Genomic DNA, 54775 nt, shown 5'->3' with positions numbered 1-54775 from the left:
TTCGGCGGCCTGGGCTTCTACCTGGGGGCGCTTTTCGTAGCGGTCCTCACGGCCATGTACGCCATGCGCTGGTTCGTCCTGGTCTTCCTGGGCGAGGAGCGGGGCCACCACCATCACCCCCACGAGGCCCCTCCCGTGATGCTGTGGCCCAACCACCTCCTGGCCCTGGGCTCGGTGCTGGCGGGGTACCTGGCCCTGCCCTATCCCTTGCCCAACCTCCTCGAGCCCTTTTTGAAGCCCACCTTAGCGGAGGTGGAAGCCCACCACCTGTCCCTGGGAGCGGAGTGGGGCCTCATCGCCCTCTCGGGTGCGGTGGCCCTCCTTGGGCTTTGGCTGGGCTACACCTTCTTCCAGAGGAAGGCCTTCCCCAGCTGGTACCTCACCTTTGAGGCCTGGAGCCGGGAAAGCTTCTTCGCCGACCGGGTGTACAACGCCCTCATCGTCAACCCCTTGAAGGCCCTGGCGGAAGCCCTCTTCTACGGGGATGGCAGCCTCCTTCGCGGCTACTTCGGCGTGGGCGGGACGGTGCGGAACCTGGGACAGGGTATCGCCCGCCTGCAGACCGGCTATCTAAGGGTCTACGCCCTGCTTTTCGTGCTGGGCGTTCTGGTGTTGCTGGGGGTGATGCGGTGGTAGTCCTGGCGATCCTCCTACCCATCCTCTTCGGCCTTCTCCTCCTCCTGGGCCTTCCCCGCGCCCTGGGGGTCCTGGGAGCGGGCCTGAGTTTTCTCTTGAACCTCTACCTCTTTCTCACCCACCCGGGCGGGGTGGCCCATGGGGTCCAGGCCCCCCTCCTTCCCGGGGCCGGGGTCTACTGGGCCTTCGGTTTGGATGGCCTTTCCGCCCTCTTCTTCCTCACCATCGGCCTCACCGTCTTCCTGGGGGCCCTGGTGGCCAAGGTGGAGGGGCGGTTTTTGGGGCTTGCCCTTCTCATGTCCGGCCTCCTCCTGGGGCTTTTCGCCGCCCGGGACCTTCTGGTCTTCTACCTCTTCTTCGAAGCGGCCTTAATCCCAGCCCTCCTCATGCTCTTCTTCTACGGGGGCGAGGGAAGGATCCGGGCCATCTACACCTTCCTCCTCTTCACCCTGGCGGGCTCCTTGCCCATGCTGGCCGCCATCCTGGCGGTGAAGGCGTTAGGGGGTAGCCCCACCTTCCTCCTCGAGGACCTCCTGGCCCATCCGGTTAAGGGAGGCGCCGCCCTTTGGATCTTTTTGGGCTTCGCCCTGGCCTTCGCCGTCAAGACCCCCTTGTTCCCCGTGCACGCCTGGCTCCCCCTCTTCCACCAGGAAAACCATCCCTCGGGGCTCGCCGACGCCCTGGGCACCCTTTACAAGGTGGGGGTCTTCGCCTTCTTCCGCTTCGCCATCCCCCTCGCCCCCGAGGGGTTTGCGGAGCTTCAGGGGCTTCTCCTCTTCCTGGGAGCCCTCTCCGCCCTCTACGGGGCCTGGGTGGCCTTCTCCGCCAAGGACTTCAAAACCCTCCTGGCCTACGCCGGGGTTTCCCACATGGGGGTGGCCGCCTTGGGCGTCTTCTCCGGTACCCCGGAAGGCGCCCTAGGAGGGCTCTACCTCCTGGCGGCCAGCGGGGTGTACACGGGAGGGCTCTTCCTCCTGGCGGGGCGGCTTTACGAGCGGCTTCACACCCTGGAGATCGGCCGCTTCCGGGGCCTGGCCGAAAGCGCCCCCGGCTTAAGCGCCCTGGCCCTCTTCCTCTTCCTGGCCATGGTGGGGCTTCCCGGGCTTTCCGGCTTCCCCGGGGAGCTTATGACCCTCCTGGGTGCCTACAAGGCCAGCCCCTGGCTCACCGCCATCGCCTTCCTCTCGGTGATCGCCGGAGCCGCCTACGCCCTCACCGCCTTCCAGAAGGTCTTCTGGGAGGAAGGCCAAAGGGGAGCGGAGGACCTCAAGGGGGCGGAATGGCCTTTCGCCTTCCTGGCGGTGGCCGCTTTGGTCCTCATGGGGGTCTTCCCCGGGTTCTTCGTAAAGGGCCTTGAGCCCCTGGCGGAGGCCTTCGCCAAGATCCTTGGAGGTGGCGCATGATCCTTCTGGTGCTGAGCTCCTTTGCCGTAGCCCTCACCCTTGTGGGCTTCTTCGTTTCCGTGCCCCTTTTCAAGCGCCTCACCATCCTGGGGCTCTCCCTGGCCCTGCTCTCCCTCCTCTTCACCTGGGGGAAGCCCTTCGCCTTTGGGCCGTACCAGGTGGACGGCATCTCCCAGGTCTTCACCCTGCTCGCCCTTCTGGGAGCCCTCTGGACCGTGGGGCTGGTGCGCACCCGGCGGTTTGAGTTCTACCTCCTGGTCCTCTACGCCACCCTGGGCATGCACCTTCTCGCCTCCACCAAGAACCTCATCCTGATGCTGGTGGCCCTCGAGGCCCTCTCCCTGCCCCTTTACGCCCTGGCCACCTGGCGGCGGGGAGAAGGCCTGGAAGCCGCCTTGAAGTACTTCCTTCTGGGAGCCCTGGCGGCCGCTTTCTTCCTCTACGGCACCGCCCTCCACTACGGAGCCACGGGAAGCCTCCTGGCGGGAACCCCTGGCGAAGGTCCGCTTTACGCCCTGGCCCTGGGCCTCCTCCTGGTGGGGCTTGGCTTCAAGGTGGCCCTGGCTCCCTTCCACTTCTGGACCCCGGATGTCTACCAGGGTAGCCCCACCCCGGTGGTGCTCTTCATGGCCACGGGGGTGAAGGCAGCGGCCTTCGCCGCCCTCCTCCGGGTGGTGGGACCGGGTGCCCTGGATGCCCTGGCCCTCCTCATCGCCCTCTCCGTCCTCCTAGGGAACCTGGCCGCCCTGGGCCAGAAGGAGGCCAAGCGGCTTCTCGCCTATAGCTCCATCGCCCATGCGGGGTACATGGCCTTGGCCCTTTACACGGGGAACCTGCAGGCCCTGGGCTTCTACCTCCTCACCTATGTGCTGGCCACGGGGCTGGCCTTTGCCGTGCTCTCGGAGATCTCCCCCGACCGCGTGCCCCTGGAGAGGGTAAAGGGCCTCTTCCACCAGGACCCCCTCCTGGGCCTTGGCCTCTTCGTCTCCTCCCTCTCCCTCCTGGGCCTGCCCCCGCTGGCGGGCTTTTGGGGCAAGTACCTGGTCTTCAGCGAGGCCGCCAAGGCGGGGGCCTGGGGGCTTCTGGTCCTGGCCCTGGTGACCAGCGCCGTGAGCGCCTACTACTACCTGGCCCTGGGCTTGGCCGTGTTCCAGAAGGGGGCAGCCGAGGCCCATCCCCGTCCCTTGGCCCGGAGCGTGGCCCTGGGGGTGGCCCTTCTCCTCATCCTGCTGGGCCTTATCCCCGGGGCGGTTCTCCCCGCCCTGGCCGCGGGCTAAGCCCGGGGCCTTCTTTCGGGCCCTGGGGTACAGAAGGTATCCCGGGGCCCGGGTTTTTTCCCCACTTCAGGTTTACACTCTAAGCATGGAGGACCCCCTGGCCCACCTGCCGCGGGAGCTTCTGCACAAGGATCCCCTGGGCTACGTGGCCCGGGGGGCCCAGGCTTTGCCCAAGGACCTCCGGGGGGCCTGGCTCCTAGGGGTGGTGAGCGGCTTCCTCTGGCCGGAAGCCCCTGTGCCCAAGGATCTTTCCGCCTTCTTCCGCCGGAGCGAGGGAGCCTGGCGGGAGGCGGAGGAGTACTTCCTGGAAACGGGGCTGGACTTTCCCGTGCTGGTGAGCCAGTGGGCCAGGGAGGCCCTGGACCCCCTTCTTCACCGCAAAAAGGAACCTCCCTGGGAAAGCCTCGCCCTGGCCTTCCACGGAGGGCAGAAGCTGGGACGGTACCTGCGGAGCCAGGCTAGGGGTTAACCACCATCCGCTCGCAGGGCAAAGTAAGGCGAGAGAACCAGGTAGCCTGCCAAAACCAGGAATAGGAGAAGGATCCCCACCCACCAGCGAGCCTTCATGGGGATACTCTAGCCAGCACATACCTTGGCGTCAATCTTTAAAGAATACGCTTTCCCAGGAGACTCGAGGCCAACCCCACCATCATCTCCGCGGTGCGGTTACGCTCGTCCAGAATGGGGTTCACCTCCACCAGGTCCAGGCTCCGCACCCGGCCCGACTGGGCCAGGATCTCCATAAGAAGGTGCGCCTCCCGGTAGGAAAGGCCCCCGGGCACCGGAGTCCCCACCCCGGGAGCCAGGGTGGGATCCAGGACGTCGGCGTCCAGGGAAACGTGGAGGGGCAGGCCGGCGAGCCTTTCCAAAACCTCCTCGGCGATGCGGGCTACCCCCAGGCGGTCCACCTCGTGCATGGTGTAAACGGTAACCCCCATTTCCCGAAGAAGCCGCCTCTCCCCGGGGTCCAGGCTCCTCACCCCCACCAGGACCACCCTCTTGGGATCCACCGCCTGGAAGGCCTCCGTGAGGCGGGGGTGCCCAAGGCCGCAGAGCACCGCCAGGGGCATGCCGTGAATGTTTCCCGAAGGGCTGGTTTCCGGGGTGTTGAAGTCCGCATGGGCATCCACCCAGACCACCCCCAAGGGCTCCTTGGCCACCCCGCTCACCGAACCCATGCTCAGGGAATGGTCCCCGCCCAGCACGATGGGAAATACCCCCTCCGGCAGGGAGCGGAGCCGCTCCTTGAGCTCGAGGGCCGCCTGGCGGATCTCCTCCAGGTAGTTCTCCCCGCTCGGGCGCAAGCCCTTGCGCCTGAGGGTTTCCGCCACGGGTACCCGCACGTCCCCCAGGTCCTCCACCGCCAGACCCAGGGCCTCGAGCTCCTCCGCCAGCCGGGCATAGCGCAAAGCGGAAGGCCCCATGTCCACCCCACGCCGGCCTGCGCCTAAGTCCATGGGCACACCCAGGATGGCCACCCGCTCCATGGGGGGCATGCTAGCAGAAAACCCCATGCACCGCTTGGGAACTTTATGCCAACCCCCTAGGAGGAAGGGGCTTTTGGCGCTATACTTAAAAGGATGGAACACTGCGAGGTGGCAAGCATCAACCTGGCCCGCCTCCTGCGGGAAGGGGGCACGGCCCGCGCCGCAGGCGTGGTGCGGGAGGCCTTTCGGGTAGGCGAGGAGCGCTTCCCCCTGGAAGGAGAAGCCACCTGGAAGGTGGCGGTTTCCGCCGTAGGAGGGGATGAGTACTGGCTTTCGGGTGAGGTGGAGGGCGTGGTCCTCATGGAGTGCCGCCGCTGCCTCAAGCCCACCCCCACCCCCATCCACGCCCACTTCCAGCACCTCCTCCGCTACCAGCAAGGCCTGGAAGAGGTGGTCTTCCACGAGGAGAAAGAGGAGGAGTACTACGCCTTTGGCGAGCCCGACTTGGACCTTCTCCCCTTCCTCACCGAGGCGTTCGTGACGGAGATGCCCTACACCGTCCTCTGCCAGGAAGGGTGCAAGGGCCTCTGCCCGGTCTGCGGGGCGGACCGCAACCTGGTGGACTGCGGCCACGAGCCGGAAACCCACCACCCCTTCCTGGGCCTTAAGGACCTCCTTCCCGAACTCTAGCGGGTCTGCTATACTACCAGGGGTTTAGCGGGGGCCAAGCCCCCCCTGGAGGATTGGAGATGGCCAAGCATCCTGTACCCAAGAAGAAGACCTCAAAGGCGCGGCGCGATGCCCGCAGGAGCCACCATGCCCTGACCCCCCCGACCCTGGTCCCCTGCCCCGAGTGCAAGGCGATGAAGCCCCCGCACACCGTCTGCCCAGAGTGCGGCTACTACGACGGGCGCAAGGTTCTAGAAGTCTAGACCGGGTCAAGATAAGGGGCCCCTGAACCTGGGGCCTCAACTTTTTCACTGCCAATGGGTATAGTGGTGCCCATGACGGGAGGTCAGGCATGAGCGGCATCCTGGCCCTGGGGGCTTACACTCCCGAGAGGGTTATGAAGAACGAGGACTTTGAGGCCTATCTAGACACCTCGGATGAGTGGATCGTGACCCGCACGGGCATCCGGGAACGGCGCATCGCCGCCGAGGACGAATACACCTCGGACCTGGCCTTCAAGGCGGTGGAGGACCTTCTTGGACGCCACCCAGGAGCTCTGGAAGGAGTGGACGGGGTCATCGTGGCCACCAACACCCCCGACGCCCTCTTCCCCAACACCGCCGCCTTGGTCCAGGCCCGCTTCGGCATCCAGGGCTTCGCCTACGACCTGTTGGCGGGTTGCCCGGGCTGGCTTTACGCCCTGGCCCAGGCCCACGCCATGGTGGAAGCGAGCCTGGCCCGTAAGGTCCTGGTAGTGGGGGCCGAGGCCCTTTCCAAGATCGTGGACTGGAACGACCGGGCCACCGCGGTGCTCTTTGGCGATGCGGGAGGGGCCGCGGTGGTGGGCCGGGTGCGGGAAGGCTTCGGCTTCCGCTCCTTCGTGCTGGGGGCGGACGGTAGCGGGGCCAAGGAGCTCTACCACGCCTGTGTGGCCCCGCGTCTGCCGGATGGCACCTCCATGCGCAACCGCCTCTACATGAACGGGCGGGAAGTCTTCAAGTTCGCCGTGCGGGTGATGAACACCGCCACCCTCGAGGCCATAGAAAAGGCCGGCCTCACCCCGGAGGATATCAAGGTTTTCGTGCCCCACCAGGCAAACCTCAGGATCATCGACGCCGCCCGGGAGCGCCTGGGCCTTCCCTGGGAACGGGTGGTGGTGAACGTGGACCGCTACGGCAACACCTCCACCGCCTCCATCCCTCTGGCCCTTAAGGAAGCAGTGGACGAGGGCCGCATCCAGGAAGGGGACCACGTGCTTCTGGTGTCCTTCGGGGCTGGGCTCACCTGGGCGGCTGCCGTAATCACCTGGGGGGGAGCTTGATGTACGCCGCCCTTTTCCCGGGACAGGGCTCCCAGCGGGTGGGGATGGGCCAAGCCCTCTACGAGGTCTCACCCGCCGCCAAGGAGGTGCTGGACAGGGCCGAGGCTACCCTGCCCGGCCTCCTTAAGCTCATGTGGGAAGGACCCGAGGAAACCCTCACCCTCACGGAAAACCAGCAACCCGCCCTCCTGGCGGTGGGCTATGCCGCCTACCGGGCCTTCCTGGCGGAAGGGGGAACCGAACCCTCCTTAGCCGCCGGGCACTCCCTGGGGGAATGGACCGCCCATGTGGCCGCGGGCACCCTGGAGCTGGAGGATGCCCTGAAGCTGGTGCGCCTCCGGGGCCGGTACATGCAGGAGGCCGTGCCCCCAGGGGAGGGAGCCATGGCCGCCATCCTGAAGCTTCCCCTCGAGGCCATCCAGGAAGCCCTGGCGGGGTTAGAGGGGGTGGAGATCGCCAACCTAAATGCCCCCGAGCAGACGGTGATTTCCGGCAGGAAGGAGGCGGTGGAAGAGGCGGCGGAAAGGCTAAAGGAAAAACGGGCCCGGGTGGTTTTCCTCCCGGTTTCCGCCCCCTTCCACTCCTCCCTGATGACTCCTGCCAAGGAGCGCCTGGCCCGGGACCTGGCCCAGGTAACCCTGAGGAAACCCCGCTTCCCCGTCTACTCCAACGTGACCGCAACGCCCGAGGAGGACCCCAGCCGCATCCGTGAACTGCTCCTGGAGCAGATCACCGCCCCCGTGCGCTGGGTGGAGATCTTAAAGGACATGGAAAAGAGGGGGGTCCGGCGCTTTTTGGAGTTCGGAAGCGGGGAGGTGCTGAAAGGCCTGGTGGCCCGTACCCTGAAGGAAGCGCACGCCCTTTCCGTGGGGGACCCGGAAGGGGTAAGGAAGGCGTTGGAGGTGGAGGATGCGTAAGGCACTGGTGACGGGGGCCAGCCGGGGCATCGGCCGGGCCATCGCCCTCAGGCTGGCCCGGGAGGGCTACGCCCTGGTGATCCACTACGGGCAGAACCGGGAGAAGGCGGAGGAGGTGGTGGAGGAGGCCAGGAGGCTCGGAAGCCCCCTGGTGGGGGTTTTGGGGGCCAACCTCCTGGAGGCGGAGGCCGCCACGAGCCTGGTCCACGGGGCAGCGGAGATCCTGGGGGGCCTGGACACCCTGGTGAACAACGCCGGCATCACCCGGGACACCCTCCTCATCCGCATGAAGGACGAGGACTGGGAAGCCGTGCTGGAAGCCAACCTCTCCGCGGTCTTCCGCACCACCCGCGAGGCCATCAAGCTCATGATGAAGGCCCGCTTCGGGCGCATCGTAAACATCACCAGCGTGGTGGGCATCCTGGGCAACCCCGGCCAGGCCAACTACGTGGCCTCCAAGGCGGGGCTTATCGGCTTCACCCGGGCGGTGGCCAAGGAGTACGCCGCCCGAGGGATCACGGTGAACGCCGTGGCCCCTGGGTTTATCGAAACGGAGATGACGGAAAAGCTTCCGCCCGAGGTGCGGGAGGCCTACCTGAAAAGCATCCCCGCAGGCCGCTTCGGCCGGCCGGAGGACGTGGCCGAGGCGGTGGCCTTTTTGGTCTCCGAGGCCGCGGGCTACATCACCGGCCAGACCCTGTGCGTGGACGGGGGGCTCACCCCCCATTGAAGGGGCCGGGCCCTAGGCTATACCCCGTGGTAAAATCCCCAAGGGAGGTTTTCATGACGGAGCAGGAGATCTTTGAAAAGGTGAAGGCGGTTATTGCGGACAAGCTCTCGGTGGAACCCGAGAAGATCACCCTCGAGGCCCGCTTCATCGAGGACCTGGGGGCGGACAGCCTGGATACCGTGGAGCTCATCATGGGCCTCGAGGACGAGTTCGGCCTGGAGATCTCCGACGAGGAGGCCGAGAAGATCCGCACCGTGAAGGATGCGGTGGCCTACATCCAGGCCAAGCTGGGCTAGGGCTTAGGGCTTTTAAGGGGCGCTTCCTGCGCCCCTTTTCTTTTTCCCAGGGCTTTTCCCGGTATACTACCCCCATGCGACGCGTGGTGGTTACCGGCCTAGGAGCCCTCACCCCCATCGGTGTGGGGGCGGAAGCTTACCATAAGGCCCAGCTTGCCGGGAAAAGCGGGGTGCGTCCCATCACTCGCTTTGACGCCTCGGCCCTGCCGGTGCGCATCGCCGCCGAGGTGGACGTCAATCCCGAGGAGTTCATTGACAAAAAGGAACTGAGGCGCCTGGACCGCTTTGTCCAGTACGCCCTGATCGCCGCCGAGCTGGCCCTGAAGGATGCGGGACTGGAGCCCAGCGCCCTGGATCCCGAGCGGGTAGGCACCCTGGTGGGCACCGGCATCGGGGGCATGGAAACCTGGGAGGCCCAGAGCAAGGTCTTCCTGGAGCGGGGCCCGAACCGGATAAGCCCCTTCTTCATCCCCATGATGATCGCCAACATGGCCTCGGCCCATATCGCCATGCGCTACGGCTTCATGGGACCCAGCTCCACCGCCGTCACCGCCTGCGCCACGGGGTCGGATGCCATCGGAAACGCCCTCCGCATGATCCAGCTGGGGGAAGCCGACGTCGTCCTCGCCGGGGGCACGGAGGCCGCCATCACCCCCATGGCCATCGGGGCCTTCGCCGTGATGCGGGCCCTTTCCACCCGGAACGAGGAGCCCACCAAGGCCAGCCGCCCCTTCACCCTAAGCCGGGATGGTTTCGTGATGGGGGAAGGAGCCGGGGTCTTGGTGCTGGAGGAGTACGAGCACGCCAAGAGGCGGGGAGCCAGGATCTACGCCGAGCTGGTGGGCTTCGGCCGGAGCGCCGACGCCCACCACATCACCGAGCCCCACCCCGAGGGGAAAGGCGCCGCCTTAGCCATGCGCCGCGCCCTTTTGGACGCTAAAGTTCACCCCGAGGAGGTGGGCTATATCAACGCCCACGGCACCTCCACCCCCGTGGGGGACCGGGCCGAGGTCTTGGCCATCAAGGAGGTCTTCAAGGAGCACGCCAAGAGGCTCATGGTTTCCAGCACCAAGAGCATGACCGGTCACCTCCTGGGGGCTGCCGGGGGCATCGAGGCCATCGCCACGGTGCAGGCCCTCTACCACGGGGTCATCCCCCCCACCATCAACCTGGAGGACCCCGACCCTGAGCTGGACCTGGACTTCGTGCCCGAGCCCCGGGAGGCCAAGGTGGCCTACGCCCTCTCCAACTCCTTCGCCTTCGGCGGTCAGAACGCCGTGCTTCTCTTCAAACGGATCTAGGGGATGCTCTACTCCAGGGAAAGGCTTCTGGATCTGGAGGCGGAAAGGCTGGCACCCTACGCCCAGAAGGCCCGGGACACCCGGGGGCGGAAATACCCGGAACCCGAGTCCCCCTACCGCACGCCCTTCCAGAAGGACCGGGACCGCATCCTTCACACCACCGCCTTCCGGCGCCTGGAGTACAAGACCCAGGTCTTTCCCAACTGGGCCGGGGACTACTACCGCACCCGCCTCACCCACACCCTCGAGGTGGTCCAGGTGGCCCGCTCCATCGCCCGCGCCCTAGGCCTCAACGAGGACCTCACGGAGGCCATCGCCCTTTCCCACGACTTAGGCCACCCCCCCTTTGGCCACACGGGGGAGAAGGTTCTGAACGAGCTCATGCGGGACCACGGGGGGTTTGAGCACAACGCCCAGGCCCTGAGGATCCTCACCCAGCTGGAGGTGCGCTACCCCGGTTTCAAGGGTTTGAACCTCACCCACGAGGTCCTGGAGGGAATCGCCACCCACGAGGCCGCCTATGCCCCGGGCTTCAAGCCGGCATACGAGGGCAGGGGCACCCTCGAGGCCCAGGTGGTGGACCTTTCCGACGCCATCGCCTATGCGGCCCACGACCTGGACGACGGGCTCCGTAGCGGCCTCCTTCGCCCCCAAGAGCTCACCGAGGTGCCCTTCCTGGCGGAGCTGGCCCGGGAAGAAGGCCTGGACCTTTCGGAGCTAACCGAGCTTTCCCGCCGGATCCTGGTGCGCCAGCTTCTGGGCTTTTTCATCACCGCCTCCATAGAGGCCACCCACCAAAGGGTGGAAGGGACCGGGGTGAGGAGCCCGGAGGAAGTGCGCCGGCATCCTGAACGCCTGGCTGCTCTCACCCCTGAGGCCGAGCAGGCCCACCGGGAACTCAAGGCCTTTCTCATGGAGCGCTTTTACCGCCACCCCGAGGTCCTGAGGGAGAGGCGCAAGGCGGAAATCGTTTTGGAGAATCTTTTCCACACCTACACCCAGTACCCCGAGATCCTGCCCAAGGAGGTCCAGGCCCGGATCCCCGAGGAGGGGGTGGAGCGGGCGGTGTGCGACTACATCGCCGGGATGACGGACCGGTACGCCCTCGAGGCCTACCGGAAGCTCTTCCCCTGAAACCCCGGGGAGCGAGGGATAAAATGGATAGGTGAAAACCCTGGACTGGAATACCCTTTTTGGCGAGCGGGCCGGGCGCATCCAGGCCTCCACCATCCGGGAGCTTTTAAAGCTCACCCAGCGCCCCGGCGTCCTCAGCTTCGCCGGGGGCCTTCCCGCCCCCGAGCTCTTCCCCAAGGAGGAGGCGGCGGCCAAGGCAGCCGAGATCCTAAGGCAAAAGGGCGAGGTGGCCCTGCAGTACGGGCCCACGGAAGGCTACTTCCCCTTAAGGGCCTGGGTAGCGGAGTGGCTTGGGGTGAGCCCGGAGGAGGTCCTCATCACCACGGGAAGCCAGCAGGCCCTGGACCTTCTGGGGAAGGTCTTTTTGGACGAGGGAAGCCCGGTTCTCTTGGAAGCCCCCAGCTACATGGGGGCCATCCAGGCCTTCCGGGCCTATGGCCCCCGTTTCCTCACGGTGCCGGCCGGGGAAGAGGGGCCGGACCTCAGTGCCCTGGAGGAAGCCCTAGACCAGGAGCGCCCCCACTTCCTCTACCTCATCCCCTCCTTCCAGAACCCCTCCGGGGGGCTCATGCCCCTGGAAGCCCGCAGGCGCCTCCTGGAAATGGCAATGGAACGGGGGTTGGTGGTGGTGGAGGATGATGCCTACCGGGAGCTCTACTTTGGGGAAAGCCGCCTGCCAAGCCTTTTTGAGCTGGCCCGGGAGGCGGGCTACCCCGGTGTGATCTACCTGAGTAGCTTCTCCAAGGTGCTGGCCCCGGGCCTGAGGGTGGCCTTCGTGGTGGCCCAGCCCGAGGCCATCCTCAAGCTCACCCAGGCCAAGCAAGGGGTGGACCTACACACCCCGGTCCTCAACCAGATCCTGGTGCACGAGCTGGTGAAGGAAGGCTTCCCGGAACGCCTGGAGAGGATCCGCACCACCTACAAGGCCAAGGCCCAGGCCATGCTGGAAGCCCTGGACCGGGAGATGCCCCAGGGGGTGCGCTACACCAGGCCCAAGGGAGGAATGTTCGTCTGGATGGAGCTTCCCCCAGAGCTTTCCGCCGAAGCCCTCTTCCAAAGGGCCATCGCCGAGAACGTAGCCTTCGTACCTGGGAAGCCCTTCTTCGCGAATGGAGGCGGGGAGAACACCCTGAGGCTTTCCTACGCCACCCTGGACCGGGAGAGAATCCAAGAAGGCGTGCGGCGCTTGGGTCAGGCGCTAAAGGGGCTTTTGGCCGTGGTCTAGGCTCCCTAATCCGCTCCTAGGCCTTTGTCCACCCCCAGAGCGGGGTATTGCGGTATAGTTTTCTGTATGGGCGAGGACGAAACCCTGGCCGTGGTTGTGAGGGATATCGCCGGGAAGCTGGAACGCTGGCGCGGTCTAAAGGAAGCACAAACCACACAGGCCATAATCTTGCGAGTTCTCCAAGCCCTCGGCTGGAATATATGGAATCCTTATGAAGTCGTTCCCCAAGATACGGGGACTAAAAACTACCGGCCAGACTTTCTGCTCTGCGTAAAAAAAGACGAGCCTGTCTTGGTCTTAGAAGTCAAGGCTCTGGATAAAACGCTTACGGACGAGGACCGTATGCAAGTGGTCAACTACGCCAACAGCCAAAACATCCGCTGGTCCGTCCTCACCAACGGGAAGTTGTGGGAGTTCTTTGATAACAGAGTGGAGGCCAAAGCACCGGAAAAACGCGTGCTCTACTTCCAGCTAGACAACCCATCCGCCGCCAAGTACCTAGATCGCCTCCTTTCCAAAGCCTTTTGGGAAGGCCAGGAACCCCCTGCTACCCTCTCGCGCACGGTTGAGGAGATCCGTAGGGAAATTGAAACCCAACAGAGCTTGACCCAGATCAAGGAAAAACTCTCCAAAGCCCTTGCAGAGGGGTACCAGCCCAATGAGAGGGGGCTCCAAAAAGCTATAGAGAAAGAGCTATCCGCCAACGAGCAGGAGCTCGCCCTCGCTCATTTTGAGCGGCTGCTCCAAGAGATCCTGGACGTGTCCGCCAATTGCTCCCCCATCCTTAAACTTAAAGAGCTTTTGGCACAAAAAGAGCAAAGCTTTTCAAGAAACAGCCCTGGACTGATTGTTTGGTTTGGCGAAGAAAGGTTCCGGGTCCCCAATTGGCGGGAGCTTTACGCGGCAGTAGTGGAAACTGGCCTGCAGGTAGATCGGTTGGAAAAGACCGAGGCGATGCGCAAACTTCTGAAAGAAGACCTTGCTTCCTCCCGGACGAAGAAAAGCGGTACGCCTTATAAAAAGAGCGCATTCAAAAAACTCCCTTCGGGCGAATATCTGTTTGTCCATCTCTCGGCTAAGCGCCTCAGCAAGAAGATAAAAGAGGTTCTGAACCTTCTGGAAGTGCCTTCCTCCGCCTTGCGCATAGAATATCAAGGGCGTCAGTTCACCCTTCCCTAGACTCCAGAACAATCCCCTCAGGCCACTCCCCCCCGAGGGCGCCCCAGGCCTCCACCATGTCCCGGGGCACGGGGGCCCGGAACTCCAAGAAGCGCCCGGTCCTAGGGTGGGGGATCCTAAGCTCGTAAGCGTGGAGGGCCTGGCGGGGGATATGGGGGGAGGGCCGGCCGTAAAGCTCGTCCCCCAGGATGGGGGCCCGGAGGTACTTGAGGTGGACCCGGATCTGGTGGGTCCGGCCCGTGTGGGGCCGGGCCTCCACCAGGGCGTAGGGTCCGGCGGTGGCGAGAATGCGGAACTCGGTTTCCGCATACCGGGGCGCAATCCCCCCCACGTGCATCTTGTGCCGCTCCACAGGATGCCGGCCTATGGGGGCGATGAGGGTGCCCTCCTTGGGGTGCCCCTCGGTGATGGCCAGGTAGCGCTTCATCACCAGCCTGTCGCGGAAGGCCCGGGCCAGGGCCTCGAGGGCCCCTCCATGCTTGGCCACCACCAGGACCCCGCTGGTGTCCTTGTCCAGGCGGTGCACGATGCCGGGACGCACCTCCTCGGGCCGCTCGGCCTCCTGGAGAGGGAAGTACCGCCCCAACAGGGCGTTGACCACGGTGCCCGTGTATACCCCGGGAGCCGGATGGGTAAGAAGCCCCGCAGGCTTGTTGAGGACCAGGAGGTCCTCGTCCTCGTAGAGCACCGGGATGGCCAGGTCCTGAGGGGCCACGAAGGGCTTTTCCTCCGGGGGAACCACCAGCACCTCTTCCCCCTTAAGGCGGTAGGAGGGCTTTTCCACCACCTTTTCCCCCACTTGGACCCGGCCCTGGGCGATCCACTCCTGGGCCCGGCTGCGGCTTACCCCGCAGGCCTCGGCCACCGCCTGGTCCAGGCGCACCCCTTCCATGCGAAAGCGCACCACGCTCTCCATGATACGAGCCCCGGCGCGGCCCTCGCCACGCCGGGGTCCTGCGGCAGGCTACATGAACCGCTTCCGCCTCTTGTAGGCCTTTACCTCCTTGAAGCTCTTGCGTCCGCCCCCTTTGGCCACCCCCAGGTAGAACTCCTGCACGTCGGGGTTTTCCAGAAGGTAGTCCCGATCCCCCTCCAGGACGATCCGCCCCGTTTCCATGATGTACCCGTAATGGGCGATGGAAAGGGCCACCCGGGCGTTCTGCTCCACCACCAGGACCGTGACCCCCTCCTCAGCGTTCACCCGGGCCACGATGTCAAAGATCTCCCGCACCAAAAGGGGAGCCAGGCCCAAGGAGGGCTCGTCCAGGAGGAGAAGCCGGGGTTTGGCCAGGAGGGCGCGGCCGATGGCGATCATCTGCTGCTCTCCCCCCGAGCAGTACCCGGCCAGGCGGGTCCTGAGCTCGGCCAGGCGGGGGAAGTAATGGTAGATGCGCTCCAGATCCTCCTTAAGACGGCTGTCCTTACGGGTCAAGGTGCCCACCCGCAGGTTCTCCTCCACCGTGAGGTGTTTGAAAACCCGCCGGCCTTCCAGCACCTGGACGATGCCCATCCTCACGATCTCCTCGGGGGGGCGATTATGGATGGGCTTTCCCTGGTAGAGGATCTCTCCCCTCACCACCTCCCCGTCCTCGGGGATCAAAAGGCCGGAGATGGCCCGGAGCGTGGTGGTCTTCCCGGCCCCGTTCGGGCCCAAGAGGGCGGTGATGCGCCCCTCGGGGACCTTCAGGGAAACCCCGCGCAGGACCTGGATGATGTCGTGGTAGACCACCTCGATGTTGTTGACCAAAAGGAGGATGGGACCTAAGTCTTCGGGGCGCGTGGGGTTCAGGCTCATGGCGTAAGAAATGCCCGGGGGAACTCCCCCGGGCCAAAGGTCTTACTTGCCGTAGTGCACCTTGCGGAAGAGGGCCGAGGTGAAGGGCTCGGTCACGGGGACGAAGCGACCCCCCTTGGCCTCGAGGATCCTCAAGCCCTCCGCCCCCGTGTGCTCGCTCTTGGTGAAGTCGATCTCGATACCCTGCTTGGTGGAAACGGCAAACCCCGGCTTGAAGGCGTTAGGCCCGTTCATCCCCACGAGGGCCTGGTAGACGGTTTCTCCCGTGATGCGCTTGAACCGCTCCTGGGCCCGGCGCATGGCCTCCACCGCAATGGCGGTGGCCAGCATGCCGTTGGTGTAGTTCACGCTCTCCACGATGGCCTGCGGCCGCCCGTACTTCTGCCCGAGCTCCTTCTGCAAGCGGATACCCGGGGCGTCCTCGTGGAACATGTAGAAGCTGGTGGCCCAGAGGAACCCCTCCGCCGCATCCCCCGCCAGCTTGATCAGGTCGGGGCCACCGGTGTAGTGGGCTCCAAGCTGCCTCATCTTCTTATCCAGGCCCAGGCGCTTGGCATCCTTCAGGATGTTGGCCACGGGACCGGCCACGTTCTGGTGGACGATGTACTCCACCCCTGCCGCTTCAAAGCGCTTCAGGAGGGCGGTGTTGTCCAGGTTGCCCGCCCCCACCTCCTGGACATCCACAATCTGGAGCCCCAGCTGGGCTGCCGCCTTCCGGGCATCGGCCACCGGGGCCCGGCCGAAGGGAGAGGGATGCACCACCAAGGCCACCTTAGCCCCCTTCTTCTCCTTGGCGATGTACTCCAGAAGGGCCACCACCTGCTCGGAGTAAGTGGAGGTGGGGATGAAGAAGTAGTCGTTGTTGGGAGGGTCGATGAGTTCCACGTGCATCGAAGCGGGGATGGTGGGTACCTTCACCTCCTGAATCAGGGACTTGAGTTGCAGGTTGGCCCCGGTGGCGTAGGAAAGGAACACGGGAATCTTGAAGCGGTCCAGGGCCTCCTCAAAGAAGCGCTGGGTGTTGGCGTTGTTGTACTGGTCGTCCCGCACCAGACAGTTCAGGACCACCCCGGGGATCAGCTTCTTCTCGTTGGCGTACTTGCAGTAGTCCTCCACCGCTGCCCCGTAAGGAGCCCCCGCATCCGAGGTGGGACCGGTGATGGCCCCCGACCACAGGATGGTCACCTGCTGCTGGCCCAAGGCCAGCCCCGCCGTCGCCAGTAGACCGAACCAGAGTTTTCGCATCTGCCTCACCTCCCATTGCCAACCCCATAAGGGGGGTTGCCTAGTACTTGAAGGGCCAGGTGCGGAAGTAGCTTCGCACGATCCGCCACCAGTTGTAAAGCCCCCTGGGCTCAAACATCAGGAAGAGCACGATGATGAGACCGAAGGCCAAGGGCCTTAAGGCGCTGGCCACATCCACCCCGGCCACGCTGAAGCCCAGGGCCTTGATGAGGTTGGAAAGCGCCTCCATGTTCACATCCAAGAGTTCCAGGAAAACCGGACCCAGGAAACTCCCCACCAGGGTACCCAACCCTCCCACGATGGCCATGGCCAAAAGCTTGATGGAAACCGCAAAGGTGTAGTCCTCTATGACCACGGCCCGGGAAAGGTAGGCGTAAAGCACCCCCGCCACCCCGGCGTAAAAGGCCCCCAGGGCAAAGGCGAAGAGCTTGGTGCGGCCAGGGTCCATGCCCATGGCGTCTGCCGCCCGGTCGTTGTCCCTCACCGCCACCAAAGCCCTCCCGTAGCGGGTGCGCAGGAGGTTGCGGAAGAAGACCGCAAGAAGGACCAAAACCACCAGAGAAACGTAGTACCAGAAGTGGAAGTGGTTGCGAAAGCCCGCCTCGTATCCCAAAAAGCTGGCCCGGGGCATGTCCATGGCCCCACCCTGCTTTAGAAGGGGCATATGCCCCACGGTCCACTCAAACACCACCTGGAAGGCCAAGGTGGCTAGGGCCAAATACAGGTGCTTCACCCGCAAGGAAGGGATGCCCACCAGGAAGCCGAAAAAGGCCGCCACCAACCCGCCCAAGGGAACCGCCAGCCAGAAGGGAAGTCCCTGGGGGGCGAGAAGGGCTGCCGTGTAGGCCCCCACCCCCATGAAGGCCGCCTGGCCGATGTTGATGAGGCCAGCGTAACCGGTGGTGATGTTCAACCCCAAAACGGCGATGCTGTAGACCAGGATCAGGTCCAGGATGAAGACCTGGGTGCGGGAGAGGAAGAGGGGTAGAACCAGGAGGAAGCTCAGGAAGAGAAGAAGGGAAACCAGCTCCCGATGGGTGGCAAAGATGCTGGTGTCCTGTTGGTACGAGGTGCGGTAGTTTCCGGTCTGGGCCCAGGGGTTTCTCATACGCGCTCGATCTCCTCCGTGCCAAAAAGGCCATGGGGCTTGAACCAAAGGACCAAAAGCAAAACCAGGAAGGGGAAGACATCCCGGGTGCCCCCACCGGGGATAAAGGGGTCCAGGAAGCCCGCGGCCAGGTTTTCCAAGACCCCGATGAGGATCCCCGCCACCACCGCCCCCGGGATGGAATCCAGCCCTCCCAGGATCACCACGGGAAAAACCCGCAGGCCGATGTGCACCAGGCCGTCCAGGTTGAGGCCGGAAATGGTCCCCACCACCATCCCCGCTGCCGCCGCCGTCAGCCCCGCCGCCGCCCAGGCCAAGGCGAAGACCCGTTCCACGGACACCCCCAGGCTCATGGCCGCCATCTGGTCATCGGCCACGCTGCGCATGGCCACGCCCAGGGTGGAACGCTGGAAAAACCAGGTGAAGGCCAGGAGGAAAAGAAGTGTGAAGGCCACCGCAAGAAGCTGGGCGTAAGAGATCTGGACGCCCAAAAGGGTGAGGCCCCCAGCAGGAAGGAAGCTGGGGTAGCTAAAGTTCCCCGCCCCGTAGGGGGTGAGGTGGATGAGGCCGTCCAGCAGGGAGGCCAAGCCGATGGTGGCCATGATGACCGAGATGATGGGCTGGCCCACCAGGCGCTTGAGGAAAACCCGCTCCACCCCAAAGCCCAAAAGGGCGGTCAGGGCCAAGGCCAAGGCCGCCGCCAGGAGGAAGGGTGCCCCCAGGGACACCATGGCCCAGTAGGCCAGAAAGGCCCCTATGGCGATGAACTGCCCCTGGGCAAAGTTCACCACCCGGCTGGCCTTGTAGATGAGCACAAAGCCCAAAGCTGCCAGGGCGTAGACCAAGCCCAGGACGATGCCGGAAAAAAGGAGCTGTAAGAAGAAGCTCACACCGCCACCTCCTCCCGCAGGTCCAAAACCGGTACCCGGGCCCGCACCCGCTGGACGGTCCCGTCCTGGTAGCGGTATTCCGCCTCCACCTCCACCGCCTCGGCCTGGGAATACAGGGCCTCCACCAAGGGCGCGTACTTCTTGGCGATGAGACCCCGGCGCACCTTGCCGGTGCGGGTGAGCTCCTCGTCGTCGGCATCCAGAAGTTTGTAGAGCAGGACAAAGCGCCGGATCTTGAGGTCCTCGGGAAGCTCCTGGTTCACCTTCTCCACCTCTTTGCGGATGAGTTCGGCCACCTCGGGCTTCAAGGAGAGGTCCAGGTAAGTGGTGTAGGCCAACCCCCGGTCCTCCGCCCACTTGCCCACCGTCTGGGGATCTATGTTGATGAAGGCCGCCAAATAGGGCTTGCGGTCCCCGAAGACCACCGCCTCCTTGATGTAGGGGGAGAACTTCAGCTTGTTCTCCACGAACTGGGGGCTGAAGACCGTGCCCTTCTCCGTGCGCATCACGTCGGAGAGTCGGTCGATGACCACCAAGTGCCCGTCCTCCGTGAGGTAGCCGGCATCCCCCGTGTGGAGCCAGCCATCCCGGAAGGTTTCCGCCGTGGCCTCGGGGCGCTCCCAGTACCCGGCGCAGACCGCATCGGAGCGGCAGAGGATCTCCCCCTCCTCGCTGATCCGGACCTCGGTGCCGGGGATGGGCAGGCCCACGGTATCGTGACGCACGTCCCCATCCCGGTGGACGAAGGCGATGCCGATGATCTCGGTCTGGCCGTAAATCTGCTTCAGGTTCACCCCAATGGCGTGGAAGAAGCGGAAGACATCGGGGCCCAGGGCAGCACCCCCTGTATAGGCCCGCCTCAGGCGCAAAAAGCCCAGCTGGTCCCGCAAGGGTCTGAAGAGCACCTGGTCCGCCAGCCAGTAGGCCAGGCGTAGCCCGAGAGGCATGGGCTTCCCCCGCATGCGGTAGTCCGCCGCCCGGTAACCTATCTGGAGAAGTTTCTCGTACACGAAGCGGTTGAAGGCGTAGGACTCCGACATGCGCACCCAGATGCCGCTTTGGATACTCTCCCAGACCCTGGGAGGGCTGAACATCACATGGGGGCCGATCTCCTTCAGGTCCTGCAGGGCGGTTTCCACCGCCTCGGGAAAGTTGACGGCGAAGCCCCCCGTGAGGGCCATGGCCACCGACATCATCTGCTCCCCGATCCAGGCGAGGGGCAAAAAGGAAAGGTAGTCGTCGGTGGGGAGAAGGGGGTCCACCTCCTGGAGGGCCACCCCCATGTGGATGAGGTTGCGGTGGCGGAGCATGGCCGCCTTGGGCCTTCCCGTGGTGCCGGAGGTGGAGGAAAGGTGGCAGACCTCCTCGGGGCTCGCCTCGAGGAGGAGCTTTTCCACGGCGTCGGGGTGTTTTCTCCGGTGCTCCCGGCCCCGCTCCAGCACCTCCTCAAAGGAAAGGAGCCAGGGGTCCCGGTAGCTCCGCATGCCCTTGGGATCCTCGTAGATCACGTGGCGGACCTTCGGGATCTCGCTTCGGATCTCGTAGAGCTTGTCCACCTGCTCCTGGTCCTCGGCGAGCACGATGCTGGCCCCCGTGTACTGAAGCATGTAGGCGATCTCGGCGGGAAGGCTGCTTTGGTAAACCCCCACGCTGATCCCCCGGACCGCCTGGGTGCCGAGTTCCGCATAGAGCCACTCCGGGATGTTGTCGGCGATGATGGCCAGCCTCTCCCCCGGTTCGAATCCCAAGGAGAGGAGGCCGTGAGCGAAGAGGAGGACCCTCTCGTAGTACTCCGCATAGGTGATCTCGTTCCAGATCCCGTAGTCCTTTTCCCTCAAGGCCACCCTGTCCCCCTCCTGCTCCGCCCTGAGGCGCAGAAGCTGGGGCAGGGTGTAGCGCTTCATCTCGTAGGAGGGCCTTAGGGCCTTCATGCCTCCACCCCCAGGTAGGCCTCCTGAACCCTGGGATTCCTGGCCACCTCCTCCGGCGCCCCCTCGGCGATCACCTGGCCGAAGTCCAGCACATACACCCGGTCGGAGATGTCCATGACCACCCCCAGGTCGTGCTCGATGAGGATCACCGTGGTGCCCTGGGCCCGGATCTCCAGGATGAAGCGGACCATGTCCTCCTTCTCCTCGAGGGTCATCCCCGCCATGGGCTCATCCAGAAGAAGGAGCTTGGGGGAAAGGGAAAGGGCCCGGGCCACCTCCACCCGCTTCCTGACCCCGTAGGGGAGGTTTCCCACCAAGGCCTTGCGGTAGGGTTCCAGCTCCATGAAGTCGATGACCTCCTCCACCACCCGGCGGTTCTCCACCTCCTTGGCCAAAGCCTTGCCGTAAAAGACCCCGGCCTGGGCAAGGTTGTAGCCCAGGTGGGTGTGCCGGGCCAGCATGAGGTTTTCCAGCACCGTGAGGCCAGAGAAGAGCTCTATGTTCTGGAAGGCGCGGGCGATGCCCAGACGGGTCACCTCATGGGGGCTTGCGCGGGTGATCTCGTGCCCCTCAAAGAGGATGCGACCTCGCTGGGGGTGGTAGAAGCCGGATATGCAGTTTAAAAGGCTGGTCTTCCCCGCCCCGTTGGGGCCGATGACGGAAACCAGCTCCCCCTCTTCCACCGCCAGGGAAACCGACGAAAGAGCAGCCACGCCGCCAAAGGTTAGGGTGATGTTCTCCACCAAAAGCTGGGCCACGGACCTCCTCCCTAACAGCCGTTTGGGGGGAAGTATAAGGGGAAGGCAAAACGGATGTCAACGCTCTCTTGCCAGGGTGTAAAAAACCGTTAGACCCTGTATAGCCCTTCTTATGCTACACTCTTTAAGGTATTGGGGGCCAAGGCCCCAGGGAGGGAAATGGATGAAAAGGACCTGGCAACCCAACCGGAGGAAGCGGGCCAAGACCCACGGCTTCCGGGCCCGCATGAGGACCCCAGGCGGCAGGAAGGTGTTGAAGCGGAGAAGGCAGAAGGGCCGCTGGCGCCTCACCCCCAGGGTGAACGCCTGAGCCAACCCCCCCCTGCAGCGGGGGGTAAACTCCTTTCCCTAAAGGGCGACCGGGCATTCCAAAGGCTCCGCCAAGGACGCATGGGGCGGGGCCGTTTTTTGAACGTGAAGTGGCTCCCCGCCTCCGAGCTCAGGGTGGGAATCGTGGTGTCCAAGAAGGTGGGCAAGGCGGTGGTGCGTAACCGCATCAAGCGCCGCCTAAGGGAGATCCTCCGCCGCCTCCACCTCCCCAGGGCCCACCTCCTGGTGATCGCAAGCCCCGAGGCCCGGGAGGCCACCTACGCCGAGCTCTTCCAAGACCTCATCCGCGCCCTCAAGAAGAGCGGGCTGATACAATAGGCGGCGTGCGCGGCTTACTGATCCTTCTGGTCAAGGCATACCGCAGGTTCATCTCCCCCCTCAAACCCAAGACCTGCCGCTTCCACCCCACCTGTTCCGCTTATGCCCTCGAGGCCCTGGAGCGCCACGGGGCCCTATGGGGTAGCTACCTGGCGGCCAGGCGCATCCTGAAATGCCATCCCCTGCACCCCGGGGGACTGGACCCGGTGCCCCTGGTCTTCCCACCCAGGAGAACCCTTAAGACCTACAAGGAGGCACGATGAAGAGGTTTCTATCCCTCCTTTTCCTGCTGGGCCTGAGCGCCCTGGCCCTCGAGGCGGGCTTCAAGGACCAGGACGTAAACGGGGACGGGGTGCCGGAGAAGATCGCCGTCACCAACCTCATGGACTTGGCCTTTGACCAGAAGGGCCAGGTGGTGGGCTGGTACGTGAAGACCTACAAAGGCACGGCCTTCAACGACTACACCCGCGCCCCCAACCTGAGGGGCAACGGCCCCGTGGTGGCCCCGGTGGGCTTTACCCCGGAGAAAGCGGAGTACCAGGTGGAGGATGGCCGCCTCCTGGCCCGCTTCCAGGGCCAAGAGGGCACCCTCACCTACCGCATCGAAAAGGGGCGGTACACCGTCCAGATCAGCGCCGACTTCCCCCTCACCCTGAGGCTTTCCGCCCAAGGAAGCCCCAAGGTGCTCCTACAAGGGCAAAGGGAACCCACCCCGAGCGGGGAGGGCCAGCTGGTTTACCTGGCCTGGCAGACCAAGCCCAAGGCGGGCTACGCCCTGGTGGCCTTCGCCCAGGAGCCCTTATCGGGGAAGCTGGTGGGCAAGGAGGCCACCCTTACCCTGGCTCCCGGGGAGACCCTCAAGGTCTACGGGGGCCAGAACGAGCTGGTGCGCTTCCACGTGGAGGGCCTTCTCTCCCTTCCCGGCCTCTTTTCCCCCAACATCTGGGGGCAGCTTTCCCTGGGGCTTCTCTGGCTCATGGAGGTGGCCTTCCGCTATACGGGTAGCTGGGGCCTGGCCATCCTCTTCCTGACCCTGGTGGTGCGCCTCCTCCTTTGGCCCCTCATGCACCAGCAGTTCAAGAGCATGGCGGAGATGCAACGCCTCCAGCCCCTCATCCAGAAGATCAACGAGAAGTACAAGGACGACCCCAACAAGCGGGCGGAGGCCACCATGAAGCTCTACCAGGAGCACAAGGTGAACCCCGCCGCCGGCTGTCTACCCCTTTTCATCCAGATGCCCATCCTCTTCATCCTCTGGAAGGTGATCGCCAACTACGAGTTCGGCCAGGGCCTCCTCTGGATCCCCGACCTGGCTCTCCCCGACCCCTTCTACATCCTCCCCGCCCTCTACGTGGCCTCCACCTTCCTCTCCACCTGGCTTTCCGCCCACGGGAACAAGGACCTCATCCGGCAAAGCCTCTTCATGAACCTGATCTTCATCTTCCTGGTCTTGCAGTTCCCCTCAGGGGTGACCCTCTACTGGGTGCTCTCCAACCTCATCGGCCTGGTGCAGCAGTGGCTGATCAACAAAAGCCTCAAGCCCTTAGCGGCGTAAACTGAGGGCATGGACGAGAAGAAAAAGAGCATCGACGACCTCCTCTCCGACCTGGGGGTGCTGGAAGAGGCCCCGGTGGGAGTGGAGTTAAAAGAGGCGGGGAAAGCCAGCCCCACGCAAAAAGGGCCCAAGGAGGTGCTGGAGAGCTTCCTGGTGGGCCTTTTGCTGCGCCTGGACCCCGCCCACTACGTGGAGATCCGCCAGGAGGGGAACCTCCTCAAGGCGGAGGTCAAGGGTGGGGACCTGGGGCGCTTCATCGGCAAGGAGGGGCGCACCTTAAAGGCCGTGGAGTACCTGGCCGGGGTGGTGCTGGCCAAGCACTTCGGCGGAGCCTACCGGGTGGTCTTGGACGCCGCTGGCTACCGCAAGCGCCAGGAGGAAAAGATCCGCAAGATCGCCGAGGAAGCCGCCCTCACCGTGGCCATGACCAAGGAACCCCTCCACCTCCCCCCCATGCGTCCCTCCGAGAGGCGCATCGTCCACATGCTCCTCAAAAACCACCCCCAGGTGACCACGGAAAGCCAGGGGGAAGGGGAGGAAAGGCACGTGGTGGTCTATCCCCGTGATCAGGCTCCTTCGGGAACTGGAGAGGAGGCTTAAGGCTAAAGGGCTCCCGGAAAAGGAGGCCTGGGACCTCCTGGCCTTGGCCTCGGGCCTTTCCCGTAAGGACCTCCTCCTTGGCCTATCCCGGACCCCGCCCCCAGGGACCGAAGCCAGGGCCCTGGCCCTCCTGGAAAAGCGCCTCGAGGGCTATCCCTTACAGTACCTTTCGGGGGAGGTGGAGTTCTTCGGCCTCCCCCTAAAGGTGCAAGAGGGCATCCTCATCCCCAGGCCCGAGACGGAGGGCCTGGTGGAGCTCGCCCTAGGGCTTCCCCTGCCCCAGGCTCCCCGTATCCTGGACGTGGGCACGGGCACGGGAGCCATCGCCCTGGCCCTTAAAAAACACCTCCCGAAGGCCCAGGTGTGGGCCACGGATACCGACCCCAAGGCCCTGGCCTTGGCCCGGGAGAATGCCCGCAGGCTGGGGCTAGAGGTAACCTTTCTTCAGGCTCCCCTCACCAGCGGGGTGAAGGATCTGGACCTGGTCGTCTCCAACCCCCCCTACCTCCCCGAGGCCTACCGGTCCCAGGCTCCCAGGGAGCTGGCCTTTGAAAGCCCCCAGGCCCTCTATGCGGGAAGGGAAGGGTTGGATGTGGCCCGCCCCCTGGCCCAGGAGGCCGGGAGGGCCCTCAAGCCCGGTGGGTTCCTCCTCCTGGAACTGGCCCCGGAAAACGTGGGGCTTCTGGCCCAGGAACTAAAGGCCATGGGCTGGGAGGAAGTAGAGGTGCTAAGGGATTTGGCGGGCCGGGACCGGTACCTCCGGGCCCGGAGGCCCTCCCAGGAGCTGGAAGGAGAGAAGGGGCCTCTCCGTGGTCCATAGCTCCTTGGCGGCCACCACCCCCACCCGCACCACTCCCCGTTTCCCTTGAAGAAGGGCGAGGCCGCGGGCCAGCTCCTCGGGAGAGGGAAAGGTGGCGTATTCCGGGGCATACCCCGCCTGCAGAAGCCGTTGCCGCACTTCCTCCCCCAGGACCTCGAGGGCCTCCTGGTTGCGGGCCTGGGTGGATAGGCGGAAGGTGCGGGCGGCCAGAACCTCCCCGGCGGCGAAGGCCCTGCGCTCAGGATAAAAGCGCACCCGTACCAAAAGCCTCCCCTCCCGGTACCCCGCCCCCTCCAGCACCGCAAGCCCCGGGCCTTGGGGAGCCTCCAAAAGCTCCACCCCCCGGAAACCCTGGAGAAGGGCCCGGCGCTCGGCCACCCGCTCCAAGGCCTCCCTCCCCTCCTCCGCCCCCAGGCGCACCTCCCCCAGGTAGAGACCCTGGCTGAGCCGAATCAGGCTCTGGGCCAGCTGGCCCCTCTCCCCCTGCAGCACCTCCGCCTGCACCAGGAGGTTTCTCACCCGTTCCTCCGTCTGGCGGAGCTCCTCCCGGGCCTTGCTCAAGCTGGCCTTAAGGGCCTCCACCTCCTCTGCCAGGGCCTGGCGCTGCCTTCGGGCCTCCTCCAGGCGGGCAAGAGCCCCCAGAACCTCCTCCTGAAGGCGCTTCCTCTCCGCCAGAAGCCTGGCCTTTTCCCCTTCCGCCCGCTCCGCTGCCTGTTGCAGGGCAAGGAGGCGGCTCTCCAGGGCCTTGAGCTCCCTGGTCCTCTCGGAGAGCGCCCGGTTCCTTTCCTCAAGAAGCTGGGAAAGAGCCTGGCGCTCCGCCTCGAGGGTAGCCCGCTCCCTTCCCAGGGCCTGCACCTGGGAGGCCAGGGCCTTGGCCTCTTCCTCCAGGCGTTTCCTCACCTGGTTGGCCTGCTCCAGGGCCCGGGAAAGATCCTTTCGCTCCTCCCGCAGGACATTGAGTTCCGCCAGGGTCCTGCTGGCCTCGGCCTCCATGGCCGTCTTGGCCTCCAGGAGAACCTGCCGCTCCCTCCTAAGCTGGTCCCGCTCAGCCCGGATGGCCTGGGCCTCGAGGATCACCTCCCTGGCCTCCCGGAACACCAGGAGGAACCCCAGGTAGCTGAAGAGGGCGATCCCCACCCCGGTGAGCACCGCCACCAGGGTGGCGGTCTGCCGGGGCCTGAGGCCAAAAAGGCGGTAGTGCCGCTTCCCCGCCCACTTGGCCACCCTATCCCCCAGATAGGCCACCAAGGCGGCCAGGAGGAGGATCAGGATGAGGAGGGCCCAGAAGGTCATGGCTTAAAGCTCGTAGTCCTCTCCCAGGTAGTGCCGCCTTACCCCCTGGTCCCGGGCAAAGGTGTCGGGATCCCCGTGGAAGAGGATCTGGCCGTCATACATCACGTAGACCCGGTCGGTGATGGCCAGGGTCTCCCGCACCGCATGGTCGGTGATGAAAACCCCCACCCCTCGCCTCTCCCGGAGCTCGGCGATGACCTTTTGGATCTCCTTCACGTTCTTGGGGTCCACCCCGGTGAAGGGCTCGTCCAGAAGGATGAAATCGGGGTCGGTGCACAGGGCCCGCGCCATCTCAAGCCGCCTCCTTTCCCCACCGGAAAGGGCGTAGGCCATCTGGTCCTTGAGGTGGTAGATGGCCAGTTCCTCCAAAAGGGCCTTGGCCTTCTCCAGGCGCTCCGCCCGGGAAAGGGGCTGGAACTCCAAGACGGCCAGGAGGTTTTCCAGCACCGTCATCCGGCGGAAGGCGGAAGGCTCCTGGGGCAGGTAACCCAAACCCAGCCGGGCCCGGCGGTACATGGGAAGCTGGCTTATTTCCCGTCCCTTAAGGAAGATCCGCCCTCCCGTGGGACGGATAAAGCCCACCATCATGTAGAAGGTGGTGGTCTTCCCCGCCCCGTTGGGGCCGAAGAGGGCCACGATCTCCCCGCGCTTGAGGCTCAGGTCCACCCCCCGCACCACCTCCCTGGGGCCGTAGCGCTTGCGCAACCCTTCTGCCAGAAGCTCCCCGTCCATTACCCTCAAGCCTAAGCCCCAACCTTTAGTCCCGGGTGAGATAATGGGCGAGGTATGGTGGTGACCCGCATCGCCCCAAGCCCCACGGGGGACCCCCACGTGGGGACGGCGTATATCGCCCTTTTCAACTACGTCTGGGCCAGGAAGAACGGGGGGCGCTTCCTGGTGCGCATCGAGGACACCGACCGCACCCGCTATGTGCCGGGGGCGGAGGAGCGCATCCTGGCCGCCTTGAAGTGGCTCGGCATCTCCTACGACGAGGGGCCGGATATTGGCGGGCCCCACGCCCCCTACCGGCAGTCGGAACGGCTACCCCTCTACCAAAAGCACGCCGAGGAACTCCTCAGGCGGGGGTGGGCCTACCGGGCCTTCGAGACCCCGGAGGAGCTGGAAAGAATCCGCAAGGAAAAGGGGGGCTACGACGGCCGCGCCCGCAACATCCCCCCCGAGGAAGCCGAGGAAAGGGCAAAAAGGGGCGAGCCCCACGTGATCCGCCTAAAGGTGCCGAGGCCCGGCACCACCGAGGTGAGGGACGAGCTCAGGGGGGTGGTGGTCTACGACAACCAGGAGATCCCCGATGTGGTCCTCCTCAAGTCCGATGGGTACCCCACCTACCACCTGGCCAACGTGGTGGACGACCACCTCATGGGGGTAACGGATGTGATACGGGCCGAGGAATGGCTGGTTTCCACCCCCATCCACGTTCTCCTCTACCGGGCCTTCGGCTGGGAGGTGCCCAAGTTCTACCACATGCCCCTCCTTAGAAACCCCGACAAGACCAAGATCAGCAAGCGGAAGAGCCACACCTCCTTGGAGTGGTACCGGGCCGAGGGGTTCTTGCCCGAGGCCCTGCGCAACTACCTGGCCCTCATGGGCTTTTCCATGCCCGACGGGCGGGAGATCTTCACCCTCGAGGAGCTCATCGAGGCCTTCACCTGGGAGCGGGTGTCCCTGGGAGGCCCGGTCTTCGACCTGGAGAAGCTCCGCTGGCTCAATGGCAAGTACATCCGCGAGGTCCTCCCCCTGGAGGAGGTGGCGGAGCGGGCGAAGCCCTTTTTGCAGGCGGCCGGGCTTTCCTGGCCCAGCGAGGCCTACCTGAAGCGGGCGGTGGAGCTCATGCGCCCCCGGTTTGACACCCTCAAGGAGCTTCCGGAAAAGGCCCCCTACCTGTTCAGCGAGGACTATCCTTACACGGAAAAGGCCCTGGAGAAGATGAGGGAAGGCCTTCCCGTGCTTCGCGAGGTGGAACCCCTCCTCCGGGCCCAGGAGGACTGGAGCGAGGCTGCCCTGGACGCCCTCCTCCGGGGCTTCGCCCAGGAGCGGGGCCTTAAACTCGGCCAGGTGGCCCAGCCCTTAAGGGCCGCCCTCACGGGAAGCCTGGAAACCCCGGGGCTTTTCGAGATCATGGCCCTTCTCGGCAAGGAGCGGGTCCTCGCCCGGCTGGCCCGGGCTCTGGCGGGAGGAGCTTCGTGAAACACCCCACAAGCCAGGGTATACTGGAGCCATGAGGCGGGTTCTCCTTGCTCTCCTTCTCGTTTTGGGAATGGCCAGCGCCCAGAGCGCCATTCAGATGCGGTTTGGCTATGGGGAAAGCCTTGGGCTCACCTTCGGGGCGGGGCTGGAAAACCGCCTGCGGCAGAACCTCTCGGGCCGGCTTTCCGCCATGCTGGCCCCGGCAGCCCCGGGTGTGGCCCTGGAGGGAGCCCTCCTCTTCAAACCCGACCTGGGCCAGTACGACCCCAGCCTGAAGGGCCTCCTCCCCTACTTCGGCGGGGGGCTCAGCGCCGTGGTGGGGCCAAGCCTCACCGCCGGGGTGAGCTTCACCGGGGGACTGGAGGGCCTTCTGGACCCCTACACGGGGCTTTTTGCCGAGGCCACCTACGTCTACGGCTTCGCCAACTTCCCCAAGGTCTGGCACTTTACCCTGGGGGTAAGTTTCCGCTAAAGGCCCCAAGGCGGGGCGCGGGGGCTTGCAAAATAGGGGAACGATGGGCTTCTTTGACCGATTGAAAGCCGGCCTCGCCAAGACGCGGGAAACCCTCCTCAAGGCCATCCCCTGGGGCGGAAGCTCGGAGGAGGTCCTGGAGGAGCTGGAAATGGCCCTCCTTGCCGCCGACGTGGGCCTCGAGGCCACCGAGGAACTCCTGGCCGAGGTAAGGGCCTCGGGGCGGAAGGACCTGAAGGAGGCCGTTAAGGAGAAGCTCGTCCAGATGCTGGAGCCGGACGAGCGCCGGGCCACCTTGAGGAAGCTCGGCTTCCGCCCGCAAAACCCCAAGCCCATAGAACCCCAGGGCCACGTGGTCCTGGTGGTGGGGGTGAACGGGGTGGGCAAGACCACCACCATCGCCAAGCTGGGCCGCTACTACCGGAACCTGGGCAAGAAGGTGATGTTCTGCGCCGGGGATACCTTCCGCGCCGCCGGGGGAGCCCAGCTTTCCGAGTGGGGGAAACGCCTGGACATCCCCGTGATCCAGGGGCCGGAAGGAGCCGACCCCGCCGCTTTGGCCTTTGATGCGGCAAGCGCCCGGAAAGCCAGGGGCTACGACCTCCTCCTGGTGGACACCGCAGGCCGCCTCCACACCAAGCACAACCTGATGGAGGAGCTGAAGAAGGTGAAGCGGGCCATCGCCAAGGCCGATCCCGAGGAGCCCAAGGAGGTCTGGCTGGTGCTGGATGCCGTCACCGGGCAAAACGGCCTGGAGCAGGCCAAGCGCTTCCACGAGGCGGTGGGGCTCACCGGGGTCATCGTCACCAAGCTGGACGGCACCGCCAAGGGCGGGGTCCTCATCCCCATCGTGCGCACCCTTAAGGTGCCCATCCGGTTCATCGGGGTAGGGGAAGGCCCCGACGACCTCCAACCCTTCGACGCCGAGGCCTTTGTGGAGGCGTTATTGGAGGGGTAAACCTCTCTGCCAGGGTGATAGCATTAACCTAACCATGCTACGAACCGTTGTTGAAGACGTCAATAACAGCGAGATTCAAGACGTAGAAAAGTTAAGAAGTTCTGTCCTCGAACACATGCAGTTACTGAAGTTGGTTTTGGAAGAAAGAGCCAACCCGGATTACGCTTCGAGGGAAAAGGACTTTTTGCGAACAGTTCACCGTTTCGCAGTAGAAAAGGAACTTAGTAAGCAACGCAAATGGCTTGAGGGGGTTCTGCCAAAGTATCTTTCCTCCTTCGCAAGCGGCGACGAAGTCGATCCCGCACGAGTAGATCCCGTGCTCCTTGAAGTGAAAACAGAAGAAGATCGAATCCTCTTCCGCATAGCTAAACTACTCTGGTCAATTCCCGTTTCCAAGGGATTTGGCCGCCGGATGCAATTTTTGGTAAAGGACCGCGCAAACGGCAAACTGATAGGCATCCTCTCGTTCCAATCCCCTCCCCTCACCTTCCCAGCAAGAGACCGTCTATTTTCCTACCCCCCAGGACGCAAGGTTGAACTGGTAAATCAAACGATGGATGTCCATATTCTGGGCGCAGTGCCTCCTTATAGCTTCCTATTGGGGGGAAAACTAGTTGCCCTGGCTGCCGCCTCAAACGAGGTTCGAATGGCCTATACGCGCAAATACACTGGTCGCTTAACACAGATGGATGGGAAACTCTTGCCCCCCCATTTAGTGGCCTTAACCACCACAAGCGCATTTGGGCGCAGCAGCCTATATAATCGCTTGCGCTACCGCAAACTGCTGATTGCTGAGCCCATCGGTTATACCGAGGGTTACGGCACCTTTCACCTAGAGCTTTTTTACCCCATTTTTCGCAGCATCTTGGAAGGACAGGGTATATCCACAAGGGGTGGCTTTGGGACTGGACCGCGGAGGAAATGGCAAACAATGGTCCGTGCCCTTGAAAGATTAGGCTTGCCAAAGGATTTCCTCCGTCATGGCGTTAAAAGAGAAGTGTATTTGTTCCGACTTATTGACAACCTAGACGCATATATGGAAGGCCGCGATTTGGAACCGGTGTACCGGGACCTACCATTTTCTGAACTTGCCAAATGGTGGCGGGAGCGTTGGCTAATACCAAGGGCAAAGCGCACTGATTCTTGGAAATGTTGGACTAACACTAAAATAGCCGATACTCTCTTGCAAGCTTTCACAACCCAAAATTTGTGATATAATGTTATAAGAGCGCTATGGGAGAAACACCCAACTCCCCCTTTGGAGAGTTGCCCGTTGCCTTAGTTAATGACGTCCTCAAACGCACAGAGGATCTAAGCCAGAAGCTGCTTGCCAACTTTCAAGAAGCGCACACTCGCCGCCCGGCATGGCGGGAAAACCTGGAACAGGCCGGTTTGCTCAGCCGGGACGCCACGCTTCCATACCCGCCCATCCCGACGAGTTGTGGTGTAGATGGTTCTTACGCTGTGGAGCGACTGTTAGCCAACGATTTGGTCGCCGCAGCAGCTGTCGCAGTGGAGGGCTTAACGCCCCCCACAGAAACGCGCCATTGGCCAGAACCTCGGCACGATGTTTGGGTCGAAACCGAACCCCACGAAGCTGAAACCGGCACCATTTTACGCGCTTTGATGATCGGTATGGAGTTAATTCTGGCCTCGCAAGCGCCCCACGAGGTTGTCTTGTTGGACGGTTCTCTTACCACCCCTCTGATTTACTTTAACCAGGCGCTGAACAAGAGCTCCGCTGTTCCGCAATTGAAAACCACGACCTATTTTCTTGAGAAAATACTCGATTATTTACAAGCGTACCTAACAATACTGGCTGCTACTCGAAACGATCGCTGTTGGCTGGCAATTCCTAAGTACACAACGAGGCGTGAAATCGGCCAACAGATGGGATGGCCTGAAATGTACGATGACCGTGCTCTCCTGACCTTTCTGTTGGAGCCGGGTGAATACACCCGGCCCATGGCCTTGCAGCAGCCAGCTGAACCCTGGCACTTGAATCTGGAACCATTGAAGGCTGCTGGGAAGGAAAAAGCTGATCGAATGGTCAAGCAAATCATTTCGCTATTAGGCGAAATTCGGGTTGTTTATTACCGGCCCTTTTCGTGGCTTCCAGCCCTTCGGATAGAAATGAGCCGGGCAGTAGCCGAAAACCCAGCACGCTTAGCCACGGCCCTGCATGGCATTCGCCATCAGTGCGGCGCGCCCGCAGTAATGGAGCCCTATCCGCTCTATATGGCGGATCGAATGGTTAAGCACTTATCTAGGGCTATTCCTACCTTTCGACAGGTAACCAGTCAGCAGATTGCCGAGACCTACCATGGAAACATAGACGAGATTTTTCTAGGCCTCCATGGCTATCGCACAGAATCGGGAGCGTAAGCCTATGTCGACGAAGCTCGATCAATTAATAGACAAAACCGAGCGGATAGGTGTAATCGGATCTCCATCCTCCACCAGCGAAATAGCGCTGGATATTTTGGCCAGTGCTGTCAACAAAAAACTTGTGGGCGAGCTTGCTCTGTTCCGGTATAACCAGGATGGCCTTTCCCATTATGCACTGGGACAGATCACCGAGGTGCAATTACGCAACGTCTGGCATGAAGACCCCACAATGCGGAGCCTGATCCGTCAGCGCGGGCGGGTGGATGCCGTCAGCGAGCGCCAGGATACCCATCTGGGAGAGATGACCATCAGCGCCGTCTTCTCCGCCAGTTCTAATGGCTATCGCCCTAGCATCCTAGGCACTGTCCCAGCCACAGGTACGCCCATTCATCTTGTCGATGACGTCGTCCTGTCCGAGCTCCTCTCTCCCTACCGTGATCAGTTGTTCTACTTGGGGCGTGTCTATGGCTCAACGCCCCTTCTGCCCCTTTGGTTCAAGCATTTCGACACTGGCCCTCAGGGCGCCGGTGAGGCTTATCACCTGGGCATCTTCGGCAAAACGGGTTCCGGGAAATCTGTTCTGGCCAAGATGATCCTGCTGGCCTATGCCCGTTACCCTAACATGGCTATCTTAGTTATCGATCCTCAGGGGGAGTTTGCCAAGGGGGCCAGGGGAGAAGTGGTACCCGGCGAATTTCACTTGCCGATAAAGCATGTTGTCAATAAGTTAGGCAAACCTATCCAAACGTATGGTGTAAAGGATTTGGTATTAGACCGCTGGGGCTTGTTTGAACAGGTACTGTTGGAATCCGGATTCTTCCAGAGAGTTGGTGTTAAAGCAACTGACAATCAGCGTCAGGCTGCAGGGGTTATAAGCGAACAACTGCAGAAAGACGGTGTGCGTCTCGTTGATTTGCATAAAAAAGAAAACTTCAAGAAGGTCTGGAGGTATTTGCAGGAAGAGCGTATTCAGGTGCAATTCTATGGCTCGAGAGAGGCCAGGGAGCGGGTGCGTCAGCAGCTAGAGGCTACCAGTGAAAACGACCTATATCGAACAGTCTGGCTCCCCGTTACGCAATTGTTCCGCGAGGATCGACCAGGAGCCCAAAAGGTGGAGCAGCTGCTTACCCGCCTGTTCATCCCTGAACAAGGTCAACGGCCTCTTGTTGTAATCGATTTGTCGATAGAACAAGCAGCTGAAATCCCGGACCGTTTGGATAGGCCCCCTCTGTTTAGCGGAGAGCAATCCCAACCCCAAAGTATCCCCTTGTTCTGGAATGATACGATTCAAGCACTGGTGATCAAGCGATTGCTTGAAGGCATTCGCACAGCAGCAGAATATTCCTACAAACAGAACCGCAGCCTCAACACGCTCGTGCTAATTGATGAAGCACACCGTCTTGCGCCTCGCGAGGAGCCTGAGAGCGAGGAGAAGAAGGCGATTCGGAGCATTCTGATTGATGCGGCGCGAACTACGCGCAAATATGGGGTTGGTTGGCTGTTCATTAGCCAAACCTTATCCAGCCTGCATCGGGAGATATTGGAGCAGTTGCGCATTTTCTTCTTTGGCTTTGGTCTAGGAATGGGCGCTGAGTTCAAGGCGTTAAGCGAGCTGGTAGGCGGTCGCAGTAAAGCGCTTGACCTCTACCAATTGTTCCGCGATCCTCACTCATCTTTTGACATTGCGAGCAGGGAGTATTCCTTCATGACTATCGGCCCAGTTTCTCCTTTGTCCTTCGCGGGAACACCTTTATTCTTCAACGCCTTTAGCACACCAGAAGAGTTCCTTCAAGTCAACAAGCTAGGTTGACATATGCCAACCAGGCACATTGCCATCCTCTCGTCACACAGTCCAAAGTTCAAAACTGGCTACAGTGGCTTAGCCGAATCCCAAACCCCGCCGTAGGGGGTATGCTCTCCCCATGAACCGCGCTCCGCTTGCACCCCTCGTTCTCGCCTTCGCCTGGGTGGTGGCCCTGGTGGCCACCTTAGGAAGCCTCTACTACTCCGAGGTGCGGCTTTTTTTGCCCTGCGAACTCTGCTGGTACCAAAGGATCTTCATGTACCCGCAGGCGGTCCTCTTGGGCCTGGCCCTTTGGCGACAGGACCTTTCCATCTGGCCCTACGCCCTCACCCTTTCCCTCATCGGAGGAAGCATCAGCACCCTGCACCTTTTGGAGCAGCGCTTCCCCGACCTCTTCACCCTGGCCTGCAAGCCCCCGGTGCCCTGCTCCGTGGAGTACATCCCCCAGTTCCCCATCCCCTTGCAGGCCCTGATCGCCTTCCTCCTCATCGCCCTCAGCATGGGGCTTTTGGCCCGAGAGGCCCGTCAAAGGGGGTAGCCGAGGCCCTCGAGGACCGCCCGCACCCGGAAGATCAGGAGGTCCTCCGGGGGGTAGACCACCTGCACCCTTTCCCAGACTCCCTTCTCCACCGGGGCCAGGGCCACCAGGGCGTGGAAGGGGTGGAGTACGTCCAGGCTAAACCGTCCCCCCGCATAGAGGAGGAGGTCCACCTTCAAGGAAAGGGCCCGGGCCTCCTCCGGCCTTAGGGCCACGTGCCCCCGGGCCCGCTCCGGCAGGCGGGCCAAAAAGCTATCCCCTTCGGCGAAGCTTGAGGCCACCACGGAAACCTGGGCCAGGGGCCTGAGGAAAGGGGCCAGGGAGGGCCTCAAAGGCCCAAGCCATAGCCCCCTGGCCCCGGGAAAGTGGGCGGAGAGAAACCGCTCCAGGGCCACCCCTTCCGTGTACTGCCCCATCAGCCCCCCCACCCGGGGGACCACCAGGTCCAAAAGCCCTGCCTCCAGGGCCTCCGCCTCCAGGGAAAGGCTTGAGGCCAGGTCCTTGGGAGGCGGCAGGGCCTCCGCCAGCACCGCCCCGGCCAGGCCCAAAGGGGCCAGGCAGGGGAAGAGGGCAAAGGGATCCTGGGCCTCCACGGGATAGGGGAAAAGGGGAAGCCTGGCCGTGGCCACCTCGGCCACCAGGCGGTCAAACAGGGGAGAAGGCACCCGGTGGAGAAAGGCCAGGGGGCGGACTTTCTGATACTCCGGGCGCATGGCCTCACCCCACAGGCCTCAGGTCGGCGTACTTGAGGGAAAGCCGCTTCAAGCCCACCCCCTCGAAGTGCACCGTCACCTCGTCCCCCATGGCCGCCACCACCGTGCCCTGGCCGAAACGGGGGTGGATCACCTTCTCCCCACCCCGATAGGCCCCGGGCTTGGGCTTGGAGGCCCGGGCTTCACCGGGGGCAGGGGAGGGGGAAACCTTGGCCGAGGCCCGGTAGGGGTCGTACTCCGCGTAAAGCCCTCCCTCCACCTCCTCCAGGAAACGGCTTGGCCGGGTAGCCTCCGTGCGCCCGTAGACCTCCCGCTCCTCGGCGTAGGAAAGGTAAAGCCTTTCCTGGGCCCGGGTCACCCCCACGTAGAAGAGGCGGCGCTCCTCCTCGAGGCCCTCCAGGGTGCTCAGGGAGGAGCGGTGGGGCAAAAGCCCTTCCTCCACCCCCACCACGAAGACCACGGGAAACTCCAGCCCCTTGGCGTTGTGCAGGGTCATGAGGGCCACCTTGCCCGCGGGCTCCCCCGGCTCCTCCGCCCGGGCGGTGAGGGCCACCTTGTCCAGAAACTCCATAAGACCCTCCGCCTCCTTGGCCGCCCGGAGAAGTTCCTCCACGTTCTCCAGGCGGTCCTCGTAATCCTCAGGGTAAGCCTCCCGCAGGTAAGCGGGGTAGTCCGTGGCCTCGAGGAGGTGGCGGAAAAATCCCTCCGCCGGTCCAAAGGCCAGTTCCTGGAGCTCCTCCATCAGGGCCAGGAAGTGGCGCAAGGGAGCAGGGCGGGGCAGAACCTCTGCCGCCACCCTGAGGGCCTCGAAGAGGGGAAGCCCCTTCTCCCTGGCGAGGGCCTCCACCTTCTCCACCGTAGCGGGGCCGATGCCCCGGGGAGGGGTGTTCAGCACCCGCTTCAGGCTCACCCCATCCAGGGGGTTCAGGCTCAGGCGGGCGTAGGCCAGAAGGTCCTTCACCTCCGCCCGTTCAAAGAACCCCACCCCCCCCACCACCCGGGCTGGAACCCCCCGGGAGGCCAGGGCCTGCTCCAGGAGGCGGCTTTGGGCGTTGGTGCGGTAGAGGACCGCCACCCGGTCGAAGGGAGGCCCCAGCCGCAGGATCTCTTCGGCCACGAAGCGGGCCTCGTCCCGGGCATCCCGGGCCCGGTAGAGGCGCACAGGCTCCCCCCCGGGCTTCACGGGCCTCAAGGTCTTCTCCAGGCGCAGGGCATTGTTTACGATGAGGGCGTTGGCGAAACGCAGGATGGCCTCGGTGGAGCGGTAGTTCTCCTCGAGGCGGTACACTTTGGCCCCGGGGAAGTCCCGGGTGAACTCCAGGATGTTCTTGATGTCGGCGGCGCGGAAGGAGTAGATGCCCTGGTCCGGGTCCCCCACGGCCATGAGGTTGGCCTCCTCCCCCGCCAGGAGCCGGGTGAAGCGGTACTGCACGGGATTGGTGTCCTGGTACTCGTCCACGTGGATGAAGCGGGCCCGCCTCCTGACCCGCTTCAAGACCTCCTGGTCCTCCTTAAGAAGGCGCAGGGCATAAAGGAGGATGTCCCCAAAGTCCAAGGCTCCCTGGGCCCTAAGGGCTTCCTCGTAGCGCTTCAGCACGTCCAGAAGCCTCCCCCGGCTGAGCCCGGCGTAGTAGTCGGGAAGCTCCGAAAGCAGGGACTCGGGGGCCTCCCCCCGGTTCTTGGCGCGGTCCAGAAGGGCCTTGAGGGGCCCGGGCCTGGCGGCAAGGCCGAGCTCCTTCAACACCTCCTTGATGAGGGCAGTCTGGTCGTCCTCGTCGTAGACCACGAACCCCGGCTTCAACCCCACCCTTTCCCCATAGACCCTCAGGATCCGCAAGGCGGCGGAGTGGAAAGTGGAAACCCAAAGCTCCCCCGCACCCTTCACCATGCGCTTAAGGCGCTCCCGCATCTCGAGGGCGGCCTTGTTGGTGAAGGTGACCGCCAGGATCTCCGAGGGGAAGACACCCCTCTTGGCGATGAGGTAGGCCACCCGGTGGACCACGGTGCGGGTCTTGCCGCTTCCCGCCCCCGCCACCACCAGGGCCGGTCCCTCAAAGTGCAAGACCGCCTGGCGCTGGGCTTCGTTCAGGGAGCGAAGGAGCTCGTCTCCAGGATGGCTGCTTTGGGGCCCCTGCATCCCCGAGGAACCACGCTGACCCTCTAGCTCCACGGGGGAGAGTGTACCACGGGGTAGACTTTAAGGCATGGAGCTCTACTCCACCCAAGACGGCTTCCTAGGAGAGATCGCCAAGGGGTTCACCTTCGCCCACCAGGCCCGGGTGGCAGCGGGGTTTGGAGCCAGGCTCGAGGCGGAAGGGATCCGCCGGGTGGTGGTGGCCCACGACACCCGCTTCCTGGCCAAGGAAATGGCGGAGGAAGCGGCGGGGATCCTGGGGGGAATGGGCCTGGAAACCTTCCTCCTGAAAGGCCCTTCCCCTTTGCCCCTTTTCGGCTTTGCCCTAAAGGAACTGGAAGCAGCCGGGTTTTACCTCACCGCCAGCCGCAAGCCCGCCCGCTTCCAGGGGGTGAAGCTCCGCCTGGGCCCCGGGAAACCCCTTTCCCCGGAAGGGATGGCCCTTCCCCAGGAGGCCCCGCAGAAGCGGGGAAGCTTCCAGGTCCTGGACCGGAAGAAGGCCTACCTGGAGCACCTGGCCCAAAACGCCGGCCAGGGAGCCCAGGGAAAAAAGGGGGTGGTTTACCTGGACACCCTGGGAGGAGCAGGGGGAGGGGTGCTGCCCGGGGTCTTCAAGCTCCTGGGCCTCGAGGCGGAACTTAGGGAACTCCACCCCCTTCCCCACCCCCTCTTCTACGGGGTGGACCCCGACCCCAAGCCGGAAAACCTCCCCACCCTCCTCGTCCTCATGAAGGCGGTGGAACCCCCGGCGGTGGGCTTTGCCCTGGATGGGGATGCGGACCGCCTTACCGTGGTCCTGCCCGGCGGGGAGCTGGTTTCCCAGGAGGAAGCCCTGGAAAAACTTAGACAAGCCCTGGGAGGAAGGGAGGTCCGGGCGGATGGCGAGGGAGGCTACCTCTTCTCCTGGCACCTCCCGGAAAAGGATCCTTTCCTGGCCGCCCTTCTCCTCCTGCAGGTCCTCCTATGAAGGAGCTTCTTCCCGGTCTTTACCTCCTTCCCGTGCCCATCCCCTACCCCCTGAAGACGGTAAACCTCTACCTTTTTAGGGGCAACGGGGAGGTGGCCCTCCTGGACACCGCCCTGGGCACCAAGACGGCCCGGGGAACCCTGGAGCTCAGCCTGGCGGAGCTCGGCCTTTGCTTTACCGACATCAAGACCATCCTCCTCACCCACCACCACCCGGACCACTACGGCCTGGCGGGCTTTTTTGAAGGGCTTGGGGCCCGGGTATGGCTGCACGAGGAGGAGGTAGGGCGGGGCCACCTCTTCTGGCTTCAACCCGAAGCCTTTGAGGAGGCCAGCTGGCGGCTTTTCCTGGACCACGGCACCCCGGAGGAAGCCCTTATGGGCATCCGGGAAACCATGGCCAAAACCCGGGAGCGGGTCCACCCTCCCCAAAACCCCACGCCCCTGAAGGACGGGGAGGTGCTGGAGGTGGCCGGCAAGAAGCTCCGGGTCATCTGGACTCCAGGCCACGCCGATGGGCACGCGGCCTTCTTCCTGGAGGAGGAAGGAATCCTCCTGGTAGGGGACGCCCTCTTGGAACGGGTATCCCCCAACGTGGGCCTTTGGGCCTACACCCGGGAGAACCCCCTAAAGGACTTTCTGGCGTCCTTAGAGCGCCTTATGGAGCTTCCAGCCAAGGTGGCGTATGCGGGGCATTTTGGCCCCATCCTCGAGGTGAAGAAGCGGGCCCAAGAGCTCATCGCCCACCACCAGGAGCGCCTGGAGGCCCTGCTCGGCTTTCTTCAAGCCCCCATGACCGCCTGGGAGCTTTCCCTAAGGCTTTTCCCCCAGGAGCTGGACGCTCCCGGCAGGCGCTTCGCCTTTGCGGAAACCCTGGCCCACCTGGAGTACCTGCGCCTCGAGGGGCACGTAAAGCGGGAAGGCCCCCCCTACCGGTACTTCCGGGCTTAGAGCCCTTGCCCTAAGCCGCAGGTGGGGGTAAACTTTGACCCGGTTCAAGGAGGTGCCATGCATCCCTGGTACACCCACTACGATCCCGGGGTCCCCAAGGAGGCCCCCAGGCCCTGGCTGCTCACCGACCTTCTAAGGGAAAACGCCCGCCGCTATGCCCACAAGGTGGCCCTGGAGTTCCTGGGGCGAAGTCTTAGCTACCAAAGCCTGTGGCAGCAGGTGGAGGCCTTCGCCAAAGGCCTTCAGGAGGCTGGCCTGAAACCCGGGGACCGGGTGGCCATCATGCTCCCTAACTCCCCCCAGTTCGTCATCGCCTTCTACGGCACCCTTCTGGCGGGGGGCGTGGCGGTGAACACCAACCCCATGTACACCCCACGGGAACTCGGGCACCAGCTCAGGGACTCGGGGGCCAGGGTCCTGGTCATCCTGGACCTTCTTCTTCCCCGCTACCAGGAGGTGAAGGCAGAGACCCCGGTGGAGGTCCTGGTGCGCACAGGCATTCAGGACTACCTGCCCTTCCCCAAGAATCTCCTCTACCCCTTGATGCTCAAGCGGAAAGGCCAAGCCCCGAGGAGCCTCGAGGGCACCCCCTGGCGTGCCTTCCTCAAGCCGGGTAATCCCCAGCCCGTCCCTTTAGACCTGGACGACCTCGCCCTTTTGCAGTACACGGGAGGGACCACGGGTGTGGCCAAGGGGGCCATGCTCACCCACCGGAATCTCTCCAGCAACGCCCTCCAGGTCCGCTCCTGGATCCCCGATTTCCAGGAGGGGGAGGAGGTGGTGCTGGGGGCCATTCCCTTCTTTCACGTCTACGGCATGACCGTGGCCATGAACCTGGCCCTCTTGGGAGCGGCCAAGCTGGTCCTTCTCCCCCGGCCGGAGATCAAGCCCATTGTGGAGGCCATTGAAAAGCACCGGGTGACCCTTTTCCCCGGGGTGCCCACCCTCTACGTGGCTTTCAACAACTTCCCGGGAATCGAGAAACGGAACCTAAGGAGCATACGGGCTTGCATCTCGGGCTCCGCTCCCTTACCCCTGGAGGTGGCCGACCGCTTTGAACGGCTCACGGGGGCCAAGCTGGTGGAGGGCTACGGCCTCACCGAGGCAAGCCCCGTGACCCACTGCAACCCCCTCCATGGCGTCCGCAAGCTGGGGAGCGTGGGCCTACCCTTCCCCGGGGTGGAGGCCAAGGTGGTGGACGAGGAGGGCAAGGAAGTCCCCATGGGAGAGGTGGGCGAACTCGTCGTCAAAGGCCCCAACATCATGAAGGGCTACTGGAACCGCCCCGAGGAAACCCAAAAGGCCCTCCAGGACGGCTGGCTCTTCACCGGGGACATGGCCCGTATGGACCAGGACGGCTACTTCTACATCGTGGACCGCAAAAAGGACATGATCATCGCCGGCGGCTACAACATCTACCCCCGCGAGGTGGAAGAGGTCCTCTACCAGCACGAAGCCGTCCAGGAAGCCGCCGTGGTGGGCGTACCCGACCCCTACCGCGGGGAAACCGTGGCCGCCTTCCTCGTCCTCAAGGAAGGGTATAAGGGCAAGGTCACGGAAAAGGACATCGAAGCCTTCTGCCGGCAAAACCTCGCCGCCTACAAGGTTCCCCGCATCATCCAGTTCCGGGACAGCCTGCCCAAAACCAGCGTGGGGAAGATCCTCAAGCGCGAGCTGACCAAGGAGATAGCGGCCAAGCGCTAGCCCCAGGGAAGCAGGCCAAGGAAAGCCCTTTGCGTCCAACCCGGACCGGGGGCATCCTGTCCCTTCACAACGTCATGCTCAAGATATATGATGGTGGATGAAGGAAAGGAGGGGTAGGTATGAGCGCCACGGGCCTCGAGGTCTTTGACACCACCATCTACAAGACCCACAGCTGGTTGAAGGAGATCATGGAAACCCTGGGCATAGAGGACCGCCACCGGGCGTACATGGCCCTGCGGGCCGTGCTCCATGCCTTAAGGGATCGCCTCACCGTGGAGGAAACCGCCCAGCTGGCCGCCGAGCTTCCCATGCTGATCCGGGGCCTCTTCTACGAGGGCTGGGACCCCACGGGCAAGCCCCTTAAGGAGCGGCACAAGGAAGCCTTCCTGGCCCACGTGGCCCGGGAGCTCAAAACGCCTTCGGGACCCGCCCTGGACCCCGAGGCCGCCACCCGGGCGGTGTTCAAGGTGCTTTCCCAAAAGGTTTCCCAAGGGGAGATCCGGGATGTGCTGAACCTGCTTCCCAAGGAGATCCGCGCGCTCTGGCCCCAGGGCTGACCAGGTTGGGAGCCTCAGTCCAGCACGAAGCGGTCCTCGCTCTCGTGAAGGCGCACCCGGTGGACGATGCGCTGGTCCTGGCCCCCGTTCCCCTCGGTCATGGCCACCACGCTCACGTAGGGCCTTAAGGGGCTACGGAGCACCTTCTTGGTGAGGGTTTCCTCCACCTGGAAGATGCCAGCGGAGTTGTTCATGGTCACCTGGATCTCCACGGGCACCTTCTCCCCTTTGAGGATGCGCACCTCGTCCACCGCCAGGGCGCTGATCGAGTGGATGTCGATGCTCCCCAGGGCGAAGGCCTTCCGCCCCCGGCCCTTGGTGATGTCGGTGCCGTCGGCCACGGCGGTGACCCCTGCCTCAATGGTTAAGGGCTCCGGGGAGAGGTCATGGCTATAGATGCCGTGAAGGATGAGGGCCCTAAGGGCGGTGCGTTGCTCGGGGTCAGGGTAGATCTTCTCCAGGATCCGGTTCAGGATGGGCAGGGACAGGGTGACGCCAAAGGCCTCGTGATGGTCCCGGTGCACCTGGTTGCCCAAGTCGTGGAGCATGGTGGCAAGGAGGACCACCACGTAGGCATCCTCCAGCTCCCCGGCCCCTGACTCCACCGTGTCCAGGCGCACCCCTGCCTCGGCCAAGAGGGCCAGGATGGCCACGCTGGCCGCCCCGGTGAGGAGGGCGTGGACCCGGCCGTGGTCGTTGTAGCCCAGCTTGCGCATGGTGATGTAGTTGGCCATATTCCACCCAGCCCTGGCCTCGGGGTCTTGGATGAGGAGCTCGTAGGCCTTAAGGGCCTTGGGAAAGGCCTTTAGACGCTCGCGAATGGACTGGTCGGCCTCGGCGTACAGCTTGGCCTTGGGGCTGGCAACGTGGACGATGCGCTCTCCCGTCATGGGCAACTCCACATTACACCACACTCCGGACGGCCATACCTCCCCAACACCCTCATGCGCCCAAAAGAAGCCAGAGGGTGAAGCCACAGCCCTTCCCCAAGGGAAAGGGCTTACCCTTACTCTCCCTTGAAGTTAGGTGCCCGCTTTTCCAGGAAGGCCCGCACCCCCTCCTTCATGTCCTCCGTGGCGGAGGCATAGCCGAAAAGGTCGGCCTCGATCTCCAGGGCCTCCGCCAGGTCCAGCCCCTCGCCCCGCACCACGCTTTCCTTGGCCAGGGCCAGGGCGATGGGCGCATTTTTCATGATCTTCTGGGCCAGCTTCTTGGCCTCCTCCAGGGCATCCTCCCCCACCCGGTTCACCAGGCCCAGGCTTAAGGCCTCCTCGGCGGACACATGCCGCCCGGTGAAGATGAGGTCCAAGGCCCGGCCCCGCCCGATGAGGCGGGGAAGCCTCTGGGTGCCGCCAAAGCCCGGGATCAAGCCCAGCCCCACCTCGGGCAGGCCCAGCTTGGCCTCCCTGGAGGCCACCCTCAGGTCGCAGGCCAGGGCCAGCTCCAGCCCTCCTCCCAGGGCATACCCGTTGATGGCGGCGATGGTGGGGAGGGGCAAGGCGGCGATCTCGGCGAAGACCTGCTGCCCCAAAAGGGCATACTCCCGGGCCATGAAGGGATCCTTCAGGGCGACGATCTCCTTGAGATCCGCCCCGGCGGCGAAGGCCTTGCCCTCCCCGGTGAAGATGGCCACCCGGACCTCGGGATCCTGATGGATGACCTCGGCCACCTCGGCCAGCTCCCTGAGGAGGTCCTGGGAAAGGGCGTTTAAGGCCTCAGGACGCCTTAAGGTAACCAGGGCGATGCCCTCCTCCACCTCGTAGGAGAGGTGCTCAAACTCGGGGATCTCCAGGATGAACTCGTGCTCGTGTTCGTGCTCGTGGGCCATGCTACACCTCCAAAAGGGCCTCGAGGGCCACCTCCACCATCCGCCTTACGCCTTCTTGCAAAACCTCAGGCGGAGCCAGCTCCGGGTCGCCGATGCGGTTGGAAACCGTGAGGATGGCCCCCGCCCGAACCTTCCGCATCTTACCCAGGAGGAAGAGGGCGCTGGCCTCCATCTCAAAGGCCAGCAGGCCAAACTGGGCCCAGGCCTTCGCTCCCCCGGGGGTGGTGGCGTAGAAGGCATCCTCGGTGGCCACCAGGCCCACATGGTGCGGGTAGCCTCTTTGCTCCGCCTGCTTCCAGAGGGCACGGAAGAGCTCGGCGTCGGGCACGGGAGCATAGGGACGGCCTTCCAGGTACTGCCGGGTGGCCCCGTCCAGGGGCACCGCCCCCTGGACGATCACCAGGTCCCCGGGGGAAAGGCCCTCGTCCACCGCCCCACAGGTGCCCACCCGGAGAAGCACCCTGGCCCCCAGGCTCACCAGCTCCTCCGCCACGATGCTGGCCGAAGGAGCCCCCATGCCCGTGGTCTGTACGGAAACCGGCACCCCCCGGTACCGGCCGGTGAAGCCCAGAAGGCCTCGGTAGGAGGTGTAGAGCCTGGGTTCCTCGAGGAAGGTGGTGGCGATCCACTCCGCCCGGCCCGGATCCCCGGGCAGGAGCACCCTCTCCGCCACCTCTCCCTTCCTGCCCCGCACGTGGATGGGACTCATACCGCCCCATTTTAAAGCCGCAAGGTGGGAAGCCCTTCCACCAAGGCCTCGTCGTGGGTGGAGAAAAGAAGGGCCGCCCCCACCTCCTTGGCCAACTCCCGCATGAGCCTGAGCACCTCCCTGGCCTGGGTGCGGTCCAGGCTGGCCGTGGGCTCATCGGCCAAAAGAAGCCTGGGGCGAAGGTACAGGGCCCGGGCCACCGCCACCCGCTGCCGCTCCCCACCCGAAAGCCTCTGGGGCAGGAAGTCCGCCCTTTCCCTGAGGCCCAGCCGGGCAAGGAGCCCAAGGGCAAAGGCCCGGTCCACCCGACCCGCCAGGTAGCCGGGGGCCAGGACGTTTTCCAAGGCGGTGAGCTCGGGGAAAAGAAAGTGGTGCTGGAAGACAAGACCCATAAAGCGAAGCCGCCTCCTGGCCAAAACCCCCTCGGGAAGGCCCCGGATGGGGGTTCCCTCCCAGTACACCTCGCCCTCCTGCAAGGAGAGAAGGCCCGCCAGGAGGTGGAGGAGGGTGGTCTTGCCGCTTCCCGAGGGCCCCAGGATGGCCAGGGCCTCCCCGGGGCAGAGCCTTAAGGAAACCCCCCGGAAAAGATAGCCGTTCCCGTAGGAGAATCGCAGGTTTATGGCCTCCAAGACCGGGTTCACCCTCTCATCCTCTAGGCAAAAGATGAAGCCTCGGTTAGAGTAAGGCCGATGCCGGCATCCCCTCTTTTCCAGGATATGGGCCCGGAGGAAACCCGTCTGGCCCGCTCCTACTTCCAGCCCCTGACCTACCCCAAGGGCAAAGCCATCTTCCACCAGGGGGATCTGGGCCAGGCCCTTTACCTGGTGGAGGAGGGCCGGGTGCGCCTCTACCGCACCCACCTGGGGGGCCAGGAGAAGATCCTGGGGTTCCTGGGGCCCGGGGAGGTCTTCGGGGAGATGAGCCTTTTGGACGGGGGGGAACGGAGCGCCAGCGCCCTGGCGGAGGAGGAAACCCTTCTTCTCGCCCTCTATCGGGAAGCCTACCTCGGGCTCATCCGCCGCCTGCCCCTCTTCGCCCACAACCTGGCCCGCATCCTGGCCCACCGCCTGCGGGAACTCAACCTGGAGCTGGACCTTCTGGCCTTTGAGGAGGCGAGAAGCCGGGTAGCCTACGCCCTCTTAAAGCTCCTTCGTCAGGGGCATGGGCCCCACTTCCAGCTCCGCCACCAGGACCTGGCCGCCCTGGCCGGGGTGAGCCGGGAAACCACCACCCGGGTCCTCCACGAGCTCAAAGACCAAGGCGTCCTGCGCCTTTCTTCAGGGGTGGTGGAGGTGGTGGACCCCAGGCTTTTGGAGGAGGTGGCCTTTGGCCTGGTTTGAAGAAACCGAGTCGGAGGGCCTTCCATGCGCTTGAAGGTGGATGTTCTCCCCGCGGAGGAGCTGGTTTACCCCGATGTGGTGTTGGTGGTGGACGTGATCCGCTCCACTACCACGGCCGTCGCCTTCCTGGAGGCGGGGGCAGAGGCCCTGTACTGGGTCCCAGACCTCGAGGCCGCCCGGGCCTTCAAGGATGCCGACGTCCTCCTGGCGGGGGAGGTGGGGGGGTTAAAGCCCCCGGGGTTTGACCTGGGGAACTCTCCCCGGGAGGCCCTCGAGGCCCCCGTGGGCGGCAAGACCGTGGTGATGAGCACCACCAACGGCACCAAGGCTGCCCACGTGGCCGCCAGGACCGCCAAGCACGTGCTCCTGGCCTCCCTCTTCAACGCCCACGCCGCAGCCCGCCTGGCCCGGGAGCTGGCCACGGAGGAGGTGGCCATTCTGGCCGCCGGCAAGGAGGGGCGGGTGGGCCTGGACGACCTCTACACCGCCGGGGTCCTGGCGGAGTACCTGGGCCTCCTGGGGGAGGTGGAGCCCGAGGATGGGGCCAGGATCGCTTTGGCGGTGAAGCGGAACTACCAAGACCCCCTGGAAGCCCTCTCCCTCTCCGCCGCCGCCACGGCCCTGAAGGGTGTGGGCCTCGAGGCCGATGTGCCCTTCTGTGCCCAGGTGGCCAAAAGCGCCGTGGTCCCCATCCTCACGGGCCGGGTGGGGGAGGCCCTGATCTTCAAAACAGCTCCCCCAGGGCTCACCAAGCGGGCCATCCCCGGAACAGGGGCAGGCTAAGGCCAGCCCCCTCCCCGCCTAGCCCCCTTGGGCCAAAAGCTCGTAGAAGCGCCTCAGGGTAGCGATGCCCTTCTCCAGGTTAATCAGGTCAAACTTCTCGTTGGGGGCGTGGAGGTTGTCGTCGGGAAGCCCCAGGCCTAGGAGGACCACGGGCGCATGAAGGGCATCCTGGAGCTCCGCCACCACCGGGATGGTCCCTCCCTCCCGGGTGTACACGGGGGGCCTGCCCCAGACCTCCTCCAGGGCCTTGGCCATGAGGCGCATGGGGGGGCTGAAGGGATCGGTGAGGACCGGCCTGCCCCCGTGGAGGCGGAGGATCTCCATGGTGTAGCCGGGTGGGCAGATCTCCCGCAGGTAGGCCTCCACCTGGCTGGCCACCTCCTCGGGGTCCTGGTCCGGCACCAGGCGCAAGGAAACCTTGAAGCCCGCCTCGGCGGGGATCACCGTCTTGGAGCCCTCCCCCTGGTACCCTCCCCAGATGCCGTTCGGGTCCAGGGTGGGCCGGGTCCAAAGCCTCTCCAGGGGGCTATAGCCCTCCTCCCCGGGCAGCACCTCCACCCCGAGCTCCCGTCTCAAGGCCTCCTCGTCCAAGGGGGGCCAGAGCCTTTTCTCCTCCTCCGAAACCGGCCGCACCCGGTCGTAAAGGCCGGGAACCAAGATCCTCCCGGTTTTCTCGTCCTTTAGCTTGGAAAGAATCCACCCCATGGCCTGGATGGGATTCGGAGCCACGCCGCCGAAACTTCCGGAGTGGAGGTCCCGCCGGGCCCCCTTCAGGCGCACCTCCAAATAGGCGAGGCCCCTCAGGCCATAGGTGAGGGTAGGGGTAAGGGGAGCGAACATGGCGCCATCGGAGATGAGGACCACGTCGGCTTGGAGCTTCTCCCGGTGCTCCCGCACGAAGGGCAGAAGGCTCGGGCTTCCGATCTCCTCCTCCCCCTCCACCAGGAACTTCACGTTCACCCGGCCGGGCAGGTCCTCGAGGGCCGCCACATGGGCCCAAAGCTGCCCCTTGTCGTCGGAGGCTCCCCGGGCGTAGACCCTTCCCTCCCGCACCGTGGGCACGAAGGGGGGGTTTTCCCAAAGCTCCAAGGGATCCGGGGGCTGGACGTCGTAGTGCCCGTAGACCAGGACCGTGGGGGCCTTGGGATCCAGGAGGCGCTCCGCGTAGAGGATGGGGTGTAGCGGGGTCTCGTGAAGCTCCGTGCGGAAACCCCGCTCCCTGAGCCTCTCTGCAAGCCAGAGGGCCGCCTTACGAACGTCTTCCTTGTGGGCCGGGTCGGTGGATACGGAGGGGATGGACAGGAACTCCAAAAGGGGCTCGAGCGCACTCACGCCCCCATGCTACTCCCTTCGGGAAGGGTCTTGCCCTCTTCCAAGAGAAGGAGCTTCAACCGGGCCACCTCGGCCTCAAAACGGGCCTGCAGGGCCTCCAGCTCCGAACGAAGCCGCATGATCTCCTCCACCCCCGCCAGGTTCACCCCAAGCTCCTGCGTCAGGCGGCGGATCTCCCGGAGCTTCTCAATGTCCCGCTCCGAGTAAAGCCGGGTCTTCCCACCCGACCGCTTCGGCTTGATCAAACCCTTCCGCTCGTAAAGCCTCAGGGTCTGCGGGTGCATCTCCAACAGCTCCGCCGCCACCGAGATCACGTACACGGGACGGTCCTTGGGGGAGGGCTTGGCCGTGGCCCCGGGAGGGGGAAGGGCCGGGCGTTCCAGCTCCTCAAAGCGGGCCCCGATCTCCTCCTTCAGCCGGGCCACCTCGGCCTCAAAACGGGCCTGCAGGGCCTCCAGCTCCGAACGAAGCCGCATGATCTCCTCCACCCCCGCCAGGTTCACCCCAAGCTCCTGCGTCAGGCGGCGGATCTCCCGGAGCTTCTCAATGTCCCGCTCCGAGTAAAGCCGGGTCTTCCCACCCGACCGCTTCGGCTTGATCAAACCCTTCCGCTCGTAAAGCCTCAGGGTCTGCGGGTGCATCTCCAACAGCTCCGCCGCCACCGAGATCACGTACACGGGACGGTCCTTGTCCATGGCCTTTAGCTCCCTCCGCTAAACCCTCCTAACCAATGCTATTATAAAGCGGGCACAAAACCTAGGCGCAAGGAAGCTTTCCTGGCCGCCTCCACCACCCGGGGAGCCAGGCGGTGGGCCTCCTCCAGGGAAAGGCGGCTGGCGGGAGCGGAGAGGGACAGGGCGGCCACCACCTCTCCCCCGGGGCCGAAGACGGGAGCGGCCACACAGCGCACCCCCAGCTCCCTCTCCTCGTTGTCCAGGGCGTAGCCCTTCCGGCGCACGGTTTCCAGCTCCCGCTTCAGGTCCTCGAGACGGGTCAGGGTAAAGGGAGTATAGGGCACCAGGGGAAGCCCCTCGGGAATGCCCCGGAAGGCAAGAAGCACCTTCCCCACCCCCGTGGCGTGCAGGGGAGCCCGGCTTCCGGGGGCGGTGAAGAGCCGGACCAATCTGGCCCCCTCCGCTTGGTCCAGATAAAGGGCCTCCCTTCCCGCCAGCACCGCCAGGTTCACGCTCTCCCCCGTTTCCGCCGCCAGGGCCTCCATCTCCGGATGCGCCGCAAGAAGCAGGTTCTGCCTGGGATAAACCTGGCCCACGGCAAAGGCCTTGGGCCCCACCCGGTAAACCCCCCTTTCCTCCTCCACGAAGCCGTGGCGGACCAAGGTCTGGAGAAGGCGGTAAAGGGTGCTCTTGGTAAGCCCCGTCCGCTCTGCCAGGGGGGAAAGCCCGGCCTCCTTAAGCTCCGCCAGGGCCTCGAGGACGCTCAGGCCCCGCTCCAAGGTCTTCACCTCCTCGGCTCCTTTCCTCCTGGGTCGTGGCATAGGCCTCAGGCTAGCACCCGCTGGGTTATTTTTCAAGTAACAAAAAATCATTTTGCTTCTTGACAAATCCCCACCCCTTCCCTTAGGCTCAAACCACCATGAAGGGCGTGGAAATCCTCAAAGACCATCCCCTCTTAGGAGAGGTGCTCACGGAAGAGGCCCTGAGGTTCGTGGTGGCCCTGCACCGGGAGTTCAACCCCGTGCGCAAGGCGCTTTTGGAGCGCAGGAAAACCCTCTGGGAAAGGTACAAGGCCGGGGAAAAGCCGGACTTTCCCGAGGAAACCGCCTTCGTGCGGGGCGGGTCCTGGCAGGTGGCGGAGGCCCCACCCGACCTTTTGGACCGCCGGGTGGAGATCACCGGCCCTGTGGACCGCAAGATGATCATCAACGCCCTGAACTCCGGGGCCAAGGTCTTCATGGCGGATTTTGAAGACGCCCTCTCCCCCACCTGGGACAACGTGATCCAGGGGCAGAAGAACCTCTATGACGCCGTCCGCCGCCAGATTGACTTTGTAAGCCCCGAGGGGAAGGAGTACAAGCTGAAGGAAAAGGTGGCCACCCTGGTGGTCCGGCCCCGGGGCTGGCACCTGGTGGAAAAGCACGTGCGGGTGGATGGGGAGCCCATTTCCGCAAGCCTCTTTGACTTTGGCCTTTACTTCTTCCACAACGCCCACGAGCTCCTAAGGCGGGGAAGCGGCCCCTACTTCTACCTGCCCAAGATGGAAAGCCACCTGGAGGCCCGGCTTTGGAACCAGGTCTTCCACTTCGCCCAGGACTACCTGGGCATCCCCCGGGGCACCATCCGAGCCACGGTGCTCATCGAAACCATCCTGGCGGCCTTCGAAATGGAGGAGATCCTCTACGAGCTTAAGGAGCACGCCGCCGGGCTCAACGCCGGCCGCTGGGACTACATCTTCAGCTGCATCAAGAAGTTCGCCACCACCGCCCCCATCTTCCCCGACCGGGCCCAGGTCACCATGACCGTGCCCTTCATGAAGGCCTACACCGAGCTTCTGGTGAAGTCCTGCCATATCCACGGGGCCCACGCCATCGGGGGCATGGCCGCCTTCATCCCCAGCCGCAAGGACCCCGAGGTGAACGAAAGGGCCTTCCAGCAGGTGCGGGCCGACAAAGAGCGGGAAGCCTCCCAGGGATTTGACGGCACCTGGGTGGCCCACCCCGATCTGGTGCCCGTGGCCCAGGAGGTCTTCGACCGGTACCTGGGGGATAAGCCCCACCAGAAGCACGTGAAGCGGGAGGACGTCCAGGTGAGGGCGGAGGACCTGCTGAACTTTGAGGTCCCGGGGGGCAAGGTAACGGAGGCGGGCCTTCGCAACAACATCTCCGTGGCCCTCCAGTACCTGAACCAGTGGCTTCTCGGCAACGGGGCCGCCGCCATCTTCAACCTCATGGAGGATGCCGCCACCGCCGAGATCAGCAGGGCGCAGCTTTGGCAATGGGTGCACCGGCAGGCCACCTTGGAGGACGGCCGCCCGGTCACCCCTGAGCTTTACCAAAGGATCAAGGAAGAGGAGCTCGCCAAGCTGGGAGGACGGGAGGTTGGCCGCTACAAGGAGGCCGAGGAGATCCTGGACAAGCTGGTCCTCTCGGAGGAGTTCATCGAGTTCCTGACCCTGGTGGCCTACGATTACCTGGACTGAGACCAAAAGGATCCGGGCTAGGAAGGGGTGGGGCAGGCCACCCACCCCTTCCGGTAAAGTGGGATAGGAGGTGGCAATGGGGTTCCTGGAAGAGCTTAGGGCCCTCTTTCCCCCGGGGAGGCTGCTGACCAGGGAGGCGGAGCTTGCCCCTTACGAGTCCGACGCCCTCACCGCCTACCGCAAGCGTCCCCTGGCCGTGGTGCTTCCCGAGCGGAAGGAGGAGGTGGTGGAAGCGGTGCGCCTTTGCTACCGCCACGGGGTGCCCTTTGTGGCCCGGGGAAGTGGCACCAGCCTCTCGGGAGGCTCCTTGCCCGTGGAGGGGGGCCTGGTCATCGCCCTCAACCGCATGAACCGCATTCTGCGCCTGGACCCCAAGGCCCGGATCGCGGTGGTGGAACCCGGGGTGGTGAACCTGGAGGTTTCCCGGCAGGCAGCCCCTTTTGGCCTCTATTACGCCCCCGATCCCTCCAGCCAGCCCATCTCCACCATTGGCGGGAACGTGGCCTTCAACTCCGGCGGGGCCCACTGCCTGAAGTACGGGATGACGGCGGGCCACGTGCTGGCCCTCGAGGTGGTCACCCCTCAAGGGGAGGTGGTGCGCCTGGGCGGGGAAGGCCTTGAGAGCGTAGGCCCCGACCTCCACGGCTTTTTCGTGGGCACCGAGGGGCTTTTGGGAGTAGCCCTGGAGATCACCCTAAGGCTTCTTCCCAAGCCCGAGGCCTACCATACCCTGCTGGCCGCCTACGGGAGCCTCGAGGCCGCCGGCAACGCCGTGAGCCAGGTGATCCGAAGCGGGCTCCTCCCCGGAGCCATGGAGATCATGGACCGCCTGGCCATAGAGGCCGCCGAGGCAGCGGTGAAGGCCGGCTACCCCCGGGTGGAGGCCCTCCTCATCGTGGAGCTGGAAGGCCCCAAGGAGGAGGTGGAGGAGGAGGCCAAACTCCTGGCCCAGGTGATTAAAGAAAGCGGGGCCTTGGAGGTGCGCATCGCCCAAAGCGAGGCGGAACGCCAGGCCATCTGGAAGGGGCGCAAGGCTGCCTTCAGCGCCGTGGGAAGGCTTTCCCCCGATTACATCGTCCAGGATGGGGTAGTGCCCCGAAGCCGCCTAGGGGAGGCCCTGAAGGAGATCGGAAGGCTTTCCCAGGAATACGGCCTTAGGGTGGCCAACGTCTTCCACGCCGGGGACGGAAACCTTCACCCCCTGGTCCTCTACGACGGCAAAAAACCCGGGGAGCTGGAGCGGGCCGAGGAGCTGGCGGGAGAAATCCTCAAGCTTTGCGTGCGCCTGGGGGGGTCCTTGACCGGGGAACACGGCATCGGGGTGGAGAAGAAGGAGTACATGCCAAAGATGTTTGCCCCGGAAGACCTCCTGGCCATGGAGCGGGTAAAGGAGGCCCTGGACCCCAAAGGCCTCGCCAACCGGGGCAAGGTGCTACCCGGCCACGGGCAAGGCCCGCATCTAGGAGAGGTGTATGCCTGAGGTCCGTGCCAACTCTCTGGAAGAAGTACAGGAAGCCGTGCGCACCTATCCCCGCCTGCGCCCCAAGGGGGGCGGGAGCAAGCCGGCCCTCTCCACCCCCAAGGACGGGGAGACCCTCCTGGATCTTTCGGGCCTCAGGGGCATCCTGGAGTATGCCCCTGAGGAGTTCGTCTTCACCGCCTATGCCGGCACACCCCTTAAGGAGATAGAGGAAACCCTACGGACCCACGGCCAGTACCTGCCCTTCCACCCACCCCTGGTGGAGCAGGGGGCCACCCTTGGGGGCACGGTGGCAGCAGGGCTTTCCGGCCCCATGCGGGAACGGTTTGGGGGCCTCAGGGACTTCATCCTGGGAGTGCGCTTCGTGGACGGGGAAGGAAGGGTGGTGCGGGGCGGAGGCAAGGTGGTGAAAAACGCCGCTGGCTTCCCTTTCCACCGCCTCATGGTGGGTTCCCTGGGCGCCTTCGGGGTCATGGTGGAGCTTTCCTTTAAGGTCTTTCCCTATCCCCGGGCCACCCGAAGCCTGAGGGTGGGCTTTGCCAAGACGGAAGAAGCCCTGGCGGCCCTCGAGGGCCTCAGGACCCTGCCCTTGGATCTCCTCGCCTTAGACCTGGTGCCTCCAGCCACCTTGGAAATCCGGCTGGGGGGCTTTCCCGAGAGCCTGGAAAAACGAATCCAGCGGCTCCAAGACCTTCTGCAAAGGGAAGGGGAGGTGCTCCGGGAGGACGAGGCCCATTGGGAAGGGGTAAGGAACCTGGCCTTCCTGAAGGAAAGCCCCATCTGGGTAAAGGTGCCTTCCCGTCCGGACCTCATCCCCATACTGGAAGGCCTTCCCTTAGGACCCAGGCGCTACCTGGCTGGGGGAGAGCTTCTCTATGCGGGCCTAGACCCCGAAGGACTCCAGGCCCTTAGGGAAAGGGCCATCCCCCACCTGGTGTTGAGAGGCAAGGCGGATCAACCCCTTTACCCTCCTCCACCGGAAGCCTTTTTCGCCCCCATCAAAAGGGCCCTGGACCCCAGGAGCCGTTTTCCCTTAGGGTGAGAGCATGCAGCACCGCATACCCGTGGAAACCCTGGGCAAGGAAGGGGAGGTGATGGCCCACGCCATCGAGGCCTGCGTCCATTGCGGCTTCTGCCTTCCCACCTGCCCCACCTACCTGGTCCTGCAGGAGGAGATGGACTCCCCCCGGGGTCGGATCTTCCTGATGAAGGAGGTCCTCGAGGGGAACCTCTCCCTGGAGGAAGCCCTTCCCTATCTGGATCGTTGCCTGGCCTGCCAAGCCTGCGTTACCGCCTGCCCAAGCGGCGTCCCCTACGGCGAGCTCATCGCCACCTTCCGCCTCCACACCGAGAGCAAGCGCCACCGCTACCCCCTGGAACAGGTCTATCGCCAGTCCCTCCTCCGCATCCTCCCCTACCCTGAGCGCTTTCGGCCCCTGGCCGAGCTGGGAAGCCGGCTAAAACCCCTCCTGAAGCCCCTTCCCCTGCCCAAGGCCCTTAAGGCTCCCATCGCCCTGCTCCCGGACCGCCTACCGGACAGGGAATCCTACCAGGAGGTCTACCCCGCCAAGAGCCAAAGGCGGGCCAGGGTGGGCATCCTCCTGGGTTGCGCCCAGCAGGTCCTGAGGCCCTCCATCAACCGGGCCACCATCCGGGTCCTCCAGGAAAACGGGGTGGAGGTGATAGCCGCCAAGGAACAGGTCTGCTGCGGGGCCCTAAACCTCCACGCCGGGGACAAGGAGGGAGCCAGGGCCTTGGCCCGCACCAACCTGAGGGTTTTCCGGGAGGTGGACTACGTGGTTACCAACGCCGCCGGTTGCGGCTCGGGGATGAGGGAATACCCTCTTCTCTTCCTGGGGGAACCCGAGGAGGAGGCGGCCAGGGCCTTGGCCGCCAAGGTGAAGGACCTCACCGTCATCCTGGACGAGCTGGGCTTCATCCCCCCTCCCCCGCCCCCAAGGCCCCTCAGGGTGGCCTACCACGACGCCTGCCACCTGGCCCACGCCCAGGGGGTGCGGGAAGCCCCAAGGAGGATCCTCAAGGCCTCTGGGGTGGAGGTGCTGGAGCCCAAGGAGTGGGAGATCTGCTGCGGCAGCGCCGGCACCTATAACCTCTTCCAGCCCGAGATCGCCGAGGTTTTGGGCAGGAGAAAGGCGGAAAACCTTCAGGCCACCCAGCCCGAACTGGTGGTCACGGGCAACATCGGCTGCCTCACCCAGATCCAGGCCTATTTGGACAAGGGCATCCCCATCCTGCACACGGCGGAGCTTCTGGAAATGCTCTATATAGGCCGGCATCCCGGGGAGACGGACGGCGGAGGGGATGCCCTATAATCAGAGCATGGCCTTCACCATACGCGATAAGGATGTGGAACGCCTGGTGGAGGAGGTGGCCCGCCTCACCGGGGAGAGCAAGGCGGAAGCGGTGCGGAAAGCCTTGGAGATGCGCCTTGCTGAGCTAAAACCCAGGCAAGACCTTCAAAACCTTTTGCGCACCCTCGAGGACAGAATCTGGTCCAAGATACCGCCGGAATACCTTGATAAGCCCCTTTCCCAAGAGGAAACGGAAAGGCTTCTGGGGTATGGGCCCAAGGGGTTCT

The 54775-nt window shown here is 64.2% G+C and carries 57 protein-coding genes (2 of these 57 cut by a window edge); 38 read left to right on the top strand and 19 right to left on the bottom strand.

The genetic code is table 11. The features are described from left to right. The 4 genes from nuoL to AC27GT_RS10570 all read left to right on the top strand — a co-directional run. A protein-coding gene (gene nuoL, locus AC27GT_RS10585; protein WP_015716508.1) for an NADH-quinone oxidoreductase subunit L crosses the window boundary here: on the top strand, nucleotides 1-636 show its 3' portion. It extends 1185 nt beyond the left edge of the window; the window shows 636 of its 1821 coding nt (coding positions 1186-1821); its start codon lies off the left edge, out of view; it ends in the stop codon at nucleotides 634-636. Then, complete coding sequence (locus AC27GT_RS10580) at nucleotides 630-2039, top strand: complex I subunit 4 family protein (protein WP_015716507.1); 1410 nt, start codon at nucleotides 630-632, stop codon at nucleotides 2037-2039. The genes nuoL and AC27GT_RS10580 overlap by 7 nt, the downstream gene beginning before the upstream one ends. Next, nucleotides 2036-3316: an NADH-quinone oxidoreductase subunit N gene (locus tag AC27GT_RS10575; RefSeq protein WP_015716506.1), complete on the top strand. Its 1281-nt coding sequence runs from the start codon at nucleotides 2036-2038 to the stop codon at nucleotides 3314-3316. The genes AC27GT_RS10580 and AC27GT_RS10575 overlap by 4 nt, the downstream gene beginning before the upstream one ends. Before the next feature lie 85 nt (nucleotides 3317-3401). Continuing rightward, nucleotides 3402-3785: a hypothetical protein gene (locus AC27GT_RS10570; RefSeq protein ID WP_015716505.1), complete on the top strand. Its 384-nt coding sequence runs from the start codon at nucleotides 3402-3404 to the stop codon at nucleotides 3783-3785. Nucleotides 3786-3921: 136 nt separating this feature from the next. Here AC27GT_RS10570 and rocF read toward each other — a convergent pair whose 3' ends face one another. Continuing rightward, entirely contained in the window at nucleotides 3922-4812 is an 891-nt protein-coding gene (rocF, locus tag AC27GT_RS10565; RefSeq protein ID WP_487224130.1) for an arginase, read from the bottom strand. 84 nt (nucleotides 4813-4896) lie between these two features. On the opposite strand from rocF, the gene AC27GT_RS10560 reads away from it, so the two are divergent. From AC27GT_RS10560 to AC27GT_RS10515, 10 genes are all read left to right on the top strand, one after another. Continuing rightward, nucleotides 4897-5433 carry a DUF177 domain-containing protein gene (locus tag AC27GT_RS10560; RefSeq protein ID WP_487224129.1) on the top strand — a complete coding sequence of 179 codons (537 nt, stop codon included), beginning with the start codon at nucleotides 4897-4899 and terminating at the stop codon, nucleotides 5431-5433. A 59-nt stretch (nucleotides 5434-5492) separates the two neighbouring features. After that, nucleotides 5493-5675, top strand: coding sequence for a 50S ribosomal protein L32 (gene rpmF / locus AC27GT_RS10555; RefSeq protein ID WP_015716502.1), 183 nt, complete (start codon nucleotides 5493-5495; stop codon nucleotides 5673-5675). An 89-nt stretch (nucleotides 5676-5764) separates the two neighbouring features. Then, a complete protein-coding gene (locus tag AC27GT_RS10550) occupies nucleotides 5765-6733 on the top strand; it encodes a beta-ketoacyl-ACP synthase III (RefSeq protein ID WP_487224128.1) in 969 nt (322 codons plus the stop codon). Further along, nucleotides 6733-7650 (top strand): ACP S-malonyltransferase, encoded by a 918-nt coding sequence (fabD, locus tag AC27GT_RS10545; protein ID WP_487224127.1) that lies wholly within the window; start codon nucleotides 6733-6735, stop codon nucleotides 7648-7650. Before AC27GT_RS10550 ends, fabD begins: the two co-directional genes overlap by 1 nt. Beyond that, entirely contained in the window at nucleotides 7643-8380 is a 738-nt protein-coding gene (gene fabG / locus AC27GT_RS10540) for a 3-oxoacyl-[acyl-carrier-protein] reductase (protein WP_219760058.1), read from the top strand. The genes fabD and fabG overlap by 8 nt, the downstream gene beginning before the upstream one ends. Nucleotides 8381-8433: 53 nt before the next feature. Beyond that, a complete protein-coding gene (gene acpP, locus AC27GT_RS10535) occupies nucleotides 8434-8676 on the top strand; it encodes an acyl carrier protein (protein WP_015716498.1) in 243 nt (80 codons plus the stop codon). A 74-nt stretch (nucleotides 8677-8750) separates the two neighbouring features. After that, nucleotides 8751-9977, top strand: a complete 1227-nt coding sequence (gene fabF, locus AC27GT_RS10530; protein WP_487224126.1) for a beta-ketoacyl-ACP synthase II — start codon at nucleotides 8751-8753, stop codon at nucleotides 9975-9977. A gap of 3 nt (nucleotides 9978-9980) precedes the next feature. Beyond that, complete coding sequence (locus AC27GT_RS10525) at nucleotides 9981-11111, top strand: deoxyguanosinetriphosphate triphosphohydrolase (RefSeq protein WP_487224125.1); 1131 nt, start codon at nucleotides 9981-9983, stop codon at nucleotides 11109-11111. A 31-nt stretch (nucleotides 11112-11142) separates the two neighbouring features. Then, nucleotides 11143-12336, top strand: a complete 1194-nt coding sequence (gene lysN / locus AC27GT_RS10520; RefSeq protein WP_487224124.1) for a 2-aminoadipate transaminase — start codon at nucleotides 11143-11145, stop codon at nucleotides 12334-12336. A gap of 66 nt (nucleotides 12337-12402) precedes the next feature. Then, a complete protein-coding gene (locus AC27GT_RS10515; RefSeq protein ID WP_487224123.1) occupies nucleotides 12403-13515 on the top strand; it encodes a type I restriction enzyme HsdR N-terminal domain-containing protein in 1113 nt (370 codons plus the stop codon). On the opposite strand, the gene AC27GT_RS10510 is transcribed toward AC27GT_RS10515, so the two are convergent. The 7 genes from AC27GT_RS10510 to AC27GT_RS10480 are packed head-to-tail and all read right to left on the bottom strand — an operon-like array spanning nucleotide 13502 to nucleotide 21242. Then, nucleotides 13502-14422, bottom strand: coding sequence for an RluA family pseudouridine synthase (locus AC27GT_RS10510; protein WP_151165840.1), 921 nt, complete (start codon nucleotides 14420-14422; stop codon nucleotides 13502-13504). The genes AC27GT_RS10515 and AC27GT_RS10510 overlap by 14 nt on opposite strands. Before the next feature lie 57 nt (nucleotides 14423-14479). Beyond that, nucleotides 14480-15310: an ABC transporter ATP-binding protein gene (locus AC27GT_RS10505; protein WP_054392249.1), complete on the bottom strand. Its 831-nt coding sequence runs from the start codon at nucleotides 15308-15310 to the stop codon at nucleotides 14480-14482. A 42-nt stretch (nucleotides 15311-15352) separates the two neighbouring features. Continuing rightward, on the bottom strand, nucleotides 15353-16555 hold the full coding sequence (locus AC27GT_RS10500; RefSeq protein ID WP_038071548.1) for an ABC transporter substrate-binding protein: 1203 nt from the start codon (nucleotides 16553-16555) through the stop codon (nucleotides 15353-15355). Between the two features lie 40 nt (nucleotides 16556-16595). After that, complete coding sequence (locus AC27GT_RS10495) at nucleotides 16596-17663, bottom strand: branched-chain amino acid ABC transporter permease (RefSeq protein ID WP_054392251.1); 1068 nt, start codon at nucleotides 17661-17663, stop codon at nucleotides 16596-16598. Further along, a complete protein-coding gene (locus tag AC27GT_RS10490; RefSeq protein WP_038040001.1) occupies nucleotides 17660-18553 on the bottom strand; it encodes a branched-chain amino acid ABC transporter permease in 894 nt (297 codons plus the stop codon). The genes AC27GT_RS10495 and AC27GT_RS10490 overlap by 4 nt, the downstream gene beginning before the upstream one ends. Then, entirely contained in the window at nucleotides 18550-20484 is a 1935-nt protein-coding gene (locus AC27GT_RS10485) for a long-chain fatty acid--CoA ligase (protein WP_038071546.1), read from the bottom strand. The genes AC27GT_RS10490 and AC27GT_RS10485 overlap by 4 nt, the downstream gene beginning before the upstream one ends. Next, nucleotides 20481-21242: an ABC transporter ATP-binding protein gene (locus AC27GT_RS10480; protein WP_054392253.1), complete on the bottom strand. Its 762-nt coding sequence runs from the start codon at nucleotides 21240-21242 to the stop codon at nucleotides 20481-20483. Before AC27GT_RS10480 ends, AC27GT_RS10485 begins: the two co-directional genes overlap by 4 nt. A 163-nt stretch (nucleotides 21243-21405) precedes the next feature. Here AC27GT_RS10480 and rpmH point away from each other — a divergent pair, with 163 nt between their 5' ends. The 6 genes from rpmH (at nucleotide 21406) to prmC (ending at nucleotide 24865) form a co-directional block, all read left to right on the top strand. Beyond that, nucleotides 21406-21552, top strand: coding sequence for a 50S ribosomal protein L34 (gene rpmH / locus AC27GT_RS10475; protein WP_015716485.1), 147 nt, complete (start codon nucleotides 21406-21408; stop codon nucleotides 21550-21552). Nucleotides 21553-21632: 80 nt separating this feature from the next. After that, on the top strand, nucleotides 21633-21890 hold the full coding sequence (gene rnpA, locus AC27GT_RS10470; RefSeq protein WP_253269388.1) for a ribonuclease P protein component: 258 nt from the start codon (nucleotides 21633-21635) through the stop codon (nucleotides 21888-21890). A gap of 5 nt (nucleotides 21891-21895) precedes the next feature. Then, entirely contained in the window at nucleotides 21896-22153 is a 258-nt protein-coding gene (gene yidD, locus AC27GT_RS10465; RefSeq protein ID WP_054392254.1) for a membrane protein insertion efficiency factor YidD, read from the top strand. Beyond that, nucleotides 22150-23445, top strand: a complete 1296-nt coding sequence (locus tag AC27GT_RS10460; protein WP_054392255.1) for a YidC/Oxa1 family membrane protein insertase — start codon at nucleotides 22150-22152, stop codon at nucleotides 23443-23445. The genes yidD and AC27GT_RS10460 overlap by 4 nt, the downstream gene beginning before the upstream one ends. 9 nt (nucleotides 23446-23454) lie before the next feature. Next, entirely contained in the window at nucleotides 23455-24045 is a 591-nt protein-coding gene (locus tag AC27GT_RS10455; RefSeq protein WP_054392256.1) for a Jag family protein, read from the top strand. Beyond that, complete coding sequence (gene prmC, locus AC27GT_RS10450) at nucleotides 24008-24865, top strand: peptide chain release factor N(5)-glutamine methyltransferase (RefSeq protein ID WP_487224122.1); 858 nt, start codon at nucleotides 24008-24010, stop codon at nucleotides 24863-24865. Before AC27GT_RS10455 ends, prmC begins: the two co-directional genes overlap by 38 nt. On the opposite strand, the gene AC27GT_RS10445 is transcribed toward prmC, so the two are convergent. Both AC27GT_RS10445 and lptB read right to left on the bottom strand, forming a co-directional pair. Then, entirely contained in the window at nucleotides 24773-26158 is a 1386-nt protein-coding gene (locus tag AC27GT_RS10445; protein WP_487224121.1) for a DUF3084 domain-containing protein, read from the bottom strand. The two genes, prmC and AC27GT_RS10445, sit on opposite strands and share 93 nt — an antisense overlap. A 3-nt stretch (nucleotides 26159-26161) precedes the next feature. Then, on the bottom strand, nucleotides 26162-26890 hold the full coding sequence (gene lptB, locus AC27GT_RS10440; protein ID WP_015716479.1) for an LPS export ABC transporter ATP-binding protein: 729 nt from the start codon (nucleotides 26888-26890) through the stop codon (nucleotides 26162-26164). Nucleotides 26891-26944: 54 nt separating this feature from the next. Here lptB and gltX point away from each other — a divergent pair, with 54 nt between their 5' ends. The 7 genes from gltX to AC27GT_RS10405 all read left to right on the top strand — a co-directional run bounded on the left by gltX (nucleotide 26945) and on the right by AC27GT_RS10405 (nucleotide 34523). Beyond that, nucleotides 26945-28363 carry a glutamate--tRNA ligase gene (gene gltX / locus AC27GT_RS10435; protein WP_487224120.1) on the top strand — a complete coding sequence of 473 codons (1419 nt, stop codon included), beginning with the start codon at nucleotides 26945-26947 and terminating at the stop codon, nucleotides 28361-28363. A gap of 31 nt (nucleotides 28364-28394) precedes the next feature. Beyond that, nucleotides 28395-28835, top strand: coding sequence for a hypothetical protein (locus AC27GT_RS10430; protein WP_038071538.1), 441 nt, complete (start codon nucleotides 28395-28397; stop codon nucleotides 28833-28835). A 43-nt stretch (nucleotides 28836-28878) separates the two neighbouring features. After that, nucleotides 28879-29793: a signal recognition particle-docking protein FtsY gene (ftsY, locus tag AC27GT_RS10425; RefSeq protein ID WP_487224119.1), complete on the top strand. Its 915-nt coding sequence runs from the start codon at nucleotides 28879-28881 to the stop codon at nucleotides 29791-29793. Nucleotides 29794-29827: 34 nt separating this feature from the next. After that, the gene (locus AC27GT_RS10420; protein ID WP_200855933.1) at nucleotides 29828-31006 is read left to right on the top strand and encodes a Druantia anti-phage system protein DruA; all 1179 of its coding nucleotides are present in this window, start codon (nucleotides 29828-29830) and stop codon (nucleotides 31004-31006) included. Between the two features lie 20 nt (nucleotides 31007-31026). Then, nucleotides 31027-32178 (top strand): DNA double-strand break repair nuclease NurA, encoded by a 1152-nt coding sequence (locus AC27GT_RS10415; RefSeq protein ID WP_041438063.1) that lies wholly within the window; start codon nucleotides 31027-31029, stop codon nucleotides 32176-32178. Between the two features lie 4 nt (nucleotides 32179-32182). Continuing rightward, the gene (locus tag AC27GT_RS10410) at nucleotides 32183-33991 is read left to right on the top strand and encodes an ATP-binding protein (protein ID WP_041438060.1); all 1809 of its coding nucleotides are present in this window, start codon (nucleotides 32183-32185) and stop codon (nucleotides 33989-33991) included. 112 nt (nucleotides 33992-34103) lie between these two features. Then, entirely contained in the window at nucleotides 34104-34523 is a 420-nt protein-coding gene (locus tag AC27GT_RS10405) for a disulfide bond formation protein B (RefSeq protein ID WP_015716474.1), read from the top strand. Here AC27GT_RS10405 and AC27GT_RS10400 read toward each other — a convergent pair. Both AC27GT_RS10400 and AC27GT_RS10395 read right to left on the bottom strand, forming a co-directional pair. Next, a complete protein-coding gene (locus AC27GT_RS10400; protein WP_487224118.1) occupies nucleotides 34511-35236 on the bottom strand; it encodes a hypothetical protein in 726 nt (241 codons plus the stop codon). The two genes, AC27GT_RS10405 and AC27GT_RS10400, sit on opposite strands and share 13 nt — an antisense overlap. Nucleotides 35237-35240: 4 nt before the next feature. Continuing rightward, entirely contained in the window at nucleotides 35241-37373 is a 2133-nt protein-coding gene (locus tag AC27GT_RS10395) for an ATP-dependent helicase (RefSeq protein WP_487224151.1), read from the bottom strand. Nucleotides 37374-37440: 67 nt separating this feature from the next. On the opposite strand from AC27GT_RS10395, the gene AC27GT_RS10390 reads away from it, so the two are divergent. The 4 genes from AC27GT_RS10390 (at nucleotide 37441) to AC27GT_RS10375 (ending at nucleotide 41548) form a co-directional block, all read left to right on the top strand. Beyond that, nucleotides 37441-38337 carry a phosphohexomutase domain-containing protein gene (locus AC27GT_RS10390; RefSeq protein ID WP_487224117.1) on the top strand — a complete coding sequence of 299 codons (897 nt, stop codon included), beginning with the start codon at nucleotides 37441-37443 and terminating at the stop codon, nucleotides 38335-38337. Next, on the top strand, nucleotides 38334-39287 hold the full coding sequence (locus AC27GT_RS10385; RefSeq protein ID WP_487224116.1) for an MBL fold metallo-hydrolase: 954 nt from the start codon (nucleotides 38334-38336) through the stop codon (nucleotides 39285-39287). Before AC27GT_RS10390 ends, AC27GT_RS10385 begins: the two co-directional genes overlap by 4 nt. A gap of 57 nt (nucleotides 39288-39344) precedes the next feature. After that, entirely contained in the window at nucleotides 39345-40991 is a 1647-nt protein-coding gene (locus AC27GT_RS10380) for a long-chain-fatty-acid--CoA ligase (protein WP_487224115.1), read from the top strand. 119 nt (nucleotides 40992-41110) lie between these two features. Next, nucleotides 41111-41548 carry a DUF2267 domain-containing protein gene (locus tag AC27GT_RS10375; RefSeq protein ID WP_487224114.1) on the top strand — a complete coding sequence of 146 codons (438 nt, stop codon included), beginning with the start codon at nucleotides 41111-41113 and terminating at the stop codon, nucleotides 41546-41548. A gap of 14 nt (nucleotides 41549-41562) precedes the next feature. Here AC27GT_RS10375 and AC27GT_RS10370 read toward each other — a convergent pair whose 3' ends face one another. The 4 genes from AC27GT_RS10370 to AC27GT_RS10355 form a co-directional block, all read right to left on the bottom strand. Further along, entirely contained in the window at nucleotides 41563-42438 is an 876-nt protein-coding gene (locus AC27GT_RS10370) for an HD domain-containing protein (RefSeq protein ID WP_015716467.1), read from the bottom strand. Between the two features lie 116 nt (nucleotides 42439-42554). Then, a complete protein-coding gene (locus AC27GT_RS10365; RefSeq protein WP_015716466.1) occupies nucleotides 42555-43376 on the bottom strand; it encodes an enoyl-CoA hydratase/isomerase family protein in 822 nt (273 codons plus the stop codon). A 1-nt stretch (nucleotide 43377) separates the two neighbouring features. Next, nucleotides 43378-44085 (bottom strand): phosphorylase family protein, encoded by a 708-nt coding sequence (locus AC27GT_RS10360; protein WP_219760085.1) that lies wholly within the window; start codon nucleotides 44083-44085, stop codon nucleotides 43378-43380. Nucleotides 44086-44096: 11 nt separating this feature from the next. Then, entirely contained in the window at nucleotides 44097-44726 is a 630-nt protein-coding gene (locus AC27GT_RS10355) for an ABC transporter ATP-binding protein (protein ID WP_487224113.1), read from the bottom strand. A 48-nt stretch (nucleotides 44727-44774) separates the two neighbouring features. Here AC27GT_RS10355 and AC27GT_RS10350 point away from each other — a divergent pair, with 48 nt between their 5' ends. Together AC27GT_RS10350 and AC27GT_RS10345 are read left to right on the top strand one after the other, a co-directional pair. Then, nucleotides 44775-45425, top strand: coding sequence for a Crp/Fnr family transcriptional regulator (locus AC27GT_RS10350; protein ID WP_219760087.1), 651 nt, complete (start codon nucleotides 44775-44777; stop codon nucleotides 45423-45425). Between the two features lie 24 nt (nucleotides 45426-45449). Beyond that, nucleotides 45450-46208 (top strand): 2-phosphosulfolactate phosphatase, encoded by a 759-nt coding sequence (locus AC27GT_RS10345; RefSeq protein ID WP_015716462.1) that lies wholly within the window; start codon nucleotides 45450-45452, stop codon nucleotides 46206-46208. 18 nt (nucleotides 46209-46226) lie between these two features. Here AC27GT_RS10345 and AC27GT_RS10340 read toward each other — a convergent pair whose 3' ends face one another. Genes AC27GT_RS10340 through AC27GT_RS10330 form a run of 3 tightly spaced genes read right to left on the bottom strand, consistent with a single transcriptional unit; the run spans nucleotide 46227 to nucleotide 49035 of the window. Then, nucleotides 46227-47540 carry a dipeptidase gene (locus AC27GT_RS10340; protein WP_219760088.1) on the bottom strand — a complete coding sequence of 438 codons (1314 nt, stop codon included), beginning with the start codon at nucleotides 47538-47540 and terminating at the stop codon, nucleotides 46227-46229. Beyond that, complete coding sequence (gene hspR / locus AC27GT_RS10335) at nucleotides 47537-48235, bottom strand: heat shock protein transcriptional repressor HspR, fused homodimer type (protein WP_239726194.1); 699 nt, start codon at nucleotides 48233-48235, stop codon at nucleotides 47537-47539. The genes AC27GT_RS10340 and hspR overlap by 4 nt, the downstream gene beginning before the upstream one ends. Before the next feature lie 41 nt (nucleotides 48236-48276). After that, nucleotides 48277-49035 carry an IclR family transcriptional regulator gene (locus AC27GT_RS10330; protein ID WP_219760381.1) on the bottom strand — a complete coding sequence of 253 codons (759 nt, stop codon included), beginning with the start codon at nucleotides 49033-49035 and terminating at the stop codon, nucleotides 48277-48279. Between the two features lie 98 nt (nucleotides 49036-49133). Here AC27GT_RS10330 and aceB point away from each other — a divergent pair, with 98 nt between their 5' ends. From aceB to AC27GT_RS10305, 5 genes are all read left to right on the top strand, one after another. Beyond that, entirely contained in the window at nucleotides 49134-50696 is a 1563-nt protein-coding gene (gene aceB, locus AC27GT_RS10325) for a malate synthase A (protein WP_219760382.1), read from the top strand. Between the two features lie 76 nt (nucleotides 50697-50772). Further along, complete coding sequence (locus AC27GT_RS10320; RefSeq protein WP_219760383.1) at nucleotides 50773-52176, top strand: FAD-linked oxidase C-terminal domain-containing protein; 1404 nt, start codon at nucleotides 50773-50775, stop codon at nucleotides 52174-52176. Then, a complete protein-coding gene (locus AC27GT_RS10315; protein WP_219760384.1) occupies nucleotides 52169-53218 on the top strand; it encodes an FAD-binding protein in 1050 nt (349 codons plus the stop codon). Before AC27GT_RS10320 ends, AC27GT_RS10315 begins: the two co-directional genes overlap by 8 nt. A gap of 4 nt (nucleotides 53219-53222) precedes the next feature. Next, nucleotides 53223-54509, top strand: coding sequence for a glycolate oxidase subunit GlcF (gene glcF, locus AC27GT_RS10310; RefSeq protein ID WP_219760385.1), 1287 nt, complete (start codon nucleotides 53223-53225; stop codon nucleotides 54507-54509). 7 nt (nucleotides 54510-54516) lie between these two features. Then, nucleotides 54517-54775, top strand: the 5' portion of a protein-coding gene (locus AC27GT_RS10305; RefSeq protein ID WP_219760386.1) for a type II toxin-antitoxin system VapB family antitoxin. The gene runs 2 nt beyond the window's last position; the window shows 259 of its 261 coding nt (coding positions 1-259); it begins with the start codon at nucleotides 54517-54519; the stop codon is cut by the window's right edge — 1 of its three bases falls inside, at nucleotide 54775.

The organism is Thermus sp. KWY1, assembly GCF_057547025.1.
This window is presented reverse-complemented; position numbering and strand designations above follow the sequence as displayed.

Excerpts from the sequence above, each read along its gene's own strand:
- AC27GT_RS10575 (WP_015716506.1), top strand. The coding sequence starts at position 2,036 with ATGATCCTTCTGGTGCTGAGCTCCTTTGCCGTAGCCCTCACCCTTGTG.
- AC27GT_RS10570 (WP_015716505.1), top strand. The coding sequence starts at position 3,402 with ATGGAGGACCCCCTGGCCCACCTGCCGCGGGAGCTTCTGCACAAGGAT.
- rocF (WP_487224130.1), bottom strand. The coding sequence starts at position 4,812 with ATGCCCCCCATGGAGCGGGTGGCCATCCTGGGTGTGCCCATGGACTTA.
- AC27GT_RS10560 (WP_487224129.1), top strand. The coding sequence starts at position 4,897 with ATGGAACACTGCGAGGTGGCAAGCATCAACCTGGCCCGCCTCCTGCGG.
- rpmF (WP_015716502.1), top strand. The coding sequence starts at position 5,493 with ATGGCCAAGCATCCTGTACCCAAGAAGAAGACCTCAAAGGCGCGGCGC.
- AC27GT_RS10550 (WP_487224128.1), top strand. The coding sequence starts at position 5,765 with ATGAGCGGCATCCTGGCCCTGGGGGCTTACACTCCCGAGAGGGTTATG.
- fabD (WP_487224127.1), top strand. The coding sequence starts at position 6,733 with ATGTACGCCGCCCTTTTCCCGGGACAGGGCTCCCAGCGGGTGGGGATG.
- fabG (WP_219760058.1), top strand. The coding sequence starts at position 7,643 with ATGCGTAAGGCACTGGTGACGGGGGCCAGCCGGGGCATCGGCCGGGCC.
- acpP (WP_015716498.1), top strand. The coding sequence starts at position 8,434 with ATGACGGAGCAGGAGATCTTTGAAAAGGTGAAGGCGGTTATTGCGGAC.
- fabF (WP_487224126.1), top strand. The coding sequence starts at position 8,751 with ATGCGACGCGTGGTGGTTACCGGCCTAGGAGCCCTCACCCCCATCGGT.
- AC27GT_RS10525 (WP_487224125.1), top strand. The coding sequence starts at position 9,981 with ATGCTCTACTCCAGGGAAAGGCTTCTGGATCTGGAGGCGGAAAGGCTG.
- AC27GT_RS10515 (WP_487224123.1), top strand. The coding sequence starts at position 12,403 with ATGGGCGAGGACGAAACCCTGGCCGTGGTTGTGAGGGATATCGCCGGG.
- AC27GT_RS10505 (WP_054392249.1), bottom strand. The coding sequence starts at position 15,310 with ATGAGCCTGAACCCCACGCGCCCCGAAGACTTAGGTCCCATCCTCCTT.
- AC27GT_RS10500 (WP_038071548.1), bottom strand. The coding sequence starts at position 16,555 with ATGCGAAAACTCTGGTTCGGTCTACTGGCGACGGCGGGGCTGGCCTTG.
- AC27GT_RS10495 (WP_054392251.1), bottom strand. The coding sequence starts at position 17,663 with ATGAGAAACCCCTGGGCCCAGACCGGAAACTACCGCACCTCGTACCAA.
- AC27GT_RS10485 (WP_038071546.1), bottom strand. The coding sequence starts at position 20,484 with ATGAAGGCCCTAAGGCCCTCCTACGAGATGAAGCGCTACACCCTGCCC.
- rpmH (WP_015716485.1), top strand. The coding sequence starts at position 21,406 with ATGAAAAGGACCTGGCAACCCAACCGGAGGAAGCGGGCCAAGACCCAC.
- rnpA (WP_253269388.1), top strand. The coding sequence starts at position 21,633 with ATGGGGCGGGGCCGTTTTTTGAACGTGAAGTGGCTCCCCGCCTCCGAG.
- AC27GT_RS10460 (WP_054392255.1), top strand. The coding sequence starts at position 22,150 with ATGAAGAGGTTTCTATCCCTCCTTTTCCTGCTGGGCCTGAGCGCCCTG.
- AC27GT_RS10455 (WP_054392256.1), top strand. The coding sequence starts at position 23,455 with ATGGACGAGAAGAAAAAGAGCATCGACGACCTCCTCTCCGACCTGGGG.
- AC27GT_RS10445 (WP_487224121.1), bottom strand. The coding sequence starts at position 26,158 with ATGACCTTCTGGGCCCTCCTCATCCTGATCCTCCTCCTGGCCGCCTTG.
- lptB (WP_015716479.1), bottom strand. The coding sequence starts at position 26,890 with ATGGACGGGGAGCTTCTGGCAGAAGGGTTGCGCAAGCGCTACGGCCCC.
- gltX (WP_487224120.1), top strand. The coding sequence starts at position 26,945 with ATGGTGGTGACCCGCATCGCCCCAAGCCCCACGGGGGACCCCCACGTG.
- AC27GT_RS10430 (WP_038071538.1), top strand. The coding sequence starts at position 28,395 with ATGAGGCGGGTTCTCCTTGCTCTCCTTCTCGTTTTGGGAATGGCCAGC.
- ftsY (WP_487224119.1), top strand. The coding sequence starts at position 28,879 with ATGGGCTTCTTTGACCGATTGAAAGCCGGCCTCGCCAAGACGCGGGAA.
- AC27GT_RS10420 (WP_200855933.1), top strand. The coding sequence starts at position 29,828 with ATGCTACGAACCGTTGTTGAAGACGTCAATAACAGCGAGATTCAAGAC.
- AC27GT_RS10415 (WP_041438063.1), top strand. The coding sequence starts at position 31,027 with ATGGGAGAAACACCCAACTCCCCCTTTGGAGAGTTGCCCGTTGCCTTA.
- AC27GT_RS10410 (WP_041438060.1), top strand. The coding sequence starts at position 32,183 with ATGTCGACGAAGCTCGATCAATTAATAGACAAAACCGAGCGGATAGGT.
- AC27GT_RS10405 (WP_015716474.1), top strand. The coding sequence starts at position 34,104 with ATGAACCGCGCTCCGCTTGCACCCCTCGTTCTCGCCTTCGCCTGGGTG.
- AC27GT_RS10400 (WP_487224118.1), bottom strand. The coding sequence starts at position 35,236 with ATGCGCCCGGAGTATCAGAAAGTCCGCCCCCTGGCCTTTCTCCACCGG.
- AC27GT_RS10395 (WP_487224151.1), bottom strand. The coding sequence starts at position 37,373 with ATGCAGGGGCCCCAAAGCAGCCATCCTGGAGACGAGCTCCTTCGCTCC.
- AC27GT_RS10390 (WP_487224117.1), top strand. The coding sequence starts at position 37,441 with ATGGAGCTCTACTCCACCCAAGACGGCTTCCTAGGAGAGATCGCCAAG.
- AC27GT_RS10385 (WP_487224116.1), top strand. The coding sequence starts at position 38,334 with ATGAAGGAGCTTCTTCCCGGTCTTTACCTCCTTCCCGTGCCCATCCCC.
- AC27GT_RS10380 (WP_487224115.1), top strand. The coding sequence starts at position 39,345 with ATGCATCCCTGGTACACCCACTACGATCCCGGGGTCCCCAAGGAGGCC.
- AC27GT_RS10375 (WP_487224114.1), top strand. The coding sequence starts at position 41,111 with ATGAGCGCCACGGGCCTCGAGGTCTTTGACACCACCATCTACAAGACC.
- AC27GT_RS10370 (WP_015716467.1), bottom strand. The coding sequence starts at position 42,438 with ATGACGGGAGAGCGCATCGTCCACGTTGCCAGCCCCAAGGCCAAGCTG.
- AC27GT_RS10365 (WP_015716466.1), bottom strand. The coding sequence starts at position 43,376 with ATGGCCCACGAGCACGAACACGAGCACGAGTTCATCCTGGAGATCCCC.
- AC27GT_RS10360 (WP_219760085.1), bottom strand. The coding sequence starts at position 44,085 with ATGAGTCCCATCCACGTGCGGGGCAGGAAGGGAGAGGTGGCGGAGAGG.
- AC27GT_RS10350 (WP_219760087.1), top strand. The coding sequence starts at position 44,775 with ATGCCGGCATCCCCTCTTTTCCAGGATATGGGCCCGGAGGAAACCCGT.
- AC27GT_RS10345 (WP_015716462.1), top strand. The coding sequence starts at position 45,450 with ATGCGCTTGAAGGTGGATGTTCTCCCCGCGGAGGAGCTGGTTTACCCC.
- hspR (WP_239726194.1), bottom strand. The coding sequence starts at position 48,235 with ATGGACAAGGACCGTCCCGTGTACGTGATCTCGGTGGCGGCGGAGCTG.
- AC27GT_RS10330 (WP_219760381.1), bottom strand. The coding sequence starts at position 49,035 with ATGCCACGACCCAGGAGGAAAGGAGCCGAGGAGGTGAAGACCTTGGAG.
- aceB (WP_219760382.1), top strand. The coding sequence starts at position 49,134 with ATGAAGGGCGTGGAAATCCTCAAAGACCATCCCCTCTTAGGAGAGGTG.
- AC27GT_RS10320 (WP_219760383.1), top strand. The coding sequence starts at position 50,773 with ATGGGGTTCCTGGAAGAGCTTAGGGCCCTCTTTCCCCCGGGGAGGCTG.
- AC27GT_RS10315 (WP_219760384.1), top strand. The coding sequence starts at position 52,169 with ATGCCTGAGGTCCGTGCCAACTCTCTGGAAGAAGTACAGGAAGCCGTG.
- glcF (WP_219760385.1), top strand. The coding sequence starts at position 53,223 with ATGCAGCACCGCATACCCGTGGAAACCCTGGGCAAGGAAGGGGAGGTG.